The organism is Gordonia liuliyuniae, from assembly GCF_021738805.1.
Lineage (GTDB): Bacteria > Actinomycetota > Actinomycetes > Mycobacteriales > Mycobacteriaceae > Gordonia > Gordonia liuliyuniae.
Map to the genome: position 1 here is coordinate 339,813 of NZ_JAKKOR010000001.1, position 56,997 is coordinate 396,809.

The 56,997-nt window shown below is 65.2% G+C and carries 55 protein-coding genes and 1 tRNA gene (2 of these 56 running past the window's edge); 28 read left to right on the forward strand and 28 right to left on the reverse strand.

Going from position 1 to position 56,997, the window contains the following annotated elements:
• Window positions 1–49: the end of a DsbA family protein gene (locus L5G33_RS01530; protein WP_372476838.1), read on the forward strand. The gene continues 677 nt to the left of window position 1, outside the view; the window shows 49 of its 726 coding nt (coding positions 678–726); its start codon lies off the left edge, out of view; the stop codon is at window positions 47–49.
• Between the two features lie 4 nt (window positions 50–53).
• Here the strand turns inward: L5G33_RS01530 and L5G33_RS01535 are convergent, their stop codons facing one another.
• Window positions 54–1,709: an FMN-binding glutamate synthase family protein gene (locus tag L5G33_RS01535; RefSeq protein WP_236996371.1), complete on the reverse strand. Its 1,656-nt coding sequence runs from the start codon at window positions 1,707–1,709 to the stop codon at window positions 54–56.
• A 197-nt stretch (window positions 1,710–1,906) separates the two neighbouring features.
• Between L5G33_RS01535 and L5G33_RS01540 the strand changes: the two genes are divergently transcribed.
• Window positions 1,907–1,979 (forward strand) — tRNA-Ala (locus L5G33_RS01540).
• Window positions 1,980–2,058: 79 nt separating this feature from the next.
• Here L5G33_RS01540 and L5G33_RS19480 read toward each other — a convergent pair.
• Window positions 2,059–2,469 carry a DUF2510 domain-containing protein gene (locus tag L5G33_RS19480; RefSeq protein WP_372476839.1) on the reverse strand — a complete coding sequence of 137 codons (411 nt, stop codon included), beginning with the start codon at window positions 2,467–2,469 and terminating at the stop codon, window positions 2,059–2,061.
• Window positions 2,470–2,637: 168 nt separating this feature from the next.
• Here L5G33_RS19480 and L5G33_RS01550 point away from each other — a divergent pair, with 168 nt between their 5' ends.
• Entirely contained in the window at window positions 2,638–2,844 is a 207-nt protein-coding gene (locus L5G33_RS01550; protein WP_236996372.1) for a hypothetical protein, read from the forward strand.
• Window positions 2,845–3,167: 323 nt separating this feature from the next.
• On the opposite strand, the gene L5G33_RS01555 is transcribed toward L5G33_RS01550, so the two are convergent.
• Window positions 3,168–3,800 (reverse strand): recombinase family protein, encoded by a 633-nt coding sequence (locus L5G33_RS01555; RefSeq protein WP_236996373.1) that lies wholly within the window; start codon window positions 3,798–3,800, stop codon window positions 3,168–3,170.
• Window positions 3,801–4,170: 370 nt separating this feature from the next.
• On the opposite strand from L5G33_RS01555, the gene L5G33_RS01560 reads away from it, so the two are divergent.
• The 3 genes from L5G33_RS01560 to L5G33_RS01570 all read left to right on the forward strand — a co-directional run bounded on the left by L5G33_RS01560 (window position 4,171) and on the right by L5G33_RS01570 (window position 5,657).
• Window positions 4,171–4,812: an MspA family porin gene (locus tag L5G33_RS01560; protein WP_236996374.1), complete on the forward strand. Its 642-nt coding sequence runs from the start codon at window positions 4,171–4,173 to the stop codon at window positions 4,810–4,812.
• A 49-nt stretch (window positions 4,813–4,861) separates the two neighbouring features.
• The gene (locus L5G33_RS01565; protein ID WP_236996375.1) at window positions 4,862–5,206 is read left to right on the forward strand and encodes a hypothetical protein; all 345 of its coding nucleotides are present in this window, start codon (window positions 4,862–4,864) and stop codon (window positions 5,204–5,206) included.
• A 253-nt stretch (window positions 5,207–5,459) separates the two neighbouring features.
• Window positions 5,460–5,657: a hypothetical protein gene (locus L5G33_RS01570; protein WP_236996376.1), complete on the forward strand. Its 198-nt coding sequence runs from the start codon at window positions 5,460–5,462 to the stop codon at window positions 5,655–5,657.
• 205 nt (window positions 5,658–5,862) lie between these two features.
• On the opposite strand, the gene L5G33_RS01575 is transcribed toward L5G33_RS01570, so the two are convergent.
• The gene (locus L5G33_RS01575; RefSeq protein ID WP_236996377.1) at window positions 5,863–6,006 is read right to left on the reverse strand and encodes a hypothetical protein; all 144 of its coding nucleotides are present in this window, start codon (window positions 6,004–6,006) and stop codon (window positions 5,863–5,865) included.
• A 352-nt stretch (window positions 6,007–6,358) separates the two neighbouring features.
• Here L5G33_RS01575 and L5G33_RS01580 point away from each other — a divergent pair, with 352 nt between their 5' ends.
• Window positions 6,359–8,389, forward strand: coding sequence for a DUF4258 domain-containing protein (locus tag L5G33_RS01580; RefSeq protein WP_236996378.1), 2,031 nt, complete (start codon window positions 6,359–6,361; stop codon window positions 8,387–8,389).
• 2,443 nt (window positions 8,390–10,832) lie between these two features.
• Here L5G33_RS01580 and L5G33_RS01585 read toward each other — a convergent pair.
• Window positions 10,833–12,112 (reverse strand): IS3 family transposase gene (locus L5G33_RS01585; RefSeq protein ID WP_236996379.1). Its coding sequence is split into 2 segments (ribosomal slippage): window positions 10,833–11,815 and window positions 11,815–12,112, totalling 1,281 coding nucleotides; the frame shifts between segments, so codons are not numbered across the junction.
• A gap of 349 nt (window positions 12,113–12,461) precedes the next feature.
• On the opposite strand from L5G33_RS01585, the gene L5G33_RS01590 reads away from it, so the two are divergent.
• Window positions 12,462–13,172, forward strand: coding sequence for a M23 family metallopeptidase (locus tag L5G33_RS01590; protein WP_236996380.1), 711 nt, complete (start codon window positions 12,462–12,464; stop codon window positions 13,170–13,172).
• Between the two features lie 121 nt (window positions 13,173–13,293).
• Here the strand turns inward: L5G33_RS01590 and L5G33_RS01595 are convergent, their stop codons facing one another.
• The 3 genes from L5G33_RS01595 to L5G33_RS01605 form a co-directional block, all read right to left on the reverse strand.
• Window positions 13,294–14,364 (reverse strand): zinc-dependent alcohol dehydrogenase, encoded by a 1,071-nt coding sequence (locus L5G33_RS01595; protein ID WP_236996381.1) that lies wholly within the window; start codon window positions 14,362–14,364, stop codon window positions 13,294–13,296.
• Window positions 14,365–14,450: 86 nt separating this feature from the next.
• The gene (locus L5G33_RS01600) at window positions 14,451–15,020 is read right to left on the reverse strand and encodes a hypothetical protein (protein WP_236996382.1); all 570 of its coding nucleotides are present in this window, start codon (window positions 15,018–15,020) and stop codon (window positions 14,451–14,453) included.
• Window positions 15,017–15,889 carry a hypothetical protein gene (locus L5G33_RS01605; RefSeq protein ID WP_236996383.1) on the reverse strand — a complete coding sequence of 291 codons (873 nt, stop codon included), beginning with the start codon at window positions 15,887–15,889 and terminating at the stop codon, window positions 15,017–15,019. The genes L5G33_RS01600 and L5G33_RS01605 overlap by 4 nt, the downstream gene beginning before the upstream one ends.
• A gap of 157 nt (window positions 15,890–16,046) precedes the next feature.
• On the opposite strand from L5G33_RS01605, the gene L5G33_RS01610 reads away from it, so the two are divergent.
• Window positions 16,047–16,595 carry a dihydrofolate reductase family protein gene (locus tag L5G33_RS01610; RefSeq protein WP_236996384.1) on the forward strand — a complete coding sequence of 183 codons (549 nt, stop codon included), beginning with the start codon at window positions 16,047–16,049 and terminating at the stop codon, window positions 16,593–16,595.
• Here the strand turns inward: L5G33_RS01610 and L5G33_RS01615 are convergent.
• The 4 genes from L5G33_RS01615 to L5G33_RS01630 all read right to left on the reverse strand — a co-directional run bounded on the left by L5G33_RS01615 (window position 16,577) and on the right by L5G33_RS01630 (window position 19,796).
• On the reverse strand, window positions 16,577–17,314 hold the full coding sequence (locus L5G33_RS01615; RefSeq protein WP_372476848.1) for a pyrimidine reductase family protein: 738 nt from the start codon (window positions 17,312–17,314) through the stop codon (window positions 16,577–16,579). The two genes, L5G33_RS01610 and L5G33_RS01615, sit on opposite strands and share 19 nt — an antisense overlap.
• 11 nt (window positions 17,315–17,325) lie before the next feature.
• Entirely contained in the window at window positions 17,326–17,835 is a 510-nt protein-coding gene (locus L5G33_RS01620) for a flavin reductase family protein (RefSeq protein ID WP_236996386.1), read from the reverse strand.
• Between the two features lie 96 nt (window positions 17,836–17,931).
• The gene (locus L5G33_RS01625) at window positions 17,932–18,966 is read right to left on the reverse strand and encodes a PHP domain-containing protein (protein ID WP_236996387.1); all 1,035 of its coding nucleotides are present in this window, start codon (window positions 18,964–18,966) and stop codon (window positions 17,932–17,934) included.
• Window positions 18,963–19,796 (reverse strand): MBL fold metallo-hydrolase, encoded by an 834-nt coding sequence (locus L5G33_RS01630; RefSeq protein WP_236996388.1) that lies wholly within the window; start codon window positions 19,794–19,796, stop codon window positions 18,963–18,965. The genes L5G33_RS01625 and L5G33_RS01630 overlap by 4 nt, the downstream gene beginning before the upstream one ends.
• Window positions 19,797–20,239: 443 nt before the next feature.
• On the opposite strand from L5G33_RS01630, the gene L5G33_RS01635 reads away from it, so the two are divergent.
• Entirely contained in the window at window positions 20,240–22,009 is a 1,770-nt protein-coding gene (locus tag L5G33_RS01635; protein ID WP_236996389.1) for an oleate hydratase, read from the forward strand.
• A gap of 44 nt (window positions 22,010–22,053) precedes the next feature.
• On the opposite strand, the gene mdlC is transcribed toward L5G33_RS01635, so the two are convergent.
• The 4 genes from mdlC to L5G33_RS01655 all read right to left on the reverse strand — a co-directional run bounded on the left by mdlC (window position 22,054) and on the right by L5G33_RS01655 (window position 24,911).
• A complete protein-coding gene (gene mdlC / locus L5G33_RS01640) occupies window positions 22,054–23,685 on the reverse strand; it encodes a benzoylformate decarboxylase (protein ID WP_236996390.1) in 1,632 nt (543 codons plus the stop codon).
• Between the two features lie 180 nt (window positions 23,686–23,865).
• A complete protein-coding gene (locus tag L5G33_RS01645) occupies window positions 23,866–24,156 on the reverse strand; it encodes a DUF4235 domain-containing protein (protein ID WP_236996391.1) in 291 nt (96 codons plus the stop codon).
• Complete coding sequence (locus tag L5G33_RS01650; protein ID WP_236996392.1) at window positions 24,157–24,504, reverse strand: deoxyuridine 5'-triphosphate nucleotidohydrolase; 348 nt, start codon at window positions 24,502–24,504, stop codon at window positions 24,157–24,159.
• Entirely contained in the window at window positions 24,501–24,911 is a 411-nt protein-coding gene (locus L5G33_RS01655; RefSeq protein WP_236996393.1) for a phage holin family protein, read from the reverse strand. The genes L5G33_RS01650 and L5G33_RS01655 overlap by 4 nt, the downstream gene beginning before the upstream one ends.
• Before the next feature lie 172 nt (window positions 24,912–25,083).
• Between L5G33_RS01655 and L5G33_RS01660 the strand changes: the two genes are divergently transcribed.
• The gene (locus L5G33_RS01660; protein ID WP_236996394.1) at window positions 25,084–26,379 is read left to right on the forward strand and encodes a glutaminase; all 1,296 of its coding nucleotides are present in this window, start codon (window positions 25,084–25,086) and stop codon (window positions 26,377–26,379) included.
• Window positions 26,380–26,399: 20 nt separating this feature from the next.
• Here the strand turns inward: L5G33_RS01660 and ygiD are convergent, their stop codons facing one another.
• From ygiD to L5G33_RS01675, 3 genes are all read right to left on the reverse strand, one after another.
• A complete protein-coding gene (gene ygiD / locus L5G33_RS01665; protein WP_265742361.1) occupies window positions 26,400–27,257 on the reverse strand; it encodes a 4,5-DOPA-extradiol-dioxygenase in 858 nt (285 codons plus the stop codon).
• 187 nt (window positions 27,258–27,444) lie between these two features.
• Window positions 27,445–28,026: a TetR/AcrR family transcriptional regulator gene (locus tag L5G33_RS01670; protein ID WP_236996395.1), complete on the reverse strand. Its 582-nt coding sequence runs from the start codon at window positions 28,024–28,026 to the stop codon at window positions 27,445–27,447.
• Entirely contained in the window at window positions 28,023–28,883 is an 861-nt protein-coding gene (locus L5G33_RS01675; protein WP_236996396.1) for a lipase family protein, read from the reverse strand. Before L5G33_RS01675 ends, L5G33_RS01670 begins: the two co-directional genes overlap by 4 nt.
• 66 nt (window positions 28,884–28,949) lie before the next feature.
• On the opposite strand from L5G33_RS01675, the gene L5G33_RS01680 reads away from it, so the two are divergent.
• The 10 genes from L5G33_RS01680 to L5G33_RS01725 are packed head-to-tail and all read left to right on the forward strand — an operon-like array spanning window position 28,950 to window position 39,411.
• A complete protein-coding gene (locus tag L5G33_RS01680) occupies window positions 28,950–30,815 on the forward strand; it encodes a multicopper oxidase family protein (RefSeq protein ID WP_236996397.1) in 1,866 nt (621 codons plus the stop codon).
• Window positions 30,812–31,585: an MlaE family ABC transporter permease gene (locus tag L5G33_RS01685; RefSeq protein ID WP_236996398.1), complete on the forward strand. Its 774-nt coding sequence runs from the start codon at window positions 30,812–30,814 to the stop codon at window positions 31,583–31,585. Before L5G33_RS01680 ends, L5G33_RS01685 begins: the two co-directional genes overlap by 4 nt.
• Window positions 31,582–32,433 (forward strand): ABC transporter permease, encoded by an 852-nt coding sequence (locus tag L5G33_RS01690; RefSeq protein WP_236996399.1) that lies wholly within the window; start codon window positions 31,582–31,584, stop codon window positions 32,431–32,433. Before L5G33_RS01685 ends, L5G33_RS01690 begins: the two co-directional genes overlap by 4 nt.
• 4 nt (window positions 32,434–32,437) lie before the next feature.
• A complete protein-coding gene (locus tag L5G33_RS01695; RefSeq protein WP_236996400.1) occupies window positions 32,438–33,601 on the forward strand; it encodes an MCE family protein in 1,164 nt (387 codons plus the stop codon).
• Entirely contained in the window at window positions 33,598–34,617 is a 1,020-nt protein-coding gene (locus tag L5G33_RS01700) for an MCE family protein (protein WP_236996401.1), read from the forward strand. Before L5G33_RS01695 ends, L5G33_RS01700 begins: the two co-directional genes overlap by 4 nt.
• Window positions 34,614–35,636 carry an MCE family protein gene (locus L5G33_RS01705; protein WP_236996402.1) on the forward strand — a complete coding sequence of 341 codons (1,023 nt, stop codon included), beginning with the start codon at window positions 34,614–34,616 and terminating at the stop codon, window positions 35,634–35,636. Before L5G33_RS01700 ends, L5G33_RS01705 begins: the two co-directional genes overlap by 4 nt.
• Window positions 35,633–36,865: an MCE family protein gene (locus L5G33_RS01710; protein WP_236996403.1), complete on the forward strand. Its 1,233-nt coding sequence runs from the start codon at window positions 35,633–35,635 to the stop codon at window positions 36,863–36,865. The genes L5G33_RS01705 and L5G33_RS01710 overlap by 4 nt, the downstream gene beginning before the upstream one ends.
• A complete protein-coding gene (locus tag L5G33_RS01715) occupies window positions 36,862–37,998 on the forward strand; it encodes an MCE family protein (protein ID WP_236996404.1) in 1,137 nt (378 codons plus the stop codon). Before L5G33_RS01710 ends, L5G33_RS01715 begins: the two co-directional genes overlap by 4 nt.
• The gene (locus L5G33_RS01720; RefSeq protein WP_236996405.1) at window positions 37,995–38,396 is read left to right on the forward strand and encodes an MlaD family protein; all 402 of its coding nucleotides are present in this window, start codon (window positions 37,995–37,997) and stop codon (window positions 38,394–38,396) included. Before L5G33_RS01715 ends, L5G33_RS01720 begins: the two co-directional genes overlap by 4 nt.
• Window positions 38,377–39,411 (forward strand): MCE family protein, encoded by a 1,035-nt coding sequence (locus L5G33_RS01725; protein ID WP_236996406.1) that lies wholly within the window; start codon window positions 38,377–38,379, stop codon window positions 39,409–39,411. The genes L5G33_RS01720 and L5G33_RS01725 overlap by 20 nt, the downstream gene beginning before the upstream one ends.
• 10 nt (window positions 39,412–39,421) lie before the next feature.
• On the opposite strand, the gene L5G33_RS01730 is transcribed toward L5G33_RS01725, so the two are convergent.
• Both L5G33_RS01730 and L5G33_RS01735 read right to left on the reverse strand, forming a co-directional pair.
• Complete coding sequence (locus L5G33_RS01730; protein ID WP_236996407.1) at window positions 39,422–40,030, reverse strand: hypothetical protein; 609 nt, start codon at window positions 40,028–40,030, stop codon at window positions 39,422–39,424.
• A complete protein-coding gene (locus L5G33_RS01735; protein WP_236996408.1) occupies window positions 40,027–40,632 on the reverse strand; it encodes an Rv1363c family protein in 606 nt (201 codons plus the stop codon). Before L5G33_RS01735 ends, L5G33_RS01730 begins: the two co-directional genes overlap by 4 nt.
• A gap of 149 nt (window positions 40,633–40,781) precedes the next feature.
• Here L5G33_RS01735 and L5G33_RS01740 point away from each other — a divergent pair, with 149 nt between their 5' ends.
• The 4 genes from L5G33_RS01740 (at window position 40,782) to L5G33_RS01755 (ending at window position 46,026) form a co-directional block, all read left to right on the forward strand.
• Window positions 40,782–42,065 (forward strand): oxygenase MpaB family protein, encoded by a 1,284-nt coding sequence (locus tag L5G33_RS01740; protein WP_236996409.1) that lies wholly within the window; start codon window positions 40,782–40,784, stop codon window positions 42,063–42,065.
• Window positions 42,066–42,112: 47 nt separating this feature from the next.
• A complete protein-coding gene (locus L5G33_RS01745) occupies window positions 42,113–43,591 on the forward strand; it encodes an aldehyde dehydrogenase family protein (RefSeq protein WP_236996410.1) in 1,479 nt (492 codons plus the stop codon).
• Between the two features lie 130 nt (window positions 43,592–43,721).
• Window positions 43,722–44,900, forward strand: coding sequence for a CaiB/BaiF CoA transferase family protein (locus L5G33_RS01750; protein WP_236996639.1), 1,179 nt, complete (start codon window positions 43,722–43,724; stop codon window positions 44,898–44,900).
• 58 nt (window positions 44,901–44,958) lie between these two features.
• A complete protein-coding gene (locus tag L5G33_RS01755) occupies window positions 44,959–46,026 on the forward strand; it encodes a lipocalin-like domain-containing protein (RefSeq protein ID WP_236996411.1) in 1,068 nt (355 codons plus the stop codon).
• 320 nt (window positions 46,027–46,346) lie between these two features.
• On the opposite strand, the gene L5G33_RS01760 is transcribed toward L5G33_RS01755, so the two are convergent.
• Window positions 46,347–47,468 carry an alkene reductase gene (locus L5G33_RS01760; RefSeq protein ID WP_236996412.1) on the reverse strand — a complete coding sequence of 374 codons (1,122 nt, stop codon included), beginning with the start codon at window positions 47,466–47,468 and terminating at the stop codon, window positions 46,347–46,349.
• A gap of 518 nt (window positions 47,469–47,986) precedes the next feature.
• Here L5G33_RS01760 and L5G33_RS01765 point away from each other — a divergent pair.
• Window positions 47,987–49,264 (forward strand): lipase family protein, encoded by a 1,278-nt coding sequence (locus L5G33_RS01765; protein WP_236996413.1) that lies wholly within the window; start codon window positions 47,987–47,989, stop codon window positions 49,262–49,264.
• A 13-nt stretch (window positions 49,265–49,277) separates the two neighbouring features.
• Here L5G33_RS01765 and L5G33_RS01770 read toward each other — a convergent pair whose 3' ends face one another.
• Both L5G33_RS01770 and asnB read right to left on the reverse strand, forming a co-directional pair.
• Window positions 49,278–50,054 (reverse strand): crotonase/enoyl-CoA hydratase family protein, encoded by a 777-nt coding sequence (locus tag L5G33_RS01770; RefSeq protein ID WP_236996414.1) that lies wholly within the window; start codon window positions 50,052–50,054, stop codon window positions 49,278–49,280.
• 72 nt (window positions 50,055–50,126) lie between these two features.
• Window positions 50,127–51,965, reverse strand: coding sequence for an asparagine synthase (glutamine-hydrolyzing) (gene asnB / locus L5G33_RS01775; RefSeq protein WP_236996415.1), 1,839 nt, complete (start codon window positions 51,963–51,965; stop codon window positions 50,127–50,129).
• Window positions 51,966–52,225: 260 nt separating this feature from the next.
• Here asnB and L5G33_RS01780 point away from each other — a divergent pair, with 260 nt between their 5' ends.
• Complete coding sequence (locus L5G33_RS01780; RefSeq protein WP_236996416.1) at window positions 52,226–52,498, forward strand: DoxX-related protein; 273 nt, start codon at window positions 52,226–52,228, stop codon at window positions 52,496–52,498.
• 250 nt (window positions 52,499–52,748) lie between these two features.
• Here the strand turns inward: L5G33_RS01780 and L5G33_RS01785 are convergent, their stop codons facing one another.
• The 3 genes from L5G33_RS01785 to L5G33_RS01795 form a co-directional block, all read right to left on the reverse strand.
• Complete coding sequence (locus tag L5G33_RS01785; protein WP_236996417.1) at window positions 52,749–53,198, reverse strand: hypothetical protein; 450 nt, start codon at window positions 53,196–53,198, stop codon at window positions 52,749–52,751.
• The gene (locus L5G33_RS01790; RefSeq protein ID WP_236996418.1) at window positions 53,195–53,536 is read right to left on the reverse strand and encodes a hypothetical protein; all 342 of its coding nucleotides are present in this window, start codon (window positions 53,534–53,536) and stop codon (window positions 53,195–53,197) included. The genes L5G33_RS01785 and L5G33_RS01790 overlap by 4 nt, the downstream gene beginning before the upstream one ends.
• Window positions 53,537–53,925: 389 nt before the next feature.
• Complete coding sequence (locus L5G33_RS01795; RefSeq protein WP_236996419.1) at window positions 53,926–54,783, reverse strand: LLM class flavin-dependent oxidoreductase; 858 nt, start codon at window positions 54,781–54,783, stop codon at window positions 53,926–53,928.
• Window positions 54,784–55,010: 227 nt separating this feature from the next.
• On the opposite strand from L5G33_RS01795, the gene nhaA reads away from it, so the two are divergent.
• Window positions 55,011–56,279: a Na+/H+ antiporter NhaA gene (gene nhaA, locus L5G33_RS01800; RefSeq protein ID WP_236996420.1), complete on the forward strand. Its 1,269-nt coding sequence runs from the start codon at window positions 55,011–55,013 to the stop codon at window positions 56,277–56,279.
• Window positions 56,280–56,515: 236 nt separating this feature from the next.
• On the opposite strand, the gene L5G33_RS01805 is transcribed toward nhaA, so the two are convergent.
• Window positions 56,516–56,997 carry the 3' portion of an HAD family hydrolase gene (locus L5G33_RS01805; protein WP_236996421.1) on the reverse strand. Its footprint extends 187 nt past the window's final position, so only the last 482 of its 669 coding nucleotides appear in the window; its start codon lies off the right edge, out of view; its stop codon occupies window positions 56,516–56,518.

Consider the following 56,997-nt stretch of genomic DNA (forward strand, 5'->3'; position numbering starts at 1 on the left):
CGGTCCGGCCTGGCTCGACGAACTGATCGCGAACCCGCCGAAGTCCTGAGCACTCACACGGCGAGCGGTCCGTCAGTCGTCGTGATCGGCGGGGTGTATCCGTCGGGTTCGCCCTCGAACATGGCGGAGAGGACGAAGGCGTCGCTGCGCGAGCATTCCCAGTCCTCGCGCCACGATTCGGGCGGATCGGTCAGGAGTTGTCCCGGGCTGAGCCACTCGTAGAGTTCGACATACGTCTTCGATTCGTTCGGTCCGACAGTCCGCACCAGCATCGACGCGTTGAGATCGCCGAAGCTGTCGAGACCCATCGATGCGATGAGCTGCTTGGCGTTGTCGACGACGTTGCGTTGCAGGTTGTAGACGCGTGTGGTCTTGTCGTCGACGTCGAGTGCTCGTGCCCGTCGCGGGTCTTGCGTGGTGACGCCGACCGGACACTTGTTGGTGTGGCAGGCCTGGGCTTGGATGCAGCCGACGGCCATCATCATGGCGCGGGCAGCCAGCGTGAAGTCGGCGCCCTGGATGATGCGTTTGACGATGTCGACGCCATTGGTGACCTTGCCGGATGCGCCGACCCGGATCTGGCCGCGGAGCCCGGTGCCGACGAGCGCGTTGTGCACGGTCATGAGGCCTTGCGTCAACGGCATGCCGACGTGGTCTTCGAACTCGACGGGTGCGGCTCCGGTGCCGCCTTCAGAGCCGTCGACGATGATGAAGTCGGGTGCGATCCCGGTCTTGTTGATCGCTTTGCAGATCCCAAGGAACTCGCTGCGCGAGCCGACGCACAGTTTGAACCCGACGGGTTTGCCGTCGGACAGGTCACGCAGTTGCCCGATGAACTCGCACAGTCCTTCGGGGGTGTGGAACCTATTGTGCGACGGCGGTGACACGACGGTCTTGCCTACGGGCACGCCACGCATCTGCGCGATCTCGGCGGTGACCTTCGGGCCCGGCATCACGCCGCCGAGGCCGGGCTTGGCTCCCTGGGACAATTTGATCGAGACGCATTTGACGGACGGCGCCTTCACCTTCTGGGCGAACGTTTCCGGGTCGAACTGACCGTCGCTGGTCCGGCAGCCGAAGTAGCCGGTACCGATCTCCCAGATGAGGTCGCCGCCCGGCTGCAGGTGGTACGGGCTCAGGCCGCCTTCGCCGGTGTCGTGGGCGAACCCGCCGCGGGCCGCCCCACCGTTGAGGGCGAGGACCGCGTTGGCGGACAGCGCGCCGAAACTCATGGCGGACACGTTGTAGAGCGCCATGTCGTACGGCTGGGTGCATGCCGGGCCGCCGATGCGTACACGCGGAGTACCCGCGGGTGCGGGTTTGGCTGCGATGGAATGTCGGACGAACTCGGAGCCGATCTTGTTCACGTCGCGTTGAGTGCCGAACGGGTCGACGTCCTTGATGTCCTTGGCCCGCTCGTAGATGGTGCTGCGTGTGTTTCGGTCGAACGGTGTGCCGTCAGTGTTGCGTTCGATGAAGTACTGCTGGATTTCTGGCCGGATCGATTCGAGGAGGAATCGGAAATGTCCTAGTACCGGGTAGTTCCGCAAGATGTTGTGCCGGTGCTGCAGCAGGTCGTACACACCGACGGCGGCCACCGCCACCAGGGGGACGCTCAGAAACAACCACCAGGGAGAGAGCCAGAAGACGAGGAGCAGCGACGCGGCCGAAACGACCCAGAGAGCGAGTACTGCGAACCATCGGATCATGAGAAGTCGGACCTCCGTTGTCGTCGATCACGGACGGGGCCAGGGCCGACCGTCCCACTCGCCGCCAGACTACGACGTTCTCGTGGCCAGGTCTTGCATAAGGCAACCCTGAAGTGAAGTGACCAGCGGATTTGGCCGCCGTTTACGCGGTGGGGTAGGTTAGCTACCGCACCCGGAGGCCGGGTACAACCGAATACGGGGCTATGGCGCAGCTGGTAGCGCACCACACTGGCAGTGTGGGGGTCAGGGGTTCGAGTCCCCTTAGCTCCACTCATGAGAAACCCCCTCCGAACTGCGTCGGAGGGGGTTTCTTTTTGTTCTGGTCCGATGCGTGGACGGGCGATGTGTCCTAACTTTGTCCTATCGCCTTCGACAGCATCTCAGGTGCGGCGGTCAGTCGCTCATCAGTGACGCGCGCGGTGGCCGCAGTCACAATGTTCACCCGTTCGGACGAACGCGTGTCTCGGCTACGCGGGTGCGGGGCGGTGTGCTCAGTCCACCCGTTGTCCCAGTACCTCAGGAGGTGAGGGGCGTCGGGGTCCTGGTACCAGCCGGCGGGCATCGACGGCGGCGGTGGGGGAGGCGCCGCGTTGGGCGCTACGGGCGAAGCAGATGCCACGGGAGTTACGGCGGACGCCGTCGTCTGCCCACTGATAATCCCGCGGACTGTATCGACGCCACTCTTCCCGTCGTCTTTTGCGACGTTCTTCACCTCGGCCGTGTTCCCACTCGCAAAGGTGATGACCGTGCCCGTGAGCATGCCGGCAGCCCACCGACAGAAGTCGGCCCGAACTGGTTCTTGCGCAGCGTCGCGGACTGGCCGTATCGTTGTGTCAAGCCCCTTGCGCTGAGCTTGCGGGAAGTGAACCCCAGACACAGCCGGACGACTGTGTCTGGGGTTTCGCGTTGTCTGGGGTAGAAATAGTAAGTGCCATCCCGCCGCATCTTCATCGACGAGACGAAGCAGAACGGGTTTGTTCTCGTCGCCGGCGTAATCGTCAGCTCAGAGTTCACCGACATCCGCAAAGTGCTGCGCGGGTTAACCAAGCCTGGTCAAGCCCGCATCCATATGCGAGACGAGCGAGACAGCCGCAAGCGCGAGATTGCGGACGTCGTTGGCCGCATGGAGGTGTAGGCGTGGGTCCACCGGTCAACGAGTAGATCCGGCCCCGAGAAGGATGCCCGGGCAGCGTGCCTGCGGGCCGTGGTCGCAGACGCCGTCGAAGCCGGTATCGGTCATCTCGTCATCGAGCAAGACGATGGCATGGTGACCTGGGATAACCAGGCGCTGATCACCACGACTCGGGACCTAGGCGTGCGCGACGAGTTCCGCTGGGAGCACGCGAGGGCCCGCTCCGAGACGCTGCTGAGCGTTCCGGATGTAATCGCATGGTGCTGCCGGAAGGGGGGATTACCACGCCCGCATCTCCCACCTGGTTAAACGTGAGCGCGACGTGATCAACCTACCCGTGGCGCCTCGCCGAAAGAAGCGTCGGTAACGCCTGCGAGGTCGCGGCACTCTCGCTCCCGCTGAATCGTGGCGTACAGCGCAGAGCGTTTGAGCGGGTACATCTCCATGAGCTCGGCAGCGGTGTAGTTGCCCGATTCGTAGTCCTCATAGAGACGCCGCTGTTGCAGTCGGGTGAGTTTGGACTTACGGCCGGGGATGCGGCCTTGTCGCCGAGCCTCGGCCATACCTTCAATCGTGCGGGAGCGGATGATATCGGATTCGAACTCGGCGAACGCGGCCAGCATCGAGAAGAACAATCGGCCGGCAGGATCGGCGGGGTTGTAGGTGGTGCCCGACCAGGACAGACGTACACCTTTGTCGGTCAGTTGGTTGGCGATGCGATGCAGATCAAGGATCGAACGCCCGAGGTGATCGAGTTTCGTGACAACCAGAGTATCGCCCTCACGGGCCGCAGCCAGCGCTAGATGCAGCCCAGGGCGATCCGTACTGCGGCCGCTGTAACCGACGTCGGTGTAGATCCTGTCGGCGGCAACCCCTGCCTGGCGCAGCGCAGATTTCTGCGCACGGAGATCTTGGCCTCGTGTCGAGCATCGGGCGTAGCCAACCAGAAGGGCACTCACGTCCCAAACGGTATCCGGGAATCCAGACCTTGTCCGGACGAGATATCCGGACGGTCAAACCAGAAGAAGTCCGTACCCAAGATCAGAGCGGCGGCCAGTTGGCCGTGCTTAGTGATCGTGATCCGGCCGTAGGCGTGCCGCACCGAAGCCAGGCCCAACAGAGTAACCCGCGTCACACTATTTGCTGGCTGGTTGCGGGTTGCTGCTACCAGTTGTAGCGTCCGTCTCATCTGTTGTGGCGATTCGGGAGGAATCGTCCAGGTTGCCCCGGGGGGATCCACGACTCGTACATACGAGTACTAGATATTCCTCGGGTCGGGCGCTGTGGCTTTCCCTCCCGCCGTAATCGCCGTGTGAATGTGGGGGAATCGTGAAGAAGTCCATCGGCGTCATGTGCGCTGTTCTCGTCGCGGTGATCAGCGTCGCCGCGTTCGGCGTCCCTGGTGATGCGTCGGCTGGTCCGACGCGGTCGTTTGCTGACAAGTCGGTGACGCGTCATTCTGATGATGGGTGGACAGTAGAACTGTCGAAGTCGGGGGAGAAGATCCGGAGCGTGCCAGCCCTGAGTCGTGGGCATGGTTCGTACGAGGCGTTCTTGTCGTTGCGTGGTGCTGCGCAGATGTCGGGGTCCGGGACGGTGCCGGTGGACGCTGCGGTCGTCTCGACGGGTTTCCAGGTGTCGTGTCAGTGGCAGATGGATGGTGTCCAGCTCGGGGTGACCGGCGGCCCGACCGCGCAAATGTCGATCTCCTATCCGCCCGCGATCGTGCTCGGCGCGCAGGTGATGCCGAATATTTCCACGACGTTGAAGAACGGTGTGTCGATCGATGTCCCGTTCGGGCAGAAGCCTTTGCAGGGCCCGTCGGCCGGCGTCCGATTGGACGGAGTCCGCGTGGAAATCTCCGGATGCGTCGGCGCACGCCCAGCCGTGCGGGCGTATGTGCGGGTGGCGATGACCAGTAAGGCGAACGACAACACGTTCAACCTGTACGGCACACCCCACCTGCTCTAACCTCTGCGCTTACTAAGCACCACGAACTACTCGAATAGGAAAACCGATGATGACACGTAAATCAGCAGGGACGGTCGCAGCAGTCGTCGCGGTCGCGGGTGTGACCGCATCGCTGGCCGGCGTGGGTGAGGCGGGTGCGCAGACTCGCCATGGCATCAAACTGTCGCATTCGCAGACCGTTGCAGTCTCCCAGCACGGGCTCGGTACCGCGTTCTCTGCGATCCCGTACATCCCGAACCTGGTCTACAACCCGGTCTGGGGACGGGTCATTCAACGTAGTGCGAACGATGCTGCCCGCCGCGGCGGCTGCATCAGCATCGGGATCATCACCAGCCCGGGAAAATCTAACGTCGACTACGTGAATGTTTACCCGGCCCGCTACTGCGCCCGCTAACCAAATCCTGACCACCAGATACATCCGGAGAGCCAGCCACTAAACCCGGGGGAACATGACCACCAGCAGCACGCAACCACTGACCGCACCCGATCAGCCCACACCCGATGGGCCTAAGCACTCACGCCAGGCACAGGCCCAGACTCCGGCTCAGGCTCAGCCGGTCGGCGCTGTTACGTCGCCAGCTGGCACTCCGCCGGCTAGCGCCGATAAAGCATCGTCTGGTGGTGATCGGTCGGTGTCGGTGTGGACGATGCTGCTGTTCATCGCTGGGTGCGCGATTTTGGTGGTCGCTGCATGGAATCTGCCGAACCTGGCCCAGTGGGGCGATGACTACGGAACCGTCCTGGTCTTCCTGGCCTTCTTCATGGTGATGTCGATCGGTGGCCGCTGGTTCTGGACCGGTATCGACGCCATCTGGGGCGCTGTCCGCGGCAAGGACCAGTCATGACCCGCGCGAACAAGACCACTCGCACTCCTGGCCGCGCGAGTCGTCGGGGAGCAGCTCTCGCGGCTGGCATCGGGACACTTGGCTTCACTGGTGCGATCCTTGCTGCCGGGTTCACCGGTGGTGCTGGTGATGCTGGTGCGGATGCGTTGTGTGATCAGATGCGCGCCCAGTACGGACCGAGCTGGCCATGCATATCTGTGCCGACCTACACGCCACCGCCGACGATGCCCACCCAGCCGAGCACACCGAATGCTCCGGGAGCCCCGTCGGGGAACGGACCGGTCATCGGCGGCGATCCCGGCCCGGGGCCTGGGCAGGGCAACGGCACACCCATCATCGGCGGAACCACCCCAGCACCCCGCCCGCCAGGAAACACGCAAGCACCCGGGAACAGGCAAGCACCTGGAGCACCGAACAGCCAGGCACCAGGCACGAGCACCACGGTTGCACCAGGTCCCGGTCGGTCCGATGTCGACCGGTCGCCCGGACGTACGACAGCGCCTGCGAATGTGCCGGTCGGTCAGCCTCACTCCGGATCGAACGATGAAGCACTCCTGACTCCCTCGACCAGTGATGAGCCGACGATCCCGCTACCGGTGTGGGCTGTCGCCGGGGCTGCGGCCGTCGCTGCGGCCAGCCCACGCGGGCGGTCCCTGCTCAAGCGTGGTGGTTCCACGCGAGCGACGATAGGCCCGTCGCGAATGGTGCTGATGCATGATGAATCCTCGCCGACGACCTACAGGTTCGCGATGAACGTCCCGCCCGGCGGGCACACCACGATCAATCCGGACGGGTCTGCGACGGTCTACGACAAGGACGGCAACGCGATTCGTCAGGTCGCGCGCCCGTGGGCGTTCGACGCTGCCGGCCGGCCGCAAAAGACGTGGTACACCGTCGACGAGAACGGTGACCTGGTTCAACACATCGAACCAGCCGATAACGCACTGTTTCCGATCCTGGCCGACCCGACCGATACGTCAGCGGAGCCTCGTGTGGAGACGCCGCCTGCGGGTTCTGATCCGATGGTGGTTGCTGCAGCGGATGCGCTCAACAGTCCGTCTCAGGCTGCGCCGCCTGCTGACGTGCCGGCAGATGCCGACCCGATGGTTGTTGCCGCAGCGAACGGATTGGACGCTGCGAACCAACCCGCCCCTGCTGATACTGCTCCGTCGGAGCCTCGTGTGGAGACGCCGCCTGCGGGTTCTGATCCGATGGTGGTTGCTGCAGCGGATGCGCTCAACAGTCCGTCTCAGGCTGCGCCGCCTGCTGACGTGCCGGCAGATGCCGACCCGATGGTTGTTGCCGCAGCGACAGCTATCGACAATTCCGAGCAGACCGCAACCTCGGACGCTGACGATGCTGCACCGCAGCCTGTACGCAATAACGAGGAATCCGGGTGGGTCCGCGATCAGAATGGGCAACTGGTTGCAGCGACTCAATACACTGATGACGCGGGACACCCGGTCACTGAGTTCACTGATCCTGAAACGGGCAACACGACAGTGCTCTCTGTTGGTGACTATGACGGTCAGATCGCAGAAGTCTTCGACCCGAACGGGAACAAGATCCTCCGTGAGGAACGCTACTCAGGTGGAGTCCTCGACACCGGGGTGTCTGCTGGTACAACCGTCAGGCAGTTCGACTACCGCACTGGACGGGAACTGTACCTAAATTATGATGCCGAAGGGAACCTCTACAACAGCGCGTACAACGACGACGACGTCAACGTCCTTCTCAAACCGGACGGCTCACTCAATGCCACGCTAGTGAACCCGGATGCGGACTACGACTGGCAACAGATCGCGCAATCGGTACCCCAAGAATTCGCCGACACCAGCCAGAACCAGCCGATCGTGCTGAACAAGGGCGATGAAAAACTCACCTTGAATGCCGACGGATCGACCGTCTTGGCAAACTTCGATACGGACCGGGCGTTGCACTTCGACTCCGGGGCAACGGAGCCGAATACAGTTACGCATGCAGATGGCTCCGATCTCAGTGTCGGCGACGGTCTGCACGATTTCGGGCAAGGTGCGTGGGACGGTGCGCGATCGCTCGTTGGGCTAGGCCCCTACGGGACGTGGGAGACCTGGAAAGGGTTCGGTAGCGGGCTCGGCACGGTCATCATGTACCTGCCACACACCATGTCCGACGGTATCCATGGCGCGGCGAACATGGGGAACCCCGCTGGCTACCAACACCCGAACCGGGAAGACGCACTGTTCGAAGCACTCACCGGTGTCCAACCCGACTACATTCGCACCAGCCCCAACTACGCCGTCGGAATGCTGGCCGGCGCGGGCATAGCCACCGCGATCCCCGGAGCAGGCGGCGCCCTCGCCAAGGCGATTCGGCCCGGCCTCCGAGCAGGCGAGCATGCAGTCCGCCCGCCTATCGGTGAAACTTCTCCGCCGAACATGCGAGGCTCAGAAGGGGTGCATCCATCTTCTCCTGTGGGTAACATCGTGATGAATGATAGTGCAATACTCCCGCGTAGTATTCCGATGACATTCGACGGGGTGTCCTTTAGTGGCCATGCCGTTGATCGTTTGCGTGGTCGAGGGATACCGCCAACGGCCGCGATTGACGCTATTCAAAATGGGCAAATCTACCCCGGTAGGGGAGGTACGGTTATTCATTTCAGTCCAGACAATAACATTTCCGTGGTTGTTAATGGGTCGAATGGCCGAGTGGTAACAGTAGAGAAAGGGAAGGCTCGTGGGATTCGCTGAATTAGGTACTGTTCGACACGCCCATTCATCCGCCGCCGCTTTGGTTGAGGAGTATCGATCTGCTAAGTCCTCTCTAAATGACCTTTGTTGGAACTTGGAGTCGATAGTAATCGATCTCGAAAGAGTTCAGTGGAACGATTCTGAGGCAATTAGGGGCGTCTGGTTTGATATCGAGATACTTAATGCGCTAAGTCAAGACTCCGGCGTTTCTCCGGACGGCAAGGAGATAGAGCTCCTCTTGAATGAATATCTAGGCTGCTTTAAAGGTGTGTAGATGAACCCCACTGCGGAAAGGGAGAAGGACGATCTGGGCAATCGTGTTTGCGTTCGTCGTAATCGGGGTGTTCGGAGTCGGGCTCGTCGCTGCAGTTGTCAGGGTACTGACAGAGGCGGGACAGTCGGTAATGCCATGACAGACGTCAATAATTCGGTATATGCAAACACCCCTAGCCCGGAAGTATTCACTCCGGGAGGAATATTTGCAGTATTGCGCGGGAAAGAGTATCTCGCCATGGCCATTGTGGGAACGAATAACGTCGTTGTGCAGGTCAAACCAGGGCAGACACCGCCGGAGTCAGGGTTCGAGACCGACTCGTACGGATGGTCGAGAAAGCGGTACCGCGACACAGAACTAGATAGGGTATTTCGGCGAGATACGGAAATTGTGTGGCGGAACTGTATATGGCGCGTCCCCAAGATTCTCCCGGACCAGTTTAGTTTCGTGTGCAGGCTATCTCGCGGGTACACCCCGATCAGTGAACTGGCAGAGGATCCTCGAACTGAGCGAGGGGATGAGCCGTCCGAGTTGTGGGCACATCTCACTCTTGACGATATTGACGCCCTGGCGATCAGCGAGACGGAAATTCCAAACAATGGGCATGAAGACGAATCGACGAAGCGTCACATTTACGCATGGAAGCGTCCATCGTTCTGAGGATTGATTGATCGGTCTTCTTCAAATCTTCTTTGGGTGGGGACGGATGGTCTGGGCTATTACGTTTGCTCTCGTCGTCGTTGGGCTATTCTGCGTTGGATTCTTCGCCGGAAGGCGTAGCGGGAAGGTCGGATCGCCTGTCCGTGCCACGTAGTGCGAGGCGAAGCTTTCCGCCGTAGTAGATGAATGGCGGCATCAGCGTGTCGGTCATGCGCTCGGACCTCGTTCCTGAATCTCGTTGTCTCGTACGGTTAGCGGACTTATATCGGCGGCGGTCCGTTGAGGTTTCGGTGGCGTGTTCTCATGGTGACTCCTCCGTCTGGTTCGTAAATGGAACTAGGAGCCCAACTGATTTCCATTGCGGAGGATGGGGCGACGTCGGTTATCAGGATTCTGACAGAGGAGGGATGGGTCAAGCCATGACAGAGAACCGGCAATCGAGCGCAGCGTTTACGTCTCACCCTAAGGTCATTTTGCATGGCGGATACTTCGTCACACTCAACGGCGTGGAATATGTGTCGATGGTCTGGGGGAACGGCTCCGCTACAGTCCAGGTAGAGCCTGGTCATCAGCCCCCGGAAGAAGGATTTAAAACTGATCCGTCTGGTTGGTCACGTAAGGTGTATCCGGCTAGCAGATTGGGGCGTGTATTCCGGAGAGATACTAATGTCGTGTGGCGAGAATGCTTGTGGTCTGTAGGTAGGGTGCGCACGGATCAGTTTAGGTTTGATTGCAGGCTGAGCACTGGATACACACCTATTGCCGATCTGGATAAGGACCCTCGGACTGAGCGAGGAGATGAGCCGACTGGGTTGTGGGCGCACTTGACTCTCGATGACATCGACGGGGTGGCAATTGATGAGACGGAAGTCACCAACGGCAAGGACGATGAGTCTACTAAACGGCGGATCTACACCTGGAGACGCCCCGTCCACCAATAGCACCGGTTGTGTTCCGTCGATCACCGAGCCTCCTTCCGGCCACGTCGAGTACGGCGACGTGGTGGGTATCGGTGTGCGTGTCGACGCCGGCAACGATGTCGAGAGCAGTCGTGCACTCGGCGGTGGATGTTGTCATGATGGGACCGTGCCTTCCTCAGCGGGCACATCGGCCAGGGGCCGGGCAGACAAGACGTTGACGGGGCCGACCAAGCTCGTATGAAGTCATGCTCGCCTCTGGCCGACATGCATCGGACAGCGCCATCACCACCGGCACGCGGGCGAATCAGTTCCAAGACAAGCCCCCGAGGGCCATCAGTCACCTACAGAGTCACACGCACCAGCGGCGAGGCCCTTCCATCATCAACGTCACCTATCCGTGCAGCAGTCCCCCGCAGCGGCTTCGCGATGGTGAGGTCCGACGGCAGGAAGAAGTAGGCGAGTCCGCCACCGAAGTTGAACTGCAGTGGGGTGCCTACGACGAGGGTGACGTACTCAGTTCACAGTCCTGGATTCGTCTTACGAAAACGTGGACAGCAGACTGAATCGCCCCGGCAAGTCCGGAGACTTTTTAGTTTGAGACTCCAGCAGGTGCTGGGGTCTGGTGGTGAGCGTAGTGTGCGCGTTCTGCCTCGACTGGGGTGAGGTCGTTGCAGTACTCGAACGGTCGGCGGCGGTTGAACCAGTCGACCCACTCTGCAGTCGCTATCTCGAGGTCGTCGCACCCCTTCCACGGTCGCCGGGACTTGATCAATTCGGTCTTGTAAAGCCCGTTGATCGTTTCGGCCAGCGCATTGTCGTAGGAGGACCCGACGGCACCGGTCGACGGTTTGATTCCCGCCTCGTCGAGCCGTTCAGAGTAGGCCACTGACATGTACTGCACGCCGTGGTCATGGTGGGCGATCAGGCCGGTGAGATCGGTGCCCTCACGGCTGCGAGTCCAGATCGCTTGCTCTACGGCGTCTATGACGAGCTTGCTCGTCATAGTGGTAGATACCGACCAACCCAGAATCCGGCGGGCATAGGCATCGACGACGAACGCGGTGTAGCACCAGCCTGACCATGTCGAGACATAGGTGAAGTCGGCAACCCACAGCCGGTCAGGTGCTAACGGCGCAAAACCGCGATTGACCAGGTCCAGTGGTTTCGAAGCCTTCGGGTCACTGATCGTGGTGCGCTTGACCTTGCCGCGGACTGCGCCGGCCAAACCGAGTTCAGTCATCAGCCTCTCGACCGTGCAGCGCGCTATCGGCGCCTCGTGCTCGGCTCGTTCTCGGTTCAACATCAGCCACACCTTCCGCGCTCCGTAGACCCCGTAGTTCTCCTCGTGCACCTTTGTGATCTTTGCCTTCAGCTCCTCATCACGCACCTCACGAAAGGTTGGTTTTCGGGTGCGGTGCTCGTAGTAGGTCGCGGGGGCGATCTTCGCACCCAGCGTGGTGAGCTGAACGCAGATCGACTCGACACCCCACCGCAGACCATCACCATCGCGGGTACCGACATGTTCGTCGATGTAACGCACAATCAGCGCTGTGGCCGGTCGAGTTCGGCCGCAAAGAAAGCCGATGCGGACTTGAGGATCGCGTTGGCACGCTTGAGCTCGGCATTCTCGCGTTTGAGCCGCTTAAGCTCCGCCGATTCCTCGGTCGTCGTCCCCGGCCGTTGGCCAGCATCGACCTCGGCCTGACGACACCACTTCCGGATGGTCTCCGGCGTGCCCACCCCGAGCAGCTCAGCGACCTTGGTCATCGCCGCCCATTCCGACTCATGCTCAGCCCTGATCTCCGCGACCATCCGGACCGCCCGCTCACGCAACTCCGACGGGTACCTCTTCGACGTGCTTCCTGACATGACTCCATCCTTCCCAAGGAACAGAGTCTCCGGACACGCCGGGGCGATTCAGACAGTCGCCGAGGTCGAGCTGGACGACGAAGCGCATCGGCCTTCGGTGCTGCGCGCAGGTCGGCCACTCGAACGTCGACCCGCCGGTGGGGAGTCCGCCGATCCGGCTGCAGCGTATCGACTGCTCGTCGACGGGCGCGCGAGGAGTAGACCTGTCGCGTCGGTGCTTGTGACCGGCCGCCACCATGACCGACATCACCCATGTCGCGCTTCGACTGGCGGCCCTCGCCGCGAACCAAGTAGCCTCGCCGTGTCCTTACCGTTTCCGAAACGTTATCTATCTCCGAACGGACAGACTTTGTCTCTACACCGCGCAACTGCTGACTCCATAACGACTCCTGCCGACCTCGGCATCAACTCTCCGGCCCGCGGGGCGGGCCGCCATCGGGTGGCCAAGACGCGACGGACCGCGCTGCCGGTGCGTATCGGCGCCATCGCCGCCTTCGCCGGGGCCATCGGTCTGGCCGGCGCGACCGCCGGTGAAGTCGCCGCCAAGCCGTCGTCGCCGATAACGCTCCCGGAAGGCGTAGATCTGCCGGAGAACCTGCAGGTGCCCAAGAACTTGCCGCCGGACGTCGACTCCGCGCTCCGCGGCCTGCTGCCGCGGATCGGTCCCGGTCAGGGGCACGCCGTCAAGCCGGTCAGCGGCACAGTCACCTCGACATACGGCGGACGCTGGGGCTCCCACCACGACGGTGTCGACATCGCGAACAAGACCGGCACCCCGGTATACGCCGTGACCGATGGCGTAGTCCTCGAAGCAGGCCCGGCCTCGGGCTACGGACAGTGGATTCGAGTCCGCCAGGACGACGGCACCACCGGGATCTTCGGTCACGTCGAGAAGATCTTCGTGCACGCCGGTGAGAAAGTGAAGGCGGGAGAGAAGATCGGCACCGTGGGCAGCCGAGGCAATTCCACCGGACCCCACCTGCACTACGAGGTCTGGAACTCCGCCGGTAACCCGATCAACCCGCAGGCCTGGCTGAAGAGGCGCGGCGTACAGCCCTGATCTGACAGCGCGCACAGTTTGCGAGCCGTCGAGTCGCGTCAGTGGCACCGGAGCCCTGATAGACCGCACTACCTGCGGAGCGGTACCACTGACGCGAGGACACGGTCAGCGTCAGGTGTGCTCACTGCCGCGGATCGATGAGCACCTTCCCGGACGAGTCTGCGGTCGCTGCGGCGAACGCTGCCGCCACGTCGTCGAGTGGGACCGTCCGGGAGACGATCTCGGCGGTGGGGATTCCACCGTCGGTCGCGATCGCCAGCGCTGCGGCGACATCGGCCTCGGTGTACGCCGCACAGCCCTGCACCCGGATCTCCCAGTCCTGCACGACGGGCATCGGGAGCGTTGCTTCCCGTGCGGGGACGCCGACCACGAGGACTGTTCCGGCCCGGCGAAGGAGGCCGACCGCCTGATTGAGCGATCCTTGGGACGCGACACAGTCGAGGACGACGTCGGCTGGTCCGCCCAGCGCACTCCGCAACTGGTTGTCGACGTCTGCGGCGCAGGCACTGACGCCTGCGGCGGCACCGACCCGGACGGCACGGTCGAGCTTGCCCTGATCCATATCGGTGACGACGACTCGGTCTGCGCCGGCGCGCGCCGCGGCTACGACCGCCAAGACCCCGATTGTTCCCGCGCCGAGGACGACGACGCGGGCGCCGGTGAGGTCGCCCGCGATCCGGACCGCGTGCACCGGCGTCGCGAGGCACTCGACGAGGACCGCGGTGGCGTCGTCCACGTGATCGGGGACGGGAAACAGATTCTGTTCCGGGGCGACGAAGTACTCGGCCAGCGCGCCGGCCCAATGCCGCGAGACGTCGCAGCCGATCCACGACAGCCGCTCGCACGCATTGCTGCGGTCGGCCAGACAGTTCAGACACTGCCCGCACGCCACATTCGGTTTGAGAAGAACGCGCTGCCCCACGGTCAGGCCCGAGACGGACGCGCCGAGCGCGGCGACGACGCCTACTGCTTCGTGGCCGGGCGCGTAGTCGCTGTCGAGGAACGGGTGGTGGCCGGCGAGCGCATGCGTGTCCGAGCCGCAGATCCCGACGAGGGAACTGCGCACAAGTACTTGTTCGGGCTCGGGGGCGGGCACCGGTCGTTGCTCGACCACGACGTCGCGGGTGGGCCGGACCAGTGCACCGCGCATCGTCGCGCTCGCAGGAATGTCACGGTCGGAAGTGGTCGCCATTGTCACAGACTATCGACTGCCGCCACCCGGTTTAGTCCGGTCGGAGGACGATCGAGCCGATGAGCGCGCGTGGCCACTACTCATCCTCAGCTCCGCTCCGTGTCGTCGGGCCACCCGCCGAAGAGCGCATCCTGCTGGGCGTCGGGGTCGAAGGTGTTGTGGCGGAATCGGATCGCTCGCCCGATCCAACTGTCGTCGGGGCCGGATGAGTCTCCTGATCCCCAGTGGATGGTGCGACTGAGTGCAGCCTGTTCCGGCGGCGCGGCGCGGACGGCGAGCGCGTAGGTGGGGTTCGCGTCCACGTCGTTCGAGGGCAGTCGGATCACGTCCTCGATCACGCCGATGGTGCATCGCCCGTCTGCGAACCGGGCTTCGGTGAGCCGGTAGGTGGTGACGGCATTGAGGGCGACCCCGACAAGTAGTACCCCCAGGCTCGATCCGTACAGCCAGTAGAAGACCTCAAACCGGTCGATGCCGTCGATCCAAAACCAGATGCCGAGCCCGATGCCGACCGGGATCGCCACGACGAACGCCACGAAGCCGACGAGGAGAATCACCACGGACAGGTCGTCCCGCCGCGACCACTGACGTATCCGTGCCCGCGTCTGTGGGGTCCGTGCGTGACTCAGCCACTCCGCCGTCTGCCGATCGATCATCGCTTCCCCCGTACCGGGAGCGAGGGCTCGCTTCGCGCGGCCTTGCGTCGGAGCTTGCGGCGGATCCTCCGCAGCTTCTTCTCCAACGGCACCGTGGTGACGGTGACCTCCCGGTCATTGTCGAGGCCACCGGTGATGAGCACCCACCGGTGGCCTGCGCAGTGTGCTGCGGTGCCCGAGCCGGGGATCGTGCTGAGGAAGTACCCGCCGATAGCATCGTCGCCGAACAGTTCGGTCGTGACGATCGTGCGGCGACGCTGCAGGCGCCCCGAGTCGAGAGCGTCGTGCACAGCGTCGTTCGACAGCCAGGTGTGGAGAGCGTGATAGAGCCTTGAGGCATGCTCGTCGGCCGTGCGGTGGTCGATGGCGATGAACGTCGGCCAACTGCCGCCTTCACCGTCATCGGAGTCGTACGGGGACCGGTGGATCGTGTGCAGCACACCGTGCTCGAAGATCCGCGCGTTCTGCGCGTCCACGTCCTTGATGAGGCTCAGGCGGAAAACCAACACGCCGATCGCGACGAGCAGCCACACCCCGACGCCGGCCCAGGCAATCCAGAAGTTCCACAGGTTCCCTGTGGCGTCCTCGTCGAACAGGTTGCTCGTCCAGCCGTCACCTGAATGGACGAGCGTTCCCCAGATCAGATAGCCGACGACAGCGAGCGGCAGGCACACCCAGAAGATCGGTGCGTAGATGAGTTCGGTCCGACCCAGCCTGTCCGGATCCTCCCAGCGGGCGACTTCGTCCGCGGACTCGGGTACGGGTGCGTCACGCGGTCGGTCCAGGCGGGCGGCACGGGAAGAGGCCGCATCCGCCCATATCGTGGCCGGATCGCCGGGCAACGCGCTCGTGGGCGTCTCCTGCTGCAAATCCTCGCCCTCCTGCCGGTTCGTGACGGGCTATCAGTCAGTTACGAGGTCTGCGAGGCCCGTCTGGTTAGCGCATTCTCCCACGACTGCTCCAGGTGGGCGGATCTTCGCGGTGGAATTGGAGGCAGACCCGCCGGTCAGCGCCTAGCGTCGTCGTATGCGCCCACTGCGATATTCGATCAACACCACCCTCGACGGCTGCGTCGACCATCGCGAAGGCGTTCCTGAGCCGCAGATGCATAAGCACGCCGAACGGATGATCGCCGAGGCCGACGCGCTGATTCTCGGCCGCACGACCTATCTCATGATGGAAGAGGGCTGGCGCGATCCGGATCAGGTGGCGGCGATGCCCGAATGGATGCAGTCTTTCGCCACCGCCATTGGGGCGGCGAAGAAGTACGTCGTCTCGGGCGTGCTCACCGAGGTCGACTGGAATGCAGAGCTTCTGGGCGGGGACCTACGTCAGGCCGTCACCGAACTCAAGAACCGGCCGGGAAACGGCCTGTACGTCGGAGGGGTGCAACTGCCGACGGCGTTGGCGCAGTGGGGATTGATCGACGAGTACCAGTTCCTCGTGCATCCGCGCGTGATCGGTCACGGACCTCGGCTGTTCGACGGCCTGGAGCAACCGATAGACCTCACGCTCGTCGGCCGTGAGGAGTTCCGTTCCGGAGCGATGGTCCTGCGCTATCGCGGCCGGGAGTAGCGCAGGAATAGCTCGTCGTCGTGCGCCCGCGCATGCCGCAGTGCGAAGCGGCGCGGGGACGGCAGTGCCGTGGCGGTGTTCGACGGCCCCGCGACGGGCAAAGCCTCCGCGGTGAGTTGCGGGGTGAGCGTGACGCACAACTCGTCCACCAGGTCGTCTTCGGTCAGTCGGTCGATCAGGGTCGGACCGCCCTCGCAGAGAATCCGGTGCATGCCCCGGGCCCGGAGCTCGGCGAGCGCCGCAGGCAGATCCACTTCGTCGGCTCCCGCGACGATGAGGTCCACGTGATCGCGGACCGCGGTCGTGTCCGCGCGCCCGGAGGTGATCACGATCGGGCGTGGCATGCCGGCCGCGGAGGACGCGGCGAGCATCCGCTCGGGCAGTTCGCAGGACGCAGTGACGATTGCCATCGGCGGGGTAGCAGGTGCACCCGGCCGGACGCGCGAACGTAGTTCCTGCAGATCGTCGCTCAACTTCACCGGACCGTACCTCTCGGCGCGGGCTGTGGCCGCGCCGACCAGTACGACGTCCGAGAGCGCTCTCAGCGCGTGGAACAGCGCGCGGTCGGTGTGTGACGAGAGTGGCCCGACGCGGCCGCGGAAGCTCACCGCCCCATCAAGGCTCATCACCATGTTGGTGCGCAAACCGGGCGGTTGATCGGCATACGACTGCTCGGCGAAAGCGAGGACGTCGAACTCCGGCCCGCTGGTGCCGGGCACCGCGACGTTGTTCACGCCGAATGTCCCGGTTCGATCGAATCGCCGATCGCCAGGCTCACCCACGCAGACAATTCGGGGTCCTGGTGTCGGACCTCGCCGGCGACCGGGGCGAGGAGGTAACCCGTGTGATCGCCGACATCGATCCGGTCGATGACGCGCCCGACGAACCACACGCCGGCATCGGTGAGCACCGGCAGGTCGTGTGGGCCCTCCACCCACTGGCAGGCGGCGAACTTGTCGACCGAATCCCCGGTCTCGCCGCCGAAGAGCCGAGCCAACTCCGCGTGCTCACGGGCGATCAGGTGCACCGCGAGATGATTGGCATTCGCGGCGACCCCGTGGGTGTGGTTGGCGCGCGAGATTCCGACGAAAAACCGCGGCGGATCGATACTGGTCTGGGTGGCGAAGCCCACCAGGCAACCGGACGGGCCGTCGGCCGAACGGGTCGTCACCACGTAGAGCGGGCGGTCGACCGCCACGAGCGCATCGAAGGCGCCGGTGGCGTCAGCGGTCTCGCTCACGTAAGTCTCCATTCAATACGGGGTCTCCATTCAATCGAGTGCACGGATCGGGGTTGGTCGGACTCTGCGTACCCGCGGCGACCCGATTCCAAACGGTCAGCGACGCGCCCATGCCGATAGGCGCTCCTCCGACCAAGTATTCACTATCCGGTCGGGCTCGATGTCGTGCTGCACGGCCCGCTCGGCACCGAGCCGGCTGAACTCGAGCTGCCCCGGCGCGTGGGCATCGGAGTCGACGGCGAACAGGCAGCCGAACTCGTGGGCGAGCGCCAGCAAGTCGTCGGGCGGGTCGACCCGTTCGGGACGCGAATTGATCTCGACCGCGGTGCCGTGCTCGGCGCAGGCGCTGAACACGGCCGCGGCGTCGAAGGTCGACGGCGGACGCCCGCGGCCGGCGATCAGCCGACCTGTGCAGTGTCCGAGCACCTGCACGCGTGGATTGCTCACCGCGGCCACCAGCCGGGCAGTCATCGGGTCGTGGCTCATCCGCAGTTTCGAATGCAGTGACGCGGTCACCACGTCGAGCCGATCGAGCATGTCCGGCGACTGATCCAGCGATCCGTCGTCGAGGATGTCCACTTCGATCCCGGACATCAGACGAAAGCCGTTGTCGTGCTCGCGGTTCCAGGTGTCGATGAGGTCGAGCTGGCGACTCAGGCGTTCCGCGCTGAGGCCGTTAGCCACCGTCAGCCGCGGCGAATGGTCGGTGATCGCCAACCATTGGTAGTCCAGCGCCACTGCGGCGGCGGCCACCTCCGACAGCGGCGCGCCGCCGTCGCTCCAGTCGGTGTGCGCGTGCAGGTCGCCGCGCAGCAGGGGCGCGAGCGGTTCGCCGTCCGGCATCGGCGACGGCGCCTGTTGCAGTTTGTCGAGATAGCTCGGTAGCGCGCCGTCGACGGCCTCGGTGACCACCGCTGCGGTGACCTTGCCGATCCCCGGCAGCGCGGTGAGGGTGCCTGCGCGGCTGCGCTCCACGAGTTCGGCTGGGGCCAGCGCCGAGACCGCGACCGAGGCCCGGCGGAAGGCCTCCACCCGATAAGTCTTCTGCCGGTCACGCTCGAGCAACCAGGCGATACGCGAGAGCGCGGTCGCCGGATCCACCGGGCCTGTCACCGGTGCGAAGGCCTTCATGACGGCTCCGGCTCGTCGGGATCGCGAATCTGATCGGTGACCCAGCCGATGTAGCGTTCGGCCGAGGCGCGTACCGCCAGGCTCGCCCCGGAGTCGATCACGTCCCCGAAGGCGCCGTAGATCCGGTCGAAGGCCAGCGGTTCGACCGCGCCGACGATCTCGCGGACCAGTCTGGGGGAGAGCGGAATCAAGTTCGGGTAGCTGCGCATGAACGACACGCTCGCGCGGTCGGCCCCGACCATCATGGTGTCGCCGGTGAGCAGCAGCCCCCGCCCGTCGGCTCCGGCGGCGACATGCAGTACACAGCTGCCGGGGAAGTGGCCGCCGCATCGCCGGAGCCGGACCCCGGGCGTGAGATCCAGCGTCTCGCGCCAGAACGCGATCACCGGATCGGGCCGGGTGACCCAGCGCCGGTCGAACTCATTGACGTAGACGGGCGCCCCGCCGAGCATGCGGCTCAACGACACGCTCGCCCCGATGAGATGCGGATGACTCGAGACGATCGCGCAGACCGGGCCGGCTGCCCGCAACGGCTCGACGAGAGCGGGGCCGATGAATCCGGGCGGCTCCCACAGGATGTTGCCGACCGAGGTGTGCACGAGGAAGGTGCGCTGACCGATTCCCACGGCCGGATCCATGGCGAACTCGGAGAGGCCGGGTTCGGGAGTTCGGACGGTCACCGACCGGGTTTCGCCTGGATCGAGCTGCGCCCAGCGCTGTCCCTCTGCGGGTACATACTGTCGTTCGTCGATGCAGATCAGACAGGCGACGGGCGTCGGCCCGGGCGGATACTCGTTGCCGCAGGTGACACAGATCCAGGCCGCAGTCATCGCGAAAGACTCGCACTCACGGACGGGAGCGCGGGGCCGGAGAAACCGGCAGGCGTCGAGGTCGCGGGAGTGGTTGTCGTGCTCATCGCCTTCCCTTCACCCAGCGCACTGCGGTAGAGCCCAACGCTACTCTTCGGGTGTTCATCGAGACGAAGATATGTGGCTCAGTGACCACGGCTACGACGAGACTCTCCATGCATTCGACAAGGCCACCCGCACGCTCGGTGTCGACACCCTCGCCTGCTGATCCTGTGTCAGCCGGCGAATCCGCGACCGCACCATCAGCGAAGACTGGCCCGCGGCCTGGGCTGAGGCGTTAAGGTTCCGCTACGGGATTAATCGGACAGGTCATCGGATTCGACGCCGCCGTTCGCGGCATGCGGACGAGGTGCGTGCAGTCGTAGACGACACTCCCGCTGTCCTCGTACCGACCAGGAGGATCGATGCACTACAGCGCGGGAAACTATGAAGCCTTCGCCCGGCCGAGGAAGCCGGCGGGTGTCGACGAGAAGACCGCCTGGTTCGTCGGGGCAGGACTCGCCTCGATGGCTGGGGCGGCGTTCCTGATCCGCGACGGTCAGATGCCAGGCGACAAGATCTCCGTCTTCGAAGAACTCGATCTTCCCGGTGGCGCGCTCGACGGCATCAAAGAGCCTAAGAAGGGTTTCGTCATCCGCGGCGGCCGTGAGATGGAGAACCACTTCGAGTGCCTCTGGGATCTGTACCGCTCGATCCCGTCGATCGAGATCGACGGGGCGAGTGTCCTCGACGAGTTCTTCTGGCTCAACAACGACGATCCGAACTCGTCACTGCAGCGCGTCACGATGGATCAAGGGCAGGATGCGCACACGGACTTCAAGTTCGGGCTCAGCGACAAAGCCCAGAAGGAGCTGACGAAGCTGTTCCTCGCCACCCGCGAGGAGATGGAGAACAAGCGCATCGACGAGGTGATGAGCGCAGAGTTTCTGGGCAGCAACTTCTGGCTGTACTGGCGAACCATGTTCGCCTTCGAGAACTGGCACAGCGCACTCGAGTTCAAGCTGTACCTGCATCGCTTCATTCATCACATCAAGGGGCTGCCGGACCTGTCTGCGCTGAAGTTCACCAAATACAATCAGTACGAGTCGCTAGTCCTGCCGCTCTACCGCTGGCTGCTCGATCAGGGCGTCAACTTCCAGTTCTCGACTACCGTCACCGACGTCGACTTCGACATCGACCAGACGCGCAAACAGGCCACCCGGATCCACTGGATGCACAACGGCGAGGACGGCACCACCGAACTGAGCCCGAACGACCTGGTGTTCATGACGATCGGCTCGCTCACCGAGAACTCCGACGAGGGTGATCACCACACCCCGGCCACGCTCAACACCGGGCCCGCGCCCGCCTGGGACCTGTGGCGGACCATCGCCGCCAAGGACCCCGCGTTCGGGCGGCCCGATGTCTTCGCAGGCGACATCGACGCGACCAAGTGGGAGTCGTGCACGGTGACCACGCTGGACAAGCGGATTCCGGAATACATTCAGAAGATATGTAAGCGCGACCCGTTCAGCGGCAAGGTGGTGACCGGCGGCATCGTGACCGCCAAGGATTCGAGCTGGCTGATGAGCTGGACGGTGAATCGCCAGCCGCATTTCAAGCAACAGCCCGCCGACCAGATCGTCGTCTGGGTCTACGCACTGTTCTCCGACGTGGAGGGCGACTACGTGAAGAAGTCGATCTCCGCCTGCACCGGTGAGGAGATCACTCGCGAATGGCTGTACCACGTGGGTGTGCCGGAGGATCAGATCGACGAGCTCGCGGCCACCGGCGCCAAATCGGTGCCCTGCATGATGCCGTATGTCACGGCGTTCTTCATGCCGCGCCGGGCAGGTGACCGGCCCGCGGTGGTGCCCGAGGGGGCGTCGAACTTCGCCTTCATCGGCCAGTTCGCCGAAAGTGCAACGCGCGACTGCATTTTCACCACCGAGTACTCGGTGCGCACCCCGATGGAAGCGGTGTACACGCTGCTCGACATCGAGCGCGGCGTTCCCGAGGTGTACGGCTCAACCTACGACGTCCGCGAGCTGCTGAACGCCACCGCACGCCTGCGAGACGGGGAGGAGACCGAACTGCCCGGCCCGCACTTCCTACGCGAGAAGCTGTATGACAAGTTCCAGAACAACGAGGTCGGCAAGTTGCTGACGGAGTACAAGATCATCGCCACACCCTGACCCGTCGTACCTGGCGATCAGCGCGCCGTGCCCACCGTGCCGACTCAGACGAGGTTCGGCACGGTGGGGTCGGTCGGCACCTCGATGACCGTCGGCCCCTTGCGTTCCCAGGCCTCAGTGAGCGCGGCGCGCACCTGTGCGGCGGTCTCGGCCACCACTCCTGCCGCGCCGTAACCCTGGGCCAGCAGTGTGGGTTTGAGCCCAGGCAGGTCGAGGCCGGGGACGTCGGGACTCTTTTCCAGCACCGCGAAAGCCTTGAGGATCCCGTACTCGCGGTTGTTGGGGACGACGACCACCAGCGGGAGCCGGTGTTGCGCGGCAGTGTAGAGCGCCTGCGAGGAGAACTGCAGCGAGCCGTCGCCGATCACGGCCAGCACGGGACGGTTCCGGCCGAGGTCCCGCTCGGCCAGTGCGATACCGACGGCCGCAGGCAGATCCCAGCCGAGAGCGCCGCTCGCCATCGCGAAATACGAGTCCGGCCGGGTGATCTCCCATTCAGCGTGCAAATCGGCGAGGTTCGAGGGCGACTCCTGCACGATCACCGTGTCCGCGGGCGCCGCGGCGCGCAGGACTCGGAAGAGCTGGCGCGGAGTGAGGGGGCCGTCGTCGGTCGGATCGGTGATCTCGGCCTCGGCGGGCGGGTGTGGGGCCAGACGGTGGGCCTGGGTGATCACGGTGGCCTGGGTTGTGCGGGCCGGGACCGTCGCGGTCAGCGCCTCGAGAGCGAGTCCGGCGTCGGCGACCAGGCTGTCACCGACCGGCGCGCGGCCGGCCTCCGCCGGATCGTCGGTGATGTGCAGCAGTCGGGACCCCGCAGGAATGTATTCGCCGGGGATCCACGGGTAGTAGCGGAACACGGGTGCGCCGACGACCACGATGAGGTCGTGCCCGGTCAAGCGTTGCGAGAGCAGGCCTTGCGCGAAAGGGAGGCCGCCCGCGTAGAGCGGATGGTCCTCGGGGAACGGCGGACGCTCGGACGACGGAGCAGCCCAGACCGGTGCGCCGAGCCGCTCGGCCAGTGCCACGGCCGGTCCCCACGCGTCGGCGCGGGCGATGTCGGAACCGAAGATCAACACCGGGTGGGCCGCGTCGGCTATCGCGGCAGCGAACTCGGCGAGACGCTCGGGGTCAGGACCGACGCGACGACCGACGCTGCGGACAGCCGTGGGCACGGTGGCGGGTGCATCCCAATCGTCGAGGGGCAGCGACAGGAACACCGGCCCGGCGGGCGGCTGTAGCGCCACCGCGTACGCCCGCATGAACGCGGCGGGTACGTCCTGCGGCCGCTGCGGCTGGTACGACCACTTCACCCACGGCTGCGCCAGTACCTCCGGCTGCGGGTTGACCAGCCACGGTTCGAGTAGCAGCATCTCCCGCGTCTGCTGGCCCGCGGTGACGATCAGCGGCGTCTTGTTCTGGGCGGAGGAGATCAAGGTCCCCATCGCGTTGCTGATCCCCGCCGCAGTGTGCACGTTGACCAGTGCCGGTTCGCGGGTGATCTGGGCGTAGCCGTCCGCGGCGGCGACGACGCTGGCCTCGTGCAGCCCGAGGACATACTGGAAGTCGTCCGGAAAGTTCTGCAGGAAAGTCTCTTCGGTCGATCCGGGATTACCGAAGACAGTGGTCAAGCCTAACTCGCGTAGGAGGTCGAACGTCGCTTCACGTACGGTTCGCACTGGCGCATCCCTCTCGGTCCATGGCGGCCCCGCCTGCCGATCGGGCGGGGAGGGTCCTCGATCGAGGAGGCATTTTCCGCTATCGCCGATCGTAAAGTGTCGCCGCTCGCCGGTGTGACCTTTTGTCCGTAATGACTGCCGCGGTAGTCCGCTGTCGTGGACGCGGCAGGTACCGAGCCGCTACTTCGGCGAGCCCCGTGTCGGCGACGGATCGGAATGGGTGAGCTTCTCGAACCCGCGGGCACCGGCTCGGTCGACTGCGGCCTTGACGACGCCGAAGACGACGCCTTGGATCGCGGCGGCGGTGGGGACCTCGCGGCTGCTGCGGTGCAGATCTTTGGGATCGGGAACGGCTTCGTCGGTGTTGACACGGCGCCAGAGCCGCGTGAACGCGGCGCCGGCGAGCATACCGCCCGCGACGCTGGTCGCGACGGACAGAGGTTTGTACAGGATCCTGATCACGTCGCTCATTCAGCGCTCCCTGTCTTGTCGGTCGCTCCGCCGACGGCGGGCGACGATCACGAGGACGGCGACAGCGCCGACGCCACCGGCCACGCCGAGGAGTGTGTTCTTATGCTCGACGGCCTGCTCTTTCACCTGGTCTGTTCGGACGGATGCTTCGTCGATCGCTCGCCGCCGGACATCGAGGCGATCGTGCAGCGCGTCGACAGTGTCGGCAAGTTCGGCACGCTGCTGCGCTGCGGGCTGCGGCGGCGCCGGGGTGTCGTCGACCGGTTCGATAGGGGAGGTGGTGGCCAGATCGGGGTCGACGTCGTCGGTGGATCCCAGAATCGGGTCGTTGTTCGGGTCGGTGCTCATAGGTGCTCCTTCACGGTGGTGACATCCGAGCGAATGCTGTCGGCGGTGTTCTCCGGTACCGGTGGTGTCGCTGAGCGGGCGCGCATGGCACCCACGCCTGCGGTCGCCGCGCCGACCACGACGAGCACGGCGCCGATGATCAGGGCGGCCAACCAGCCCGCCACTGCGGTGGCCAGACCCAGCACCGCCGCCGCGGTCAGTGCGCCGAGACCGAACAGAACGACCAGCAGTCCCGCCCCGGACACTCCGACGCCGATGCCGATGCGGACTCCCTTGTCTTTCGCTTCGTTGGCGGCGGACGAGAGTTCGGTGCGAATCAGCGTGGTGACCTGCGTGTTGAGTCGTTCGACCAGTTCAGCGGTCGAGAGCTCGCGGGCCGGCTCCTGCTGCGTTGATGTCTCGCTCATGAGGTGCTCCCAACTGTCGGATCTGTGGATTCGTGTTCACCGCAGGGCATCTGCGTTGTCGGTCATGACAGTGAGGTACCCGGTGCGCCGCTGCGTAAACATTGCCGACGGTCCTGAGGGTGCATCCGACGATGGACCTCGCGACTGCATGACGCCGGGGTAGGTTGTGGAGGTGCGATCGCCGATTCCCGATTACCTCGCCGAAGCGCTGCTGTCCGTCGAGGCCGATCAGTCCGGGCAGACCGCCGACTACATTCCCGAACTCGCGTCAGCCGACCCCGATCGGCTCGCCGTCGCGATGTGCACCCACGACGGACGCCTCTACTCACAAGGCGACTGCGATCAGGCGTTCAGCATCCAGTCGATCTCGAAGCCGTTCGTCTATGCGCTGGCGCTGGCCGACCGTGGCTTCGACGAAGTCCTGGAGAAAGTGAGCGTCGAACCGAGCGGCGACGCGTTCAACGAGATCTCGTTCGAGCCCGGTACCGGCCGACCGTTGAACCCGATGATCAACGCGGGAGCGATCGCCGCGCATACCCTCGCCGGTCCGCGTGACGCGACCCCGACGGAGCGGACGTCCCGGATCATCCACGGTCTCAGCGCTTTCGCTGGACGGCAACTGACGGTCGACAACGGAGTCTACGAGTCCGAGATCACCACCGCCTACCGTAACCGAGCCTTGGCGAACATGTTGCGCGCCAACGAGATCATCGGCGGCGAGCCGCTGGAGGCGGTGGTTGGCTACACCCGCCAGTGCTCGCTTCTAGTGACGGTCGAGGATCTGGCGATGATGGCTGCCACACTTGCGAACCGCGGCGTCAACCCGGTCACCGGCGCACCGGTCGTGCCTGCGCCCGTCGTCCGTCAGGTACTCAGTGTGATGGCCACCTGCGGCATGTACGACGGCGCCGGGGACTGGATGACACGCGTCGGCATCCCGGCCAAGAGCGGTGTCGCGGGCGGACTGATCGGTGCGTTGCCCGGTCAGGCGGGGATCGCGACGTTCTCGCCGCGTCTCGACCAGCACGGCAACAGCGTGCGCGGTGTGGATCTGTTTCGCCGTTTCACATCGGATATGGGAATGCATCTGATGGAAGTTCCTCCGTCCGGCCCGTCCGTAGTGCGCGGACGCCGACTGCTCGGTGCCGGCAAGCACGCGATACAGGTCGTGTCCCTACAGGGCAGCATCCGTTTCGCCGGCGCAGAGCGTGTACTCCGTGAACTCGAGGACGAGCCGCTCACGCAGAAGACAGTGGCGATCAGCCTGGTGCGTGTCACCACGGTTGGAGACGTCGCCCGCCGGATGCTTCTGGAAGCCGTCCGTCGACTGACTCTCGACGGGCACGACGTCTATCTCGTCGACCCAGACCGAGTGCTTCCCGATCCCGATCCCGGTGAGGACGGGCGGGTGACCGTGGTCGCCAGTCGGGACGACATCATCGAACGACTGAAACGGTCCGCGACCTAGGGGCCGCGGCCGTGCGCGGTCTACAGATTCGAGTCGAGGGTCGGGAACCCCTCAGGCAGTTCGGCGGCCCCGGGGACACCCTCGGCGGCCCGCAGGTCCTGATCGAGTCCCAGGGTGTACGCGGTCATCGACAACGAGCCCGCTGCATAACCCTTAATCAGCGGCTGCAGCGGCTGATCGTCGGCGAGTCCCGCGATGTAGAGCATCGGCAGGAAGTGATCGGGGGTGGGCACCGCGGCCGAGAAGTCCGCGTGGGAATCGAGTGTGAGGACCTCGCTCGGTGTGTCCTGCAACAGCTCTCCGGCCGCGTCGTCGAATCGGTGCGTCCAGTCGAAGCCCGCGTCGGGTTGCGAGAAGTCGATCGCGCGGAGGTTGTGCACGATGTTGCCGCTGCCGATGATGAGCACGCCTTCCGCGCGCAGCGGAGCCAGCTTGCGGCCGATATCCATATGATGACCGAAGTCTTTGAAAGCGTTGAGCGACAACTGAACCACCGGAATCGAGGCGTCCGGGAAGGCATGCCGCAGCACCGACCAGGTGCCGTGATCGATGCCCCAGCTGTCCACGTCCAGCCCGACCCAGGTCGGCTTCACGACGTCGGCCACCAATTCGGCGATCTCCGGTGCGCCGGGCGACGGATACTCCACGTCGAAGAGCTCTTGGGGGAAACCGTAGAAGTCGTGGATCGTCCGCGGCAGTTGCATCGCGGTGACGGCGGTCGCGTTCGTGTACCAGTGCGCCGAGATCACCAGGATCGCGCGCGGGGTGGGCACCGCTGCCCCGAACGCCTTCCACGACTCGGTGTAGCGGTTGCGTTCGAGCGCGTTCATCGGGTTGCCGTGCCCGATGAACGCGGCGGGCATCATCGTCGTCTCCATCGTCCAGAATCCTCCAGGGTAGAGAAGATCGTCTCCCCGTCGACGCTACGCGACTTACTCATTTCGATCCGGTCGGCCGAGCGGACCGGACAGAGAGTTCGCGGGATCCGAGCGTGACCTACACTTCCCCGCTCAGCCTCGACATCGTTCCCTGGCCCGATGGTGGAGCTGAGCGGGGATCATTAGGTCAGTTCCCGACGGGCGGTGCGACGGCGGCGGACAGCAGCGCGGAGATCGCGTGCTGCAGTTCGTCTGGCGTCGGTGTCGGCAGTCCCTCGTGGCCGTGGATGTAGCCGATGCCCGCGTAGACGAGCAGCCCGGCCAGCAGACGTGCCTGGCTCGGGCTCATCTCCAGCTCGCGCAGTGTGCGGTCGACGACGTCGAAGACTTCGCCGTCGATGCTCCGCACCGTCTCGGCGACCTTGTCGTTGCTGCGAGCCCAGTCGCGGATGGCGGTCTCCACCGTCAGATGGCTGTCGCTGATCAACATCGTCGACAGTGCGATGAGGCGGGCGTCGGCAGGCATCTCGGTGAGCTCGTGCAGTTCGGTGATCCGCTGCCGGTTGATCTCCTGCCACCGCGCGGCCATCGCTTCCCATAGGGCGTCGAGATCTTTGAAGTGCCAGTAGAAGCTGCCCTTGGTGACACCGAGCTCCTCGCACAGCTGGCTGATCTTGACTCCGCGCACCCCCTCGGAGGTGATCAGTGCGAGTGCGGCGTCGACCCAGTCGGTGGCGGTGAGGCGAGGTGAGCGGCGCGACTTCGTCATCGGTCGGTGGACCCTCCTACGGCGTGGCGGACGTCGTTCGCCACCGAGGGATCCGACAACAGCGCGAAGTGGTGTGTCACGTGCCGGGTGCGCGCCGGATCGAGGATCCGATTGTCCATGCCCGGCAGGGCTGCCGACAACGGATCACTCACCAGACCGTCGATGGGCGAGATGACGTTAGTGTATCGGACCCCGTGAGATGGAAGGCCTGCTCGCCGTAAGGAAACCAGCAGATCCGAACCGCGGACCAACTCTCGACAGCCTTCGCACCACGGGTCGATGAGCGGCTTCTCCAGGCGCAGGACCGCGTCATAGGTGCCGAGACGTCTGCTGATGTCCTCGGTGTCGCCGAGGAATCCGATGTTGGTGCCGCGCCACATCGGCCCGATCGCGACGATCCCGGTGATCGGCTTCGGGACGGTCTGGGTCTGCACGACGCGCTGTGCGACGAGCGCGCCGGCACCGTGCGCAACCACAGTCCAACCCTCGGCCCCCGTGCGCTGCTCTGCGCGCATGAGGTCGGCGACCTGCGCCGCACTGTCGTCGATCGCGGCGAATCCGGCCACCGGCGCTCCGCCCGCGTCGACCACGGCGTCAGTGAGCCGGGTGCGGCCGTAGTCGGCGACGAACGAACACTGCTCCGGGGTGCCGACGGTGTCGGCGAAGTCGGCCATCTCGGTGGCGGTGCCTGCCATGTCGTGCAGGTACACGTACTGCTGCGGACACCTGACGGCCGGAGCCGCCTGCGCCTGCGTCGGTGTGACAGCTAGTGCAGCGAGGGTCGCAACGGTAGCGAGGGCCGCAACGGCCGCTGTGACCAGCGGTGACGCAGGGGAGAGAGGAGGGCGACGAGTCATAGTTAACAAACCATACCGTATGGTACTGTGCTGTTCGTCTCAATAGCAGCCGAGTGAGGGAACCGAGTGGGCGCAAGGGTCAACCGTCGTGAATTTCTGCTGGGGGCTGCGGCAGCGGCCGCCTCGGGCGTGCTGTCGAGTCGGCTCGGCGGCGGTGCCGCAAGCGCTGATCCGGTGTCGGACATCAAGTGGCCTACGATCTTCCATTCGCCGCCGATGGCGAAGTACGTGGACGACCTCTCCGTGCCGAGCACCATCACGTCGTCCCCGTCGGAGCCGATCGAGATCGTCGCCCGCACCACCAGCAGCCGCTTCCATCGGCATCAGCCGAAGGTGCCGACGATGGCCTACAACGACGAGTCGTACCTCGGACCGACCATCGAGGCGCACGTCGGTGAGCAGACGACCATCGAGTACCGCAGCGAACTCGGCAAGCACATCTTCGCCGCAGACCTGGACACCTCGCTGCACGGCGTCACCGCCAAGTACCGGGACACCCCGGTCACCTCCATGCATCTGCACGGCGGTGCGACCCCGCCCGAGTTCGACGGCAACCCAGAACGATTGATGCTGCCGCGCCACGGAACGTCGATGTTCAAGTTTCCGAACCGGCAGGAGGCCGGCCACCTCTGGTACCACGACCACGCGATGGCGATCACCCGCGCCAACGTGTACGCGGGCCTGGCCGGCATGTACTTCCTGCGCGACGACTACGACACCGGAACGTCGACCAATCCACTCGGCCTGCCGGTAGGCGAGCACGAGGTTCCGCTGATCTTGCAGGAGAAGATCTTCCGCGACGACGGCCACCAGTCGCTGCGGTCGACCCCCGTCGTTCCGGAGGGGCTGTGGGAGGGCGGCGCGGTCGGCGACCGCGGGCTCGTCAACGGCAAGGTGTGGCCGAAGACGACCGTCGACCGGGGTCTGTACCGATTCCGGCTCATCAACGCGGCGTCGTACTCGGTGTGGAATCTGTTCTTCTCCAACCGAATGCCCTTCTGGGTGATCGGAAACGAGGGCGGCCTGCTCAACGCGCCGGTCCGGACTCGGTCGATCAAGGCGGCTCCCGCCGAACGCTTCGACCTGCTGGTCGATTTCAGCGCCCTCGCGCCGGGGGAGACCGTCGACCTGTGCAACGACATGGCTCCGCCTTTCCAGGCCGCGGTCCTCGGCGAGGTCGCCATGCCGCGCTTCTGTCGATTCATCGCGGGCGCGGGTCGAGGCGATCGGCGCGGGGTGCCGAGCCGCCTGCGCGGCGCAGCGCGTCAACCCGATCGCCTTCCGCCGATCGCCAAGCCGCAGAAGGTCCGACGCGTCTCGGTGTCCCAGCCCTACGAGCTGCGGGTGCCGCCCGCGATCATGTCGCTGAACAATCTGCGTTACGCGGATCCGCAGATCGAGAAGCCCAGGCAGGGGACCACCGAGCGTTGGGACATCGTCAACATCACGCCCGACCCGCACCCGGTCCATCTGCACCTGGTGATGTTCCGGATCCTGGGCCGCCGACCGCTGCGCACCGTCGACTACCAGGCCGCGCATCCACAGCCGCCGATCGGCACCAGGTGGGCTCCCGATCCGAGCGGCTTCTACGCCGGACCGATGCGCTCTCCCGCGGCGTGGGAGGCCGGATGGAAGGACACGGTGCTCGCTCCCGGCGGACACGTCACCTCGATCATCGTGCGGTTCCCGACAGCCGACGAACTCGACTTCGATCCTGACGCGATCTTCTCGTCAGATCCGACCCAGAACTGGACCCGGCCGTCGCACGGGCACGCGGTGAGACCGTCGCCGTCCTCGATGCACGGCCACCACGCGGGCGCCACCCCCGCGCACGGCATGGTCACCAAAGACCTGCAGGGATACGTCTGGCACTGCCACATTCTCGACCACGAGGACCACGACATGATGCTGCGGTACCGGGTGGTCCCATGACGGCGGCGACTGCCGCGAAAGCTCTGCTCTCCGGGGTCGGAGAGTTCTTCACGCTGTGCGCCGACACGGCGCGCGCGGCGGTACGACGACCAGTGCAGTTCGCCGAGTTCGGCGCGCAGTGCCTGGCCATCATCCGGGTGTCCCTGCTGCCGACCGTGGTGATGGCAGTGCCGTTCACGGTGCTCGTCGTCTTCACCCTGAACTCGCTGCTCGGCGAGATCGGCGCCAGTGACCTGTCGGGGGCCGGCGCCGGTTTCGGAGCCATCACCCAGATCGGTCCGCTCGTGACCGTGCTGGTCGTGGCCGGAACGGGCGCCACGGCGATCGCGGCCGATCTGGGATCCCGCACGATCCGTGAAGAGATCGACGCGATGGACGTGCTCGGTATCGATCCGATCAACCGGCTCGTGGTGCCCCGCGTCGCCGCGTCCACGTTCGTCGCGTTCCTGCTCAACGGCGGGGTCTGCGCCATCGGAATCCTCGGTGGCTTCTTCTTCTCGGTGTACGCGCAGGACGTCTCGCCCGGCTCGTACGCGTCGAGTCTGACGCTGCTCGTCGGCTCCGGCGAGGTGGTCTTATCGCAGGTCAAGGCCGCGGTCTTCGGCTGCGTCGCCGGACTCATCGCCTGCTACCGCGGGCTGTCGGTGTCCGGCGGCCCCAAAGCCGTCGGCAACGCCGTCAACGAGACCGTCGTCTACGCGTTCTCGGCGTTGTTCGTGCTCAACCTCGTGCTGACCGCGGTCGGTGTCGCAGTGGGGATCGGCGGATGACGATCCTGCACAGCAACCCGGCCCACCGGATACGACGCACCGTCCGCATCGCCGACGAGTTCTTCCTCGGCGTCGGCCGACTCTGCCGGTTCATTGTCGCCGCGCTCGTCTCCGCGGTGCGGGCCGCCCGCCACTACGGCACCGAGATGCTGCGTCTGGTCGCGGACATGAGTCTGGGCAGCGGTGCTCTCGCGCTGATCGGTGGCACCGTGATGATCACCGGCTTCCTTACGCTCTTCGCCGGCGCGACTGTCGCAGTGCAGGGCTACAGCACCCTCGGCAACATCGGGGTGGACGCGATGACCGGATTCCTCTCCGCCTACGTGAACATCCGCGTGGTGGTCCCGGTGACCGCCGGGATCGGGCTGGCCGCCACCATCGGCGCGAGCACGACGGCCGAACTCGGCGCAATGCGCATCAGCGAAGAGATCGACGCCCTCGAAGTGATGGCGATCCGCTCCATGCCGTACCTGGTCGGCACCCGACTACTGGCAGGCATGATCACGATCGCGCCGATCTACGCCGTTGCGCTGATCTTCTCGTTCCTGTCCAGCCGCGTGGTGACCGTCAACGTCCTCGGTCAGTCGCCCGGCGTCTACGAGCACTACTTCTCGACGTTCCTCATCCCGTCCGATGTGCTGTGGTCGTTCCTGCAGGCCATCGTCATGGCCGTCCTGGTGATGCTGGTGTGCACCTACTACGGCTATTACGCGAGCGGTGGCCCCGAAGGGGTCGGCGTGGCGACCGGTCGCGCGGTACGACTGTCGCTGATCGCGGTTGTGACGGTGACGCTGATCATCGCGCTCGTGCTCTACGGCAGCGCCCGCGAACTGCGATTGGCCGGGTGAACCGGTGAGCGAGAACCTGATCTACCGGCTGTGGGCGGTCGTCGCCGTCGCCGCCCTCGCCGTCGGCGGCTGGGCCGTCGTCGGTGCCTTCCGCGGCGACTTCGAGGACTCCGTCACGGTGCACGTGATGGCCGAGCGGGCGGGCCTGGCGCTCGAGCCCGGCGCCATGGTCAAACGCCACGGGGTGCGCATCGGCGAAGTGGAGACGGTCGAGGTCACCGACGGGGGCGCGGAGATCACCGTCGCGATCGAACCCGACGCGGCCGCGCACATCCCGTCAAACACCGCGGTGCAGATCCGGTCGTCCACCGTCTTCGGCGGCAAGAGCGTCGACGTCGTGGACCCCGCCGTTCCCGCGGCCGACGGCGTCGCCGACGGCGCGCGCATCTCCGCCGACTCGGTGTCGGTGGAGATCAACACCGTCTTCGAGTCCTTGACCGGGATGCTCGGCGCAGTGGAACCGGACAAGCTCAACGAGATCCTCGGCACGCTCGCCCAGGCGCTGCACGGGCAGGGCGCGTCCCTCGGCATCGGCCTCGACGACCTCGACACCGTTCTCGGCACCCTCAACGCGCGAATCCCGGAGATCGGGGACATCGCGCGATCCGGGGCGGCCACCGCCACGATTTACGCGGCCGCCGCCGACGACCTGCTCGCGGCCCTTAAGAACCTGACGACGACCGCGAAGACGGTCATCGACAAGACACCGCAGTTCGACGACCTGCTGGCCGGCGTTCTCGGGCTGGCCAACCGCGGCGACGCCGTGCTCGAACCGAACTCGGACAAGCTGGTGAAGGCGATCGTTCTGTTCGAGCCGACCGCGGCACTCCTCGACGAGTACAGCCCGGTCTTGACGTGCTTCATCAAGGGCGTCGACGTCGCCCGCACCGAAGCCGAGAAGGTCTCCGGCGGCAACGGTTCCACCATGCTGCTGAACTCGACGATCCTGATGGGCACGCAGCCGTACTCGTATCCGAAGAACCTGCCGAAGGTCGCCGCGACCGGCGGCCCGCGCTGCGGCCCGCTGCCGAAGGTCGACCTGAGCCAGGTGCCGACCCCGTACGTTGTCGCCGACACCGGAGCCAACCCGTTCGCCGACTCGACCGGCGGCCCGGCGGTCGTCCCGCAGTCGATCCTGGAGTTCATGCTCGGTGGGAGTGGCCGATGATGTCCACCGCCCGATGGCTCGCGCTCGGCGCGTTCGTCACGGTGATGACCCTGATCCTCGCCGCGGTCCTGATGGTCTTCGGCAATGTGCGCTTCGACGACCACGACTACAGCGCGCGCTTCTCCGACGTCTCCGGCTTGGAGGTAGACCAGTTCGTGCGTGTCGCGGGCGTCGAGGTCGGCAAGGTGACCGGCATCGCGATCAACGACGACGACACTGTCACCGTCGACTTCACGATCGACGACTCGTACACACCGACCCGCGCCACCGTCGCCACCGTCCGGTACCTAAACCTGACGGGCGACCGGTATCTGGAATTGCGCGACGCGGACGGCGAACCGGCGCCCCTGCCCGCGGGCGAACCGATCGCCCTCGATCACACGCAACCAGCCCTGGACCTCGATTCGCTGCTCGGCAGCTTCAAACCGCTGCTGCGCGCCATCGAACCCGACCAGGTCAACCAGTTCAGCGCCGAACTCCTCGGCGTCCTCCAAGGCCAGGGGTCGACAGTCGAATCATTGTTGAGTCGCACCGCGACGCTCACCCAAACCCTCGCCGACCGGGACGCGGTGATCGGCGACCTGATCACCAACCTCAACACGGTGCTCGGCACCGTCGCCGAGCGAGACGGCGCCCTCAACTCCGCACTCGGTTCGGCGTCGCTGCTGGCCGAACGGCTCGCCGCCGACTCGAACGATTGGGGCAGAGCGTTGACCTCCGTCGACCGGGCGAGCGCGTCGCTCGGCGAGATGCTCACCGACACCCGCAAGCCGATCGCGCAGACCATCACCGGATTGCGGCGCACCACCGATCAACTCAATGCGGGCGCCGGCACCATCGACAGCGTCCTGTCACGGCTGCCGGACACGTACCAGGCGCTGACCCGGCTTGGGGCGTACGGCAACTTCTTCAACTACTACCTGTGCACGCTGCGGATCAAACTCAACGGCCTCGACGGCCAGAACCTGATCCTGCCGGTCTTCGGACAGGACACCGGGAGGTGTGAGCCGAAATGATGCGGTACGAACGGCGCAACACCCTCCGCACCGGCGCGATCGGTCTGACCGTGGTCGCACTCGTCGCGGCAGCCGCCACGAGCATCGCGTCGCTGCCGTTCGTCGGTGACAGCCGCACCTTCACCGCCGAGGTCGCAGACGCCGCCGGACTGCGCGTCGGCGACGACGTCACGCAGTACGGCGTCACCGTCGGCCGGGTGTCGGGGATGGAACTCGACGGTGACCATGTCGACGTCGAGTTCACCGTCGACGGCCACGCCCGACTCGGATCGCGCACCTCGCTGTCGATCTCCACCGCGACCGTGCTCGGCACCCGCGTGGCCCACCTGACCTCGGACGGGCCGGGCGAGTTGGAGCCGGGCGCCGTGATCGGCCGCGAACGCACCACTGTGCCGTACGACCTGACGTCGGCGCTCGGCGATCTGACCCGCGCCGCCCAAGACATCGACACCGGCCAGCTCGCCGACTCGCTCCGTGCGGTCAACGACGTCCTCGAACAGACCCCCTCCGAGCTGGCGCCCGCCGTCGCCGGGGTCGGCAGCCTCTCGCAGACCATCGCCACCCGCGACGAGCAACTCGAAGCGCTCCTGAGGAAGGCCAACGAGGTCAGCGGTGTGCTCGCCGACCGCAGTGACGCTATCGACGACCTGATCGGAGACGTCGACGTGATCCTCGGCGAACTCGTGGAACGCCGTCACACCGTCGAGACACTGTTCGCGAACGTCCGGGCCCTCTCCCAGTCGTTGGAGCATGTGATCGCCGACAACAGGGCCGCATTGACGCCCGCGCTCGACAGCGCCAACCGTGCGCTTGCCGTGCTCGGCCGCAACCGACAGAACATCGGGCAGGCGATCGAGTCGTTGGCCCCGTACATCACCGAACTCGGCGAAGCAGTCTCCTCCGGACCGTTCTTCTCGTCGTACATCACCAACCTGCTGCCCGCACAGATGATCGAGCCGGCGTTGCGCACCGCGCTCAACGAGGCCGGGATTCCGTATCCGATCAAGGGGGACAAGTGAGTACCGCGACGAGTCGGGTCTCCAGGAAGTGGGGCTGGGCGTTCCTCGGGCTGCTGGTTGTGGCGGCTGCGCTCGTCTCGTACCTCGTCGTCCCGCGCGTGACGAACGACGAACTGACGGTGATCTTCCCGTCCGCCGCAGGCCTCTACCCGGGCGACGACGTCCGCGTGCTCGGCATGCCGGTGGGCTCCGTCGAGTCGATCACGCCCCGCGCCGACGACGTCGTCGTACGGCTGCGGGTGGACCGTTCCCAGCCGATCCCGGCGAGCGCCCAGGCGGTCGTCCTCAACCAGAGCCTCGTCTCCGGGCGGTTCGTACAGCTCACCCCGCCGTACACGGGCGGGCCGCGATTGGCCGACGGCGCGACCATTCCGATCGATCGGACTGCGGTGCCCGTCGAGTGGAACGAGATAGAGAAGCAGCTCCTCGACGTATCCGAGAAACTGAAACCGACGATCGATGAGGTCGGCGGACCGCTCGGTGACACCGTGACGTCAGCGGCGACCAACCTGTCGGGGCAGGGCCAGAGTCTGCACGAGACGCTGTCGTCGCTGTCGGCCGCACTGCGCACCGTCTCCGACGGCCGCACCGATCTGTTCAGCATGGTGAAGAACCTGCAGGTCTTCGTCAGCGCACTTGCCGACAGCGATGCGCAGATCGTGTCCTTCAACAGGCGGATGGTGTCGGTGACGAGCATCCTCGACGCGAACCGGGACGATGTTTCAGGTGCGTTGGACAGCCTCGACTCCTCGCTCGGACAGGTCAAGCAGTTCATCGCCGACAACCGCGGAGGCATGACCGAGGCGTTGACCAAGCTCGGCGACGTCACGGCGACCCTCGCCGAGCGTCGGGACGACATCGCGCAGGTGCTGCACACCGCGCCGACCGCTCTGGCGAACCTGAACAACATCTACCAACCGGCGCAGAACTCGGTCGTGTCGGCGCTGGCCATGAGCAACTTCGCCAACCCAGTGCAGTTCATCTGTTCGTCGATCGCAGCAGCGGAGGCGACGACGGCCGAACGCGGAGCCAAACTGTGCGTGAAGTATCTGGGCCCGCTGCTGCGACTACTCACCATGGATTATCCGCCGCTGTCGAGCAATCCGACGCGAGGAGTCGGGGCCACGCCCGACCAACTCGTGTACTCCGGGGTGACCCCGCCGTCCGGGAAATCGACCGGACGCAGGCCCACAGTCAAACAGATGCTCGTACCGGGAGCGGACCGATGACGCGGCGGACGTGGCGGCTGCTGCCCGTGGCGCTGCTCGCCGTGCTCGCGGTGCTGACATCGTCCGGGTGTAGTTGGCGCGGGCTCAACTCGCTGCCGCTGCCGGGCACCCACGGTCGAGGAGACGGCGCCTGGACCGTCGAGATCGAGATGCCGGACGCGACGACCATCGACCGCAACTCCGAGGTCTTCGTCGCCGACGTGACCGTCGGCCGGGTCAGCGACCTCGCCGTGCGCGACGGACACGCGGTCGTCACCGTCAGCCTGGACTCCGGCGTCGACCTGCCGGCCAACGTTACTGCGAAGATCGGCCAGCGGACGCTGCTTGGTTCGGCGCACGTCGAACTGGCCGCACCAGACCGCGGTGCGGTCGGGACGCTGCGGGACGGCGACACCGTCCCACTGGAGAACGCGGGCGCCTATCCGACCACCGAGCAGACCCTCGCGTCGGTTGCCCTGGTCCTCGGCGGCGGCGGCATCGATCAAGTGCGGACCGTCACCACCGAACTCAATGCTGCTCTCGGTGGGCGGACCGACACGACCCGGCGCGTCCTGACCGGGTTGAACACGTTGCTCGGCGGCCTCAATGACCAGATCGACTCGATTACCACCGCCATCGACTCACTCGACGACCTCTCCGAGCGTCTCGCCGCCCAGCACGAGCGGATCGGCGACGCGATCGACGCCCTCGCCCCGGCGCTCGAAGCGATCTCCGACCGGCGCGGCGAACTGTCCCAGACGTTGATCCGCCTCGGCGACTTCTCCGACACCGCGCACACGATCATCGAGTCTTCGGACAGTGAGATGCGCACCAACTTGAAGGCGCTGCCGCCGATCCTCAAGGGGTTGGCCGACTCCGGGCAGTCGCTCACCGAGTCGACCCGCTACCTGCTGACTTACCCGTTCCCGATCGACATGGTGCGCAACGTCGTTCGCGGCGACTATGCGAACGGTCAGGTGACCTTGGACCTGCGGTTGGCGACGTTGGACAAGGCGCTGCTGCTCGGCACGCCGCTCGAGGGGATGCTCGCCGGACTCGAAGGGGTGCTCGGCAAGGCCGCACCCGCGAGCAGCCGCGGCACGACGCCGGACCTGAAGGACCTGCTGAATCCGGGAAGGCGACCACGCCGATGAACCTGCGACGCCCCACCATGATCCGGCTGATCGCATTCGCCGTCATCGCCGTACTGGCGCTCGTCGTCGTCGCCGTCCGCTATGCGCAAGTCCCGCAGCAGGCGGGGGTCGGGCGCTACGCGGTGACCGTCGAATCAGACGACGCCGGAGGGCTCTACCCGAACGCGAACGTCACCTACCGCGGCATCACCGTCGGCCGCGTCGTCGACGTGGTGAGCACCCGTACAGGTGCGCGCGCCGAGCTGTCCATGCGATCGGGCACCGCGATCCCGGCCGACGTCGACGTGCAGATCCGCGGCATGTCCGCGGTCGGTGAGATGTACATCGACCTGGTGCCGAGACGGGCCGGCGGAGGTGATCTGCACGGAGGTGATCTGCATGACGGTGATCTGCCATGACGGTGATCTGCATGACGGCTCACGGATCGCCGCCGACCGAGTGGACGTCTCCGCCGACGCCGGTGAGGTGCTCGGCTCGGTGAACGATCTGCTCGCGTCGGTGCCGCAAGACGATCTGACGACGGTGATCGACGAGAGCTTCACCGCGCTGGCCGGTCAGGGCCCGGCGTTGCGCACTCTGATCGACTCGGTGACCGGGATCCTCGGCGAAGCCCGCAAGGCTGACGATCCGACGGCCCAGCTGATCGACGAGCTCGGTCCGCTCCTACATACCCAACAGGTGTCCGGCGACGCGATCACGAGCTGGGCGGCGTCGCTGGCGCGCATCACCGGGACCGTAGCCGGATCGGACGCGGACCTGCGCGGTGTCCTCGACCAGGCTGGGCCCGCCGCGGAGGAGGCCACCGCGATGTTCAACGACTTCGAGCCGCTGCTGCCGCTGCTGCTGTCCAACCTGGTGACCGTTGAACAGGTCGGAGCGGTCTACAACCCGGCGCTCGAACAGATCCTGGTGCTCTTCCCGCCGTTGATCGCGGCGTCGCAGGGCGCGGGCATCGTCAACGCCGACGACCCCGGCCAGAACACGTACTTCGCGATGGAGTTGAACGACCCGCCGCCGTGCATCGAGGGGTTCCTGCCCGCCGAGGAACGGCGGTCGCCGACCGACCTGCGGCCGATGTCGACGCCGAAGAACCTGTACTGCAAGGTGGACCCAGACGATCCGCGGTCGGTGCGCGGCGCACGGAACCTGCCGTGCATCGAATACCCGGGCTACCGGGCCGCGACGGTGCAGTTGTGCAGGCAGAAAGCCGGCGTCACTGGGTCGGACAGGACTGGGTCGGGTGCTCCCGCGAAGGGACGCACGCGCACCACGAGCCGGGTGAAGATCGCCGACTACGACACGACCCGCGGGACCTACCTGGGTTCGGATGGCGTCACCTACCAGGTGGCCGGACTGACGGGGGAGCGGCGAGGCGAGCCGCCGACCCTCCGGGCGATGCTGGCCGGACGCTGACGTGCCGACGTCAGATCGGTTGGAAGGTCTCGATCAGCCAGCGATCGCCCTGCTTGACGAGGCCGACACGGATCGCGGTCGCGGTGGTGGTCGGATCCTCGTTCTGCTTCCCGGACGAGACCTGCTGGGTCACGAAGACCATCGTCTCGGCCTCGTCTTCATCCGCTGTCACGAGCGAGACGCCGGACAGGTGCACGGTGGAGCTCAGTCCACGCTCTTTCGCGGCAGGCAGCACGTCGGTGCGCGCGAGCGACCCGTACTCGTCCGCGAAAACACCGGTCAACAGGTTCTTCGCCGTAGCGACGTCGGCGTCCACGGTGGCTGCGTGATCGGTCAGCACGGCGATCGTCCCCTCGCGGGTTGCGGCCAGCACGGCGGGCGTCGCGTCGTCGACTTCTGCACTGCTGCGGTGGCCGAGCCAGAAGAACAGACTCAGCCCGGCCAGCACCAGGATCAGTGCCGCGACGACCGACCACAGCGCGGGACGCACCCACTGTCGCGGTGCGGCGGGCGAGTCATCTGCCGTCTCTGCCGTCTCGAGGTCGGTCGCCTCGTCTGGGGTCTGCTCGTCGTCGCGAGTCTGCCCGTGGTCTGGAGTCTGTTCGGTCGTGTCTGTCATATCGCGAAGTCCACCTTCTCGATCAGGATCCCGTCGTCATCGTGCTGCAGTTTGACGCGAAGGCGCCACACCCGCGGATCCTCTTGTGCTCCAGCGCCATTGGTCACCAATGAGGTCGCGGAGACCAACAGGGTGGCCTCGTGGTCGTCCGAGGACTCGATGCCGACCGAGTTGACGGTGCCCCTGCTGGTCACCTTCATCTGCTTGACGACCTCGACGAAGTCTTTGGAGCGGCTCGCGAAATCGGCACGGAAGTCGCCAGTCGCGCTCGCCAGGATCCGGTCCACATCGCGATCGGCGCGGTCGGCGCTCACCGAGATCACGTTGAGCACGCCCTGCCGGGCGGTGTCGATGTACTGGGCGTCGAGATGCTCGCGGCTTCGGTCATTCACGTACCAGCTGGCCGTGAACCCTGTCGTCACCGCCAGGGCCACGACCAGGACGCCCGCGACGACAGCCGCGATCACGCCTCGTCTGCGGCCCCGGTCGGCGTCGATCGCGACGTCGCCGACCTGGTCGTCGACCCGTGTCGAGGCCTCGTCCGCTTTGTCGGGCGGGAGCCGGTCATCAGTGTTCTCGGGTGTGTCATGGCTACGCGTCATGGGGCCTCATCGTGGCGGGTCGTTTCGATCCTGACCGTACCATACGGTATGGTACTGTTCTGGCTGTGACCTGAACCTCACCCGAGGCTTTCGGTGTCAACGAATCGCCAAGGATCGAATTGCCAAGGACCGAGTACGGAGGTTTCGACATGACCGTTCAGGAAGCGCGTTCACTCGACGATCAGCACGCGGTGAAGCGGCCGACACCCACCGCGTTCCCGTACCGGGCGACCATGTCGCGCCCGATGATCCGGCGCGCGCGGAAGGTCGCCAAACGATTGACTGGCGCCGATATATTCCCGACTGCCCAGCAGTTGGACGCCTTCGCAGGCGACATGTATGCGGGTGACCCGGTCGCCGAACGCTTCGTCGACGACGTCCTCTACGGCGAGATCGGCATGGAGCAGGGGCGCGCGATGCTCAAACGGGCCCTCGACGACGGGCTGGACAGTATCGAGAATCCGCCGCCGTCCATGGTCGAACTGTTCACCGAGTTCGAGCAGGTCCCTGACTGGGTCGACCCTGCGAAAGTTGAAGCGGGCGCCCAGATCTGGCGGCGCTGGGGCACGTACCTGTTCAGCGTCGCGGGCGGCGAGACCCTGGAGATGTACACCGAAGCCGCCGTGGCCACACCGCTCTCGCTGGCAGGCGGGTACGCGGGAGACAACGCGCTCCGCCGATTCCTGGAGACGTCGCGCTTCTGGATCGACGTCTCCGAACCCGGTGGCCTGCTCACACCTGGCAGCAAGGGGCGCGCCACCGCGATGCTGGTGCGCGTCATGCACGTGTCGGTGCGCCGACGCGTCGCCGACCACCCGGAATGGCACTCGGAGAAATGGGGACTGCCGATCAGTCAGGCCTACATGCTGCTGACCCTCCTGGGCGGCAGCGTGGTCCCGGGTCTGGCGCTGTGGATCCTCGGCGTCCAGACCACCCGCAAGGAGATCTACGACCTCATCCACTTCCAGCGGTACATGGGCCACATCGTCGGCGTGCGCAACAGCTGGTATCCCGAAACCATTGCCGACAGCCTTCGGTTGCTCGCCATCGTCGGCACCGCGCGCAGCTACGACGCGGGAGAGGGCGGCGTCGAACTCATCGAGTCCTTCCCGCGCGCGTTCGCCCCGCGCGGCGACCACAGCGGTCTGCAAAGGCTGCGGGAACGCTACAACGCAGCGATCTACGCGACCTACGCGAGGCTGTTCATGTTCCCGCAGACCTACGCCAAACACGACATGCCCAACGCGCTGCCCGGCCTCCTGTGGGTCGTTGCCCGGTTCCCGGCCGTCGCCGCCATCGAGACACTGCGCCGCATCCCGCCACTCGGCCGGGCCCACGAAAAGCTCATGCGCCGTCACCGCGAGAACTGGTATCGCGCCCAGATGGCCGATCGCGAAGCCGAATTCGACGCTTCCGGCGCACTGCGTCGTTGACCGACCCAGATTTCGCTCACCCACCAACACTCCAGAAGGAGACACCGATGACCGAGGCCACCGCGACTCGCTACGAACCGACGATTCCGGACGTCAGTCTGCGCATCGGGAGCACCCGTCGCGCCGCGACCGGCGGGGCGACCTACGTCTCGTCCAACCCGGCCGACGAGAGCGTTGTCGCCGAACTTCCCGCGGGCACCGCGGCCGACGTCGACGACGCGGTCGCCGCCGCTCGCGAGACGTTCGAGTCCGGCATCTGGTCCGACCTGCCCGGAGCCGAGCGCGGACGGATCCTCTCGCGTGCCGCCGATCTGATCGAAGCCGACGCAGAGAACCTCGCCGCCCTCGAATCGGTCGAGATGGGCAAGCTGTTCGTCGACAGTGTCAACGGCGACATCCCGGCCACGGCGGGCACCTTCCGGCACTTTGCGGGCTGGGCCGACAAGATCGTCGGGCAGACCTCCGTGCTCCCCAGCTACGGTCCGCAGCAGCGTTTCGGGTACACCCTGCGCCAGCCGCTCGGCGTCGTCGGCGCCATCACACCGTGGAACAACCCCGCCGTGATCGCGGGCTGGAAGCTGGCTCCGGCGCTGGCCGCAGGCAACACCGCCGTCATCAAACCAGCCGAGGACGCCTCGCTCTCGACCATCCGCCTCGCCGAACTCCTCGTCGAAGCCGGAGTGCCCGAAGGCGTACTCAACGTGGTGACCGGTCTCGGCGAGGAAGCCGGTGCGGCGCTCGCCGGCCACGAGGGCATCGACAAAATCAGCTTCACCGGCAGCGCCCGCGTCGGCCGCACCATCCAACCCCGCGCGGGTGACAAGTTCCGCAAGATGACCCTCGAACTCGGCGGCAAATCACCGCAACTCGTGTTCGCCGACGCGAACCTCGACGAGTCGATGCCGTGGATCGCGATGGGCAACTTCTACCACCAGGGGCAGGTCTGTGCGGCGGGAACCCGCGTGCTCGTCCACGAGTCGCGCGTCGACGAAGTGATCGCAGGCCTCGTCGCAGCCGCCGAAGCCGCCGTCATCGGCGACCCGCGCGACGCGTCGAGCACCATGGGCACCATCGTCAACCGCAAACAACTCGACACCATCGAGCGGTACATCGACGCGGGCAAGAGTGAGAACGCCGAACTCATCACCGGCGGCAACGTCCTGGACCGTGCAGGCTACTTCGTCGAGCCGACCGTGTTCCGCGGACACAACGACTTGACGATCGCCCGCGAAGAGATCTTCGGGCCCGTCGCCACCGTCATCCCGTTCTCCACCACCGACGAAGCGGTACAGATCGCCAACGACACCAAATATGGCCTCAACGCCATGATTCACACCAGCAGCCTGTCCACCGCGCACGCCGTGATCCCACGACTGCGGGTCGGCATGGTGTGGGTCAACGGCTGGGGCGTCCCCGAGCCGGGCCTGCCCTGGGGCGGCCGCGAAGCCAGCGGCTACGGTCGCGAACTGGGGCAGTCTGGTATCCATGCCAACACCGAAGAGAAGACCGTCCACCTTGCCTTCTGAACACCCAGGGCCTTCTGAACACCCAGGGCCTTCTGAACACCCAGGGCCTTCTGAACACCCAGGGCCTTCTGAACACTTAGGGCCTTCTGAACACCCAGGGCCTTCTGAGAACACCGGAGCGCTCGCTGACCTGCGGGTCTTGGAGTTGGGCACCCTGATCGCAGGCCCGTTCGCAGGTAGGCTGCTCGGCGACCTCGGAGCCGACGTCATCAAGATCGAGGCGCCGGGTAGAGCCGATCCGTTACGCACCTGGGGTCAGGCCGAACAGGACGGGGAGCGGGCCTTCTGGACCGTGCAGGCCCGCAACAAGCGGGCCATCAGCCTGGACCTGCGTTCCGCCGAGGGACGCGAGATCTTCCTCGATCTCGTCGAACGCAGCGACATCATCGTCGAGAACTTCCGGCCGGGCACGCTGGAGAAGTGGCAGCTCGGCTACGACGTGCTGGCCGAACGGAATCCGGGCGTCATCGTGGCTCGGGTCTCCGGCTACGGGCAGACCGGCCCGGCCGCGTTCAAAGCCGGCTACGCGTCGGTGGCCGAAGGAGTGAGCGGACTCCGCTACATCAACGGCTTCCCTGGCGGACCCGCGCCGCGGATGTCGCTGTCCATCGGTGACTCGCTCGCCGGAATGTTCGCGGTGCAGGGCGTGCTCGCCGCCCTGCACACCCGCCACCTCACCGGGCGCGGCCAGGTGGTCGACGTCGCGCTCACCGAGGCCTGCCTGGCGATGCTCGAATCGACGATCCCGGATTACGATCTCGGCGGTATCGTCCGTGAACCGTCCGGCACCAGGCTCACCGGCATCGCGCCGTCCAACCTGTACCTGACCAGGGATGAACGGTGGGTCATCATCGCCGCCAACCAGGACACCGTCTTTCGGCGACTGTGCACGGTGATCGGCCGCGACGACCTGATCGACGACGAACGCACCCGAGACCACGTGGCCCGCGGCAAGCACGAGGATCTGCTCGACGAGATCATCGGCGCGTGGGTCGCCGAGCGTGACGGCGCGACGGTCATCGAACTGATGGCGGACGCAGGTGTGGTCGCCGGGCCGGTCAACACGGTCGCCGACGTCGTCGCCGACGAACAGTTCCAGGCGCGCGACATGCTCGTGCCACATCCGGACGAGCGGCTCGGCCGCGCCGTCCTCGGGCCCGGGGTGGTGCCGAAGCTCTCGGCCACACCCGGCTCCATCCGGTCGTCTGGGCCCGCACGCGTCGGCCAACACAACACCGAGGTGTACACCGACCTGCTCGGGATCGACGAGCACCGGCTCGCCGAGCTCGCCGCCGCCGGAGTGATCTGAGTCGGGGCCGGACGGCGCCGACGGTAGAACGAAGCGAAGAACATAGAAACGAGATCTCATGAAGACCATCGACGCCGTCGAGGCATGGAACGGCCCCGGCCGTGGCGACGGGACCATCACCACCGTCCGACCCGAACACAACGCCCTGCACGCCCGTACAGAGCGGACAGCATTCGAGCACTGGTACTTCGACGCGCACTTGGACAACGGCTACACGGTCGTCGGCTTCCTGGTGAAGCGCCGTCCGGAAGATCCGCCGATGTCGCGACCCTGGGTCGAGATCATCGTCTACAAGCCGGACGGCAGCAGGCTGCAGATCGCGCAGCGGTACCCCGAACGCGCAACGCACTTCTCCACCGAGGAAGTGGACGTGCGGATCGGACCGAATTCGGCTCGCGTCGAGTTCGACGAGAACGGCATGCCGACCTACTTCGTGACTTTCGACGAGGACGGCGTCCGGCTCGACCTGGAGTTCCGCAACGAGATCCTGCCGTGGATGCCTGGGCGCGGCGAGACACAGTTCGGTGACGGCGGCATCTTCGGATGGTGCGTCGGCGCACCCCGCGCCGCGGTGCGCGGCACCGTCGTGATCGGCGACGACAGTTGGGAGGTGACCGGCCGCGGATACGCCGACCATAATTGGGGTGTCGGCAACATGCCTCGTGTCATCGAACGCTGGCATTGGGGCAGGCTCTACACCGACGAGTACTCGCTGCTATACGCCGTCGTCGCCTGCAACGAGAAGTACAACAACCTGCAGATCATGCCGGTGATGCTCGCCAAGGGTGACGAAGTCCTCCTGTCGACCGGCGAAGTCGAGTTCACCGTCGGGCCGTCGGTCTACGACGACGTCGCGCGGCAGGACTACCCGGAGACGTTCACGTTGGCCGCTCCCGGCAGGTTCCGACTCGAGATGCGCGTCCAGCAGGTGTTGCAGTCGCATTCGCTGATCGAGGAGATCCCGGTCATCGGCGCCAAGATGATGCGTCCGATCGCCGACCGGCTGGTCGGCAAACCCGGCTACTTCCGATTCCAGTCGGACTTCACCCTCGACGTGACGCAGGCCGACGGCTCCGTCGAGTCCGTCGCGGGCAGCACCCTGCACGAACTCGTCGCATTGAGTTGATCAACGCAGATACGTGTCGGGGGGGGGGGGCCACCCCCCCCCCCCCCCCCAAAAAACCCCCCGCCCGGCCCCCGGACCCCCCCCCCCCCCCCCCCCCCCCCCCCCCCCCCCCCCCCCCCCCCCCCCCCCCCCCCCCCCCCCCCCAAGTGCGGCGTGCGCAACCACGTGCGAATGCAGAATGGGAAATTTCGCTGTGCATCGTCGGCGGCGAAATGATGTGCGGTATATGACTTGCCCAGACGGGGGATAGTACCTCAAATTCATCAACAAAATCTAAATATCGCAGATTTGATTGAGGTGTGTTACTGCTCCATTTCGGCCTACGCGTCGGCCGGTGCAACGAGGGCTTGATTATAGTTGGGGTAATCTATGTATCCCTCGAGGCCGCCACCGTAGAAAGTGTCTCTGTCCGGGACTGCGAGTGCCCAATCGTTGCGGAAACGTTCGGGAAGGTCCGGGTTCGATATAAACGGCTGACCGAATGCTGCCAGGTCGATCAGCCCTTCGGCGACGTAGTTCTCGGCCAGCTGTTGATCGAGTCCGCCAGCTAGGATGATCGTACCTGGGTAAGCTGTGCGGAACCTTGCAAGGAAATCCTTGCTCACGATTCGATTGCCATCAGGGAACTGGTCGTTGATGTGCACGTATGCGAGGTTTCGCGTCGCGAGTTCCTGTCCGAGGTAGAGGTAGGTCTCTTCGGCCTCGTCGTACGGCTGCATGTTGAATGTCTGACTGAAGGGGGACAATCTGATACCGACCCGAGTGGAGTCGCCGAGTGCGTCGATGAGTTGATCGACGGTCTCGAGCGCGAACCGACTCCGATTCTCGATCGAGCCGCCGTAATGATCGGTGCGCACATTGCTGTTCGGGTTGAAGAACTGCTCAAAAAGATAGCCATTCGCCCCGTGTATTTCCACGCCGTCGAACCCTGCTGTGTCTGCGTTCTTACCGGCGTCTGCGAAATCGGCTGTCACGCCCGCGATCTCGTCAACTGTCAGCGCCCGCGGCGGGGTCACGGGCAGGAAGCCGAGGGTCCCGTTGTCATCGAACGCAAAGGTCATGGCGCCGTCCGCAGGAATTTCGCTGGCGCTCACTGGCTGCTGCCGGTTGGGTTGCAGAGAGGTGTGCGAGAGTCGACCGACATGCCACAGCTGCGCGAAGATGCGACCTGACTGCTCGTGAACTCGGTCGGTGACGCCACGCCAGCCGGCGACTTGCTCGTCGGACCATATGCCCGGAACGAAAGCGTAGCCCTGGCCATTGGGTGATACAGGGGTGCCTTCGGTGACTATCAATCCCGCCCCCGCGCGTTGTCCGTAATACGTTGCATTGTGGGGTCCGGCAACGCAATCTGCGTTTCGTGCTCGTGTCATTGGTGCCATCACGACACGATTCTTCAGCGAGATGGCACCCAATGTGTGCCTGTCCAACAAGTGGCTCATCAGATGACAATTCCTATCTGTCGATTCTTGAACACGTTCACCTGACTGGAGTAGGTCGATTTGTAGACGGTGTCCGTTGTGTGGGGTGTGGGGTGTGGCCAGCGTAAGTGGATGGGTGGTCCATCAGTAGAATTCCGGAACTCAAACCAGCGTAGCCACTGGCTACGCGAGCGTCAATGGCCTCTGTGTTGGTTCGTCAGAATGAACGGAGGCGGGTCAGTTTAGTCCAGCGCGCCATGGGAGAAGTCCGCCCTTCACGGGGCTATATCGCCGGCTACCGCTGGTCCGGCGTGATCGACGGCTTACCTCGAGACGGACGCGCCTACACCGAGTACTCCGACCGGCGTTCTTGACCGATTTATGGACAGACGTCGAGATTCGCTGGATATCCGGTCCGTCCTCCGTTCAGCGATGCTCGAGCAACGCGGCGCGTGCCCTACACTCGACGAGCGCCCGCGCGCGACGATGCCGCGTTCGTTACTGGGCGGCTCAACGCGTATCTGACTGGGGGAGTTCACATGTCGAAGCGTCAGAGACCGTTGATCCCGGCGGACGATCCGTTCTACGCGTTGCCGACGGATTTCGAGCACGACGTGCCGGGCGCGATCATCAAGACGCGACCCGTCGAGATCGGGTTCCTCGGCGTCGTTCCCCAAGCGGTCGACGCGACGCAGATGCTGTATCACTCGACGGCGATGAACGGTGAGCCGACAATCGCCGTCACCACCGTCGTCCGCGGCAAAGGCCGCGCAGTGTCGGCGCATGTGCTGTCGTACCAGTGCGCGATCGACGCGATCGACAGCACTCAGTTCCCGTCGTACGAGTTCCAGCGCGGCAGCCGCTTCGTCGTTTCGGTGCCCCGCCTGGAGTATCTTCTCGTCGCCGCTGCCGTACGCCGCGGATGGACGGTATCGATTCCCGACCATGAAGGGTTGCAAGGGAATTGGGGAGTCGCCCGGGAGCCCGGCTACCACATTCTCGACGGTGTCCGAGCGATTCTGAACGATGAAGCCGCCACCGATTCCGCAATTCCTGTCGGACTGTGGGGATACTCCGGCGGCGGTCTCGCCTCGTCGTGGGCGGCCGAGATGGCGGCCGAATACGCTCCAGAGCTCAACGTGATCGGCGCCGTCTTGGGGTCACCGGTGGGCGATCCGGGCGAGACGTTGCGTCGGCTCAACGGAACGGTCTTCGCCGGCCTTCCGGTGCTGGTGATCGCCGCACTCACCCGCAACTACCCCGAAGTGCGTTCGTTGATCGACGTGCACGGGACCGACCGTGGCAAGCAGGAACTCGAACGAGCGGCCGGCATGTCGACGATGCAGGCGATCGGGGCGTTCGCGCGTCACGAGATCTCCGAGTTCACCGATCTGACGATGCCGCAGATCCTCGCCGACCCCAGACTGCAGACGGTTCTCGACGACATCCGACTCGGCGGGCGGGCTCCCGCCATGCCGGTCCTAGTGACCCAGTCCGTGAACGATCCGGTGATCAGCGTCGACGACGTGACCGCCCAGGTGGACCGTTACCGCGAGAAGGGCGCCGACGTCACCTTTCTCCGTGACCGGCTCAGCGAGCACATCCTGCTGCACCCGTTGGCCGCGCCGCACTCGATCGCCTGGCTCGACGACCGGTGCGAGGCCGGGCTCCCGGGGACGGCCCAGCCCGGGGAGACGACGACCGTCTGGTCGATCGCGCTGTCCCGCGTATGGCTCGCCAACGTCGTCGAACTGCTGCTCGTCGTCGTACTCGTCGTGTGCGGCCGCGATCTGCGCAGGTCCAAGCGCCCGCAGTGACGCTGCCAGTGCGCTACTCGCCGAACGATCCGTGTCGCCCGGCGCCGTCGGCGAAGCGGGTTGCCCCGGCGACGGTGTCTGCCTGCAACGACGTCAGCCCGTGCCGGTACTCGTTGACGAGGGCCTCGGCCTCGGAGAGGCCGTCCTGTTCCAGCAGCGACAGTCGGTCCCGCCGCATACATTCTTGCGGGAACTGCGCTATCTCGGTCGCCAGATCGATCGCGGCGTCGAGTGCGGTACCGTCAGGGACGACCCGGTTCACCAAGCCGATGTCGAGTGCTTCGGCCGCGGTCACCGGCCGACCGGTGAGGACGAGGTCCATCGCGCGGCTGGCGCCGACGAGGCGGGGCAGCCGCACGGTCCCACCGTCGATCAGTGGCACGCCCCACCGTCGGCAGAAGACACCCATCACCGTGCTCTCCTCGGCGACCCGCAGATCGGCCCAGAGGGCGAGTTCGAGGCCACCTGCCACGGCATGTCCCGAGAGGGCCGCGACGACGGGCTTGTTTAACCGCAGCCGGGTCGGCCCCATCGGGCCGTCGCCGTCCTCAGCGACCCGATTCCCGGATCCGTCGGCGATCGCCTTCAGATCCGCGCCGGCACAGAAGGTGCCGTTCTCGCCATAGAGCACGGCAACTGACGCGTCGGGGTCGGCGTCGAACGTACGGAACGCGGCGGCGAGGGCCTCCGCGGTCGGGCGGTCCACGGCGTTGCGGACCTCGGGTCGGTCGATGCCGACGATGGTCACGGGTCCACGTGGGGTGACTGTCACGTTCGGGTGAAGTGCCATGGACCGATCGTAGAACTCGGGGCAGTGCAGGCCATCCCGTTCACCTCGATCGCCGCAGGCGCATCAGGGCTATCACGCCACGTCGACCGTCGGCTTGTAGATGTCGAACCAGTGGTAGAGGTCGAGCACTCGATCCATCTGGTTGCGCAGCTCCCCGGAGACGGTGGCCGCGTCGGCCCGGCACATGGCGCGCACAGCGTCGCGTTCGACGATGCCGAACAGGTCGCTGTCGTCCCCGGCGATCTCGGACAACTGCTTCTGCAGTGCTTCGGTGTATCCCAGGTCCTGCGTCGACGGGTAGGGGCTCTTCGTGCGGTCGATCACCGACTGGGGGAGGACGTGTCGAGTGGCGGCGCGCAGCAGACTCTTCTCGCGGCCGTCGAACGTCTTGAACGCCCACGGCGTGTTGTACACGTATTCGACGAGTCGGTGGTCGCAGAACGGGACGCGCACCTCAAGGCCCACGGCCATCGACGTGCGGTCCTTGCGATCGAGGAGCATGCGCACGAATCGGGTCAGATGAAGATGGCAGATGACCCGCATGCGCCGCTCGACGTCTGATTCGTCTGCGACGGCGGGGATTCCGGCGAGCGCCGTCGAATATTCGTCGGCGATGTATCGGTCGAGATCCAGCACCTCGCGGACATGCGGGGTCAGCATGGCGCTGCGGGAGTCCATCTGGGTGCCAGAGAAGGCCAGCCACGGGAAGGTCTCGGCGTTGCGCGACGTCTCGTCGAAGAACCAGCGGTAGCCGCCGAACACCTCGTCGGCGGACTCGCCCGACAGGGCGACCGTCGACTGCTCCCGGATCGCCTTGAACAGCAGGAGAAGCGAGTTGTCCATGTCGCCGAGTCCGGCCGGGATGTCGCGTGCGGCGACGACGGCGCGACGGACATCGGGGTCGGTTAGCTCGGCGGCGTCCAGGACGACATCGCGGTGCAGCGAATCGACGCGACCGGCGACGTCGCGGATGAACGGCGAGTCCGGAGTATCGCGCATGCCGTCGGGGGTGAAGTTCGCCTCCTGGTCGGTGAAGTCGACCGAATAGCTGTGCACGCGTTCGCCTTCGGCGTGCAGCTTCGCTGCGGCGAGGCCGGTGAGCGCACTCGAGTCCAGACCGCCCGACAGCAGGACGCAGCGGGGGACGTCGGCGATCAGCTGACGCTCGACGATGTCGGTCATGAGCTCCCGGACGTGATCGACCGTGGTGTCCAGATCATCGTCGTGTGCGTGCGTCGGAAGCTGCCAGTAGGTGCGGGTGGAGCAGCCGCGGCGGTCGACGGTGACGATCGTCCCCGGCTCCACCTCGCGGATGCGCTTCCACAGCGACCAGCCGGGCTTCTTGGTCATCGCGAACAACTCGCGGAGACCGTCGGCGTCGACGTCGCCGGGTACCAGCGGGTTGGCGAGCAGAGCTTTGGGTTCGGAGCCGAACACGACGCCGTCGTCGGTCTCCGAGTAGTAGAACGGCTTGATGCCGAGGCGATCTCGGACCATGACGAGCTGGTCGGTCCGAGCGTCCCACACTGCGAACGCGTACATGCCGTTCAAGCGTTCGGCGACGGCAGGTCCCCACTGGAGGTAACCGTGCAGGACGACCTCGGTGTCGCTCTCGGTCGTGAATCGGTGGCCGAGCCCCGAGAGTTCGGCGCGAAGCTCGCGGAAATTGTAGGTCTCACCGCTGTAGACGATGGCGAGTTCCCCTGCCGGAGTGGACAGCGTCATCGGCTGTCGGCCCAGTGGCAGGTCGATGATGGCGAGACGGCGATGACCCAACCCGACGTGGTCGGCGATGTAGGTCCCCGCATCGTCCGGGCCCCGGTATCGCATCGTGTCGGTCATGGCCTCGACGATCTCGCGTTGTCGTGAGATGTCCCGGTCGAAGCCGACCCAGCCGACGATTCCACACATGTACAGACCCCCTGATCTCGCTTTGTCGAGCACGTTGTCGTGCCACTAATTAATTCGAATGCCTAACTAAATGCGACTTCCGGTCTATCACGGATGGCCGCGTCCGGCGACGGGGTGCTTCGGGATCGAGAGATATCCGAACAATTCCGGAATCGGCAGCGGCGCACGCCGATTCGCGTTGAAACCTGATGTCGGTCCGAAGTTCGGGTAGACATGACACAACCGCCGTCGCCGACGGCGACATCGAAAGAGAGAACGTCATGTCTGAGTCGAACAGCCTCGTCACCCTGGCCGGGGTTGGCCTTGCCGCCACTGGTGTCGCGCACTTCGTCGTGCCTGATGCGTTCCGGGGAATCACCGAGGCGGCGTTCCCGGACGACGCCGCGACCGCCCTCAAGATCAACGGCGGACTCGAGACCGCGATCGGCACTGCCATCGCACTTCCGCAGACGCGCAAGATCGGGTTCGTCGGACTCGGCCTCTACGGTGCCTACCTCGCCGTCAACATCGTGAAGGCACGCTCAGCAAACTGAGCTTGAGGCCACGAAGTCGTCCCCCACGCAAGAGTCTGGAAGCAATGCACTCGAAGCGCTGATCGCCGACATAGCCGACTACCCCTTGACCGTAAGCCCGCGATGGTTCCCGCGACCCGCGCAGGCCCGACAATGCGCGATTGCCCTCCGACAGGGTAAGCGTCAGCCGTCAGCGCCTCAGCGGAGTCGTGGCCCATCTTGTCGCCGGCGAAAGGCAGGTCGACGGCGCCCGGGGATTCGCAGATGCAGATCAGCTAACGCTCCAACCTGCTCTAACGATGGGCGTCCCATCCTCTCTCAATTGGCGGGTGTATATCGCAATCTCAGGGTCGCGGGCGACCATCAGGTCGTAGGCGCTCTGAGAAACAATTAGATCACCGTCCTTCTCCGCAAAATCGTCCTCCATGAACACGCCGTCTGCTACGAGTCGACGTAATTCGGGAAGGGATATTTCTATCTCGGGATCGGCGTGGCTCGAAACTAACGAAACCGCGGCCTCAAAATGGCAACCAGAGAATCCGTGCTCAACGACTAATTCTGCAAGTGGTTCAGTGAGGGCGTATATTCCGTACCTCCCGATTACCTCCCGGTGGGGCGTGTAGTCGAGGTAGAATTCAGTTGTCGAACCGTCGATGACCCCCGGGTCGCCTGAACATTCGACATGAGCACTTGCGACGTAATCTAGTCTGTAGAACGTCACTGTCCCGGTTGGTCCAGCATCGTCGAGCCCTCCAACACAAAACTATCCCACTCTGAAAGTAGCCGGAACATCCTCTCGGAAGCGACCAGTCGTTTCCGCCTGTCTAGGGCGAGGTCGTCGACCATTTCTACTCCCGTTGGGGTAATAAGTTCAACCTCGGGCCGCTTGATTGCATTATCGGCAGGTACTAGATCGGAGATGCCGATAGATGCTTCTCCGAAACTAAATCCGGTAAACCCGCTCTGGCGAAGTTCTTCCGCAAACTCCCGTGTGACGGCATAAGCCCCAAACCTTCCGATCAGGGCGCCTGGCATATTCTCGTCGATATCAAACATCACGATGGGCTCTCCTCCGGCGTCAACCCTGGGAACGTCCGTGACGTCCGCGGCCGCAAAATTGAATAGGCGGTAATAGCTCAAGGGGCTCAGACTCTTCGGATGATGGCCTGTCAGATTCCCCGCATAAGTCGATTCAGGACGAATCCGTCGGGTCCGAGTTCGCTTGCAGTCCCTGATATCGCCGGGTCACGATCGACCAGGACCTGATAGACGTCCTCGGACACTACTAGATTGTGGTCTTCACTCAATGAGATGTCGTCTTCCATGAACCTTCCGGTAACTACAAGCAGGACAACATCAGGAATGTCTACGCCTGAACACGGCCCCCGCCGGGCCGTATCGCAAATGAACGATTTGCACCCGCTATACAATGTACGTCGGGTCCGCAGTTACCGGACCGGACGACCGCTCAAGCGTGACGCCACGTCCTCCAGCACGGCGACGTCGCCGCGATAGGGATCGCTGGCGCGCGGCCAGTGGACGATCACGTCGCTGAAGCCGGTCGCGTCAGCGCGTCCGACGAGGTCGTCGAACGCGCCGACCGAGGCGAGTGGGGAGACGGGCGCGAAGTCGAGCGACAGATACGTGTCGAGGCTTCGCCCCGCGGCGGTCTCGAGGAGCAGGTCGCGATTGGCGGCGACGCTGGCGAACCACGCATCGAGCGAGTCTGCGGGCGAGCCGGTCGTCACCCAGCCGTCGCCGTTGCGGGCGGCGAACCGGACCGAACGAGGCCCGTTGCCCGCGAGGATGAGCGGTACCCGCGAACGGACCTCGTCGCCAACCAGACGCATCTCGTGCGTGGCGAAGAAGTCACCGTCGACGGTGACGTGGTCGTCGCGCAGAGTGCGGTCGAGGACGCCGACGAACTCCTGGAAGCGGTCGACGCGTCGTCGCACAGACAACTCCGGCTGCCCCAGGAGCCCCGAGTCCGGCGATCCGCCGACACCCAGCCCGACGAGCAGCCGGTGCTCGGAGATGTCCGCGACGGTCTGGACCTCACGCGCGAACGCCGCCGGATGACGGAAGTTCGGCGACGCCACATACGTGCCGAGGCCGATGCGGGACGTGACACCGGCCGCCGCAGTCAATGTCGGCATACAAGAGAACCACCGGGAATCGGGGAGTCCGCCCCACACCAGGTGGTCGTATGTCCACGCGTGGTGAAATCCCATTTCCTCGGCGCGTCGCCACAACGGGCGGGCCGTACGCCACGGCATATCGGGGAGGATGCAGATCCCGTATCGCATGGTGGCCAGAGTAGTCAGACTCCGCGGAGTCCGCGGTACACCGCCACGCCGACGAACGCGCCGAAGCGTACGGCGTCCACGTACTGTGCGTCAGGTAGGAAGAGGGCCGCTGCAGTAAACAACCGGCTACTGGCTGGATGGCGCTTCTCGCGGCCCGTAGGCTGAGACCTGGTGTGCCGGGAAGTCTGGTCGGCGTCTGTGCCGTCGTACCCGATTCGAGGAGCCTGATGCCCCACACCGACAGCCACGTGGTCGGCCGCGTCTTCCAGCGTGGTCCCATTGCCGAGACGCGACGAGTTATTGAGCTACTTCGCCGCGAGACGATCGGCGGGTTCTTGCTCGTCGCCGCTGCGATCGTCGCCATCGTCATGGCGAACACCCCGCTCGCTGACACCTACGAGAGCCTTCGCGACACCAAGATCGGTTATGCGCCTTGGCATCTCGATTTGACGGTCGGGCAGTGGGCGTCGGACGGTCTGCTCGCAATCTTCTTCTTCCTCGTCGGACTGGAGTTGAAGCGAGAGATCGTCGCCGGGCAACTGCGGTCGATACGCACCGCGATCGTTCCGGTGTTCGCCGCTGTCGGCGGCGTGGTTGTTCCCGCCTCCATCTATCTGGCGGTCAACTGGGGTCGTGACGGTGTCGATGGCTGGGCGATTCCGACCGCCACCGACATCGCGTTCGCGGTCGCTGTGCTCGCCGTCGTGGGACGCGGGCTGCCCGCTGCGCTTCGACTGTTCTTGCTGACGCTCGCTGTGGTCGATGACCTGATCGCTATCGCGATCATTGCAGTTGTTTACACCGAACAGGTGAAGCCGATCCCGTTGTTGGTCGCCATCGTGCCGATTGTAATGTTCGCAGTGCTTGCGCACCGCTGGGCGGACTGGTTCTCGGAACGGCGCTGGGCGGCGTGGGTGGTGTTGCTCCCTCTCGGGGTGGTTGCCTGGGCGCTCGTGCACGCCTCCGGAATCCACGCCACGATCGCCGGAGTTGCGCTCGGTTTCATGGTCCCTGTTCGACGAGGCGGGGCCGGTCTCGCTGAGGAGTTCGAGCATCGGTTCCGCCCGATCTCAGCGGGGTTCGCGGTGCCTGCGTTCGCATTCTTGTCCGCGGGTGTGACGGTCGGCGGTCTCACAGGTTTGGGGAACATGTTCACAGACCCGATCGCGATCGGCGTCTTGCTCGGACTCGTCGTCGGTAAGCCCGTCGGCATCTTGGTCGCGACGTGGCTGACGGTTCGCTACACGACCAGCGAACTTGACCCATCAGTGAGGTGGGGTGATCTCGCTTGCGTCGGAACCCTCGCCGGTATCGGGTTCACCGTGTCGCTGCTGGTCGCTGAACTGAGTATTGGTGACGACATCACAGCCCTGGAACACGGTAAAACCGCGATCCTGATCGCATCGACCGCGTCCGCGATCCTAGCCGGCACAGTCCTGACAGCTCGGAATCGAAGGGCGTCGGGGTCGGGCACATCCGTACAGTCCGGGCCGTAGTTGATCAAAGACGGTGTGCGCGTCGCAGTCTCCCAGTCCACTCGCAGCGGAGGCCCGTTGCGACTCTGTGTCCCTCAGCCGGGACTTCATACGTTCGTACGATTCGGAGTACAGGGGAGGGTCAGGGCCAGTGGTTCTTTCCCTGACCTGACCAGCCTGTGGACATGAAGAATCAGGCATCGCATGTGCAACTTGTCATGTGGTCAGGCCGCAACGGTGCGCAATGTCGCGGCGACTCAGGCGTCGAAGGTGCCCGCACACATTCCTGCGTCGGCGTACGAATCGCGGGTACGTCGGGAGGCACCGATCAGTGTGACCGTGTGTGCTTGGCGTGCCGTCGGGAGATCGACAACGGAATCTGTGACGAACTCGGCGCCCGAGATCGGTACCCCGTTCTCCACAAGCGCGTCCACCTTTCGCGCACCGATCCGATGATCGCGCACGGCCATTCCTGCCGACGACTCAGTGAATATTGAGGCAGAGAGCTCGTCGTAGGGCACTTGTGCAGTGCGGAGCAGCGACTCGGCCAGACGTCGCTCTGTTGCGGTGGCAATGACGATAGTGACGCCGCCGGCGGCCTGTTGCCGGATCCGGTCCACGGTGCCGGTTCGCATCCACCGCGCACTTGCAGCCACCTGTCGGCCGAACGTGGTCGCGGCCGCCGTATACGCCGGATCGATCACGCCCCGCAACGCGGTCTCGATGACTCTGCGCGCTG

Coding starts and splice junctions, on each gene's coding strand:
- L5G33_RS01535 (WP_236996371.1), bottom strand. CDS start 1,709: ATGATCCGATGGTTCGCAGTACTCGCTCTCTGGGTCGTTTCGGCCGCG.
- L5G33_RS19480 (WP_372476839.1), bottom strand. CDS start 2,469: ATGCTCACGGGCACGGTCATCACCTTTGCGAGTGGGAACACGGCCGAG.
- L5G33_RS01565 (WP_236996375.1), top strand. CDS start 4,862: ATGACACGTAAATCAGCAGGGACGGTCGCAGCAGTCGTCGCGGTCGCG.
- L5G33_RS01570 (WP_236996376.1), top strand. CDS start 5,460: ATGCTGCTGTTCATCGCTGGGTGCGCGATTTTGGTGGTCGCTGCATGG.
- L5G33_RS01580 (WP_236996378.1), top strand. CDS start 6,359: ATGGTGCTGATGCATGATGAATCCTCGCCGACGACCTACAGGTTCGCG.
- L5G33_RS01595 (WP_236996381.1), bottom strand. CDS start 14,364: ATGGCGACCACTTCCGACCGTGACATTCCTGCGAGCGCGACGATGCGC.
- L5G33_RS01600 (WP_236996382.1), bottom strand. CDS start 15,020: ATGATCGATCGGCAGACGGCGGAGTGGCTGAGTCACGCACGGACCCCA.
- L5G33_RS01610 (WP_236996384.1), top strand. CDS start 16,047: ATGCGCCCACTGCGATATTCGATCAACACCACCCTCGACGGCTGCGTC.
- L5G33_RS01625 (WP_236996387.1), bottom strand. CDS start 18,966: ATGAAGGCCTTCGCACCGGTGACAGGCCCGGTGGATCCGGCGACCGCG.
- L5G33_RS01630 (WP_236996388.1), bottom strand. CDS start 19,796: ATGACTGCGGCCTGGATCTGTGTCACCTGCGGCAACGAGTATCCGCCC.
- L5G33_RS01635 (WP_236996389.1), top strand. CDS start 20,240: ATGCACTACAGCGCGGGAAACTATGAAGCCTTCGCCCGGCCGAGGAAG.
- L5G33_RS01645 (WP_236996391.1), bottom strand. CDS start 24,156: ATGAGCGACGTGATCAGGATCCTGTACAAACCTCTGTCCGTCGCGACC.
- L5G33_RS01650 (WP_236996392.1), bottom strand. CDS start 24,504: ATGAGCACCGACCCGAACAACGACCCGATTCTGGGATCCACCGACGAC.
- L5G33_RS01655 (WP_236996393.1), bottom strand. CDS start 24,911: ATGAGCGAGACATCAACGCAGCAGGAGCCGGCCCGCGAGCTCTCGACC.
- ygiD (WP_265742361.1), bottom strand. CDS start 27,257: ATGGAGACGACGATGATGCCCGCCGCGTTCATCGGGCACGGCAACCCG.
- L5G33_RS01670 (WP_236996395.1), bottom strand. CDS start 28,026: ATGACGAAGTCGCGCCGCTCACCTCGCCTCACCGCCACCGACTGGGTC.
- L5G33_RS01675 (WP_236996396.1), bottom strand. CDS start 28,883: ATGACTCGTCGCCCTCCTCTCTCCCCTGCGTCACCGCTGGTCACAGCG.
- L5G33_RS01685 (WP_236996398.1), top strand. CDS start 30,812: ATGACGGCGGCGACTGCCGCGAAAGCTCTGCTCTCCGGGGTCGGAGAG.
- L5G33_RS01690 (WP_236996399.1), top strand. CDS start 31,582: ATGACGATCCTGCACAGCAACCCGGCCCACCGGATACGACGCACCGTC.
- L5G33_RS01700 (WP_236996401.1), top strand. CDS start 33,598: ATGATGTCCACCGCCCGATGGCTCGCGCTCGGCGCGTTCGTCACGGTG.
- L5G33_RS01705 (WP_236996402.1), top strand. CDS start 34,614: ATGATGCGGTACGAACGGCGCAACACCCTCCGCACCGGCGCGATCGGT.
- L5G33_RS01715 (WP_236996404.1), top strand. CDS start 36,862: ATGACGCGGCGGACGTGGCGGCTGCTGCCCGTGGCGCTGCTCGCCGTG.
- L5G33_RS01720 (WP_236996405.1), top strand. CDS start 37,995: ATGAACCTGCGACGCCCCACCATGATCCGGCTGATCGCATTCGCCGTC.
- L5G33_RS01725 (WP_236996406.1), top strand. CDS start 38,377: ATGACGGTGATCTGCCATGACGGTGATCTGCATGACGGCTCACGGATC.
- L5G33_RS01730 (WP_236996407.1), bottom strand. CDS start 40,030: ATGACAGACACGACCGAACAGACTCCAGACCACGGGCAGACTCGCGAC.
- L5G33_RS01735 (WP_236996408.1), bottom strand. CDS start 40,632: ATGACGCGTAGCCATGACACACCCGAGAACACTGATGACCGGCTCCCG.
- L5G33_RS01740 (WP_236996409.1), top strand. CDS start 40,782: ATGACCGTTCAGGAAGCGCGTTCACTCGACGATCAGCACGCGGTGAAG.
- L5G33_RS01745 (WP_236996410.1), top strand. CDS start 42,113: ATGACCGAGGCCACCGCGACTCGCTACGAACCGACGATTCCGGACGTC.
- L5G33_RS01755 (WP_236996411.1), top strand. CDS start 44,959: ATGAAGACCATCGACGCCGTCGAGGCATGGAACGGCCCCGGCCGTGGC.
- L5G33_RS01760 (WP_236996412.1), bottom strand. CDS start 47,468: ATGAGCCACTTGTTGGACAGGCACACATTGGGTGCCATCTCGCTGAAG.
- L5G33_RS01765 (WP_236996413.1), top strand. CDS start 47,987: ATGTCGAAGCGTCAGAGACCGTTGATCCCGGCGGACGATCCGTTCTAC.
- L5G33_RS01770 (WP_236996414.1), bottom strand. CDS start 50,054: ATGGCACTTCACCCGAACGTGACAGTCACCCCACGTGGACCCGTGACC.
- asnB (WP_236996415.1), bottom strand. CDS start 51,965: ATGTGTGGAATCGTCGGCTGGGTCGGCTTCGACCGGGACATCTCACGA.
- L5G33_RS01780 (WP_236996416.1), top strand. CDS start 52,226: ATGTCTGAGTCGAACAGCCTCGTCACCCTGGCCGGGGTTGGCCTTGCC.
- L5G33_RS01795 (WP_236996419.1), bottom strand. CDS start 54,783: ATGCGATACGGGATCTGCATCCTCCCCGATATGCCGTGGCGTACGGCC.
- nhaA (WP_236996420.1), top strand. CDS start 55,011: ATGCCCCACACCGACAGCCACGTGGTCGGCCGCGTCTTCCAGCGTGGT.